Below are 57671 nucleotides of genomic sequence, written 5' to 3' on the forward strand. Positions count from 1 at the left end.
CAGCGTGATCAGCCCGGCCTGGCCGGAGATCGCCGTGACCGTCCCTGCGGACCTACACCATGGCGTGGGACACGATCGGGTTCGGCGTCCAAGAATTTATCCAGGCCGATGACGATGGGAAGCCCTGGCTCTTTCTGGTCAGGACACAAATCGCCGATGACGAGGCGATGAAGGACCTCACGAGAACTTACCTTCACATCGAAGACAGCTTCGGCGTCCAATGCGATGGCTGGGGCTGCGTGGCGCAGGATGATTAGCGTGATGCCCAAAGCCACTGATCATTGGCGCCGTTGATGACATTCTGGGCCGCAATCACGCTCGTCCTCACTTTGGTCGGTGCTCCGCGGGCGGAAGCTGATCCGGCGACCGATCCTGAATGGATTGAAGTGGCCATCGCTGATGGCATCGAACTCCGCTTCCTTCCGCCTTGGGTAACAGATGCGGACTATCCTACTCATGCACGCCTTGAAGATGCCGAGGGAACAAGCGTCCTTCGACTGAATGTCGCTGCGTCCGGGCAGATTATTAGCTGCATACCCGTGCAGTCATCGGGTTCACTCGACTTGGATGAACGTGCTTGCCTCCTTTACCGGCAGCGGGCGAGGTTCGAACTGCGCGGGACGGCAAAACCGATCACCCTACACGCTCCCATGGTTTGGCGGCTGGAAGAGCCCCCTGTCCATGCCAAATAGACGAGCCGCCCATGGAGGTAGCATGAAAATCATCAAGTTCGCCGTTTGCGTGTCATTCTGCGGGACAACCGCACCTGCGATTGCTCAAAGCATTCCCGACGATCTCCACTGCTTGGCACTCAGCAACAGTTTTTGGAAAAGCGCGACCGAAGAACCTGCGCGGGAAGGGGCTGCCAAAGCCTCGCTCTTCTACCTTGGCCGGCTGGATGCTCGCGCGGATCGGCAAGCGATCACGAATGCAATGCGCGCTCTAAGCCCAGCGATCGACCCCAAGACTGCCTCAGCTGAAATGAGCGCCTGCACTAACCGAATTACGCAGGCCGCGCAGGCCTTCCAAGCTTTAGGCAACGCGGCCTCGCTCGGAAAATAGCGCTTCCGCCGCCATAATCGTCGCAGCAGCGGCGAACGAAAGGGTCTCAACACAGGGAGGGGCACGATCTCAGCTACTTCCACAACGCTCTACACGGGTTCACTTGATCGAGGTTACGACGAATTGTGCTAACTCATTAAATTCGCTGGCTGGGCGGCAAATCGTTCTTTTCTGCCTGCAAAGTTGCCTTTCAAAAAGGTCGTAGCCGGGCCGTGGGACCGCGCCGACAAACGATGAACGGATGGCGGGTTTCAGGTGAAACAAAGGGTGCGCTGAACGGCTTAAATGTCGGCGGCTCCTTCCTGGCGCCCGCCGAACGGGGGCAAGGCACCGTAGCCCGGGTTTCGACATTTTCTGCCCGCAAAGTGCCCCTTCGGCGTCGACCATAAGTTGACCATCGCGGGCAACGATAGCATTCCCCTACCCGTCCGCCATCGTGTTCGCGAACGGAAAGGCGCCCTGCCAGTAGTTCGCCAGCATCGCACCGTTGGGTGCCACTTCGTCGCCCCAAGCATAGTCAGCGCCCTCTAGCCCACCGCGCGCTGCGAACTCCCATTCGGCTTCGGTGGGGAGAGCTTTGCCGGCCCAGCGTGTATATGCCTCTGAATCCTCTTATGTGACGTGCACAACCGGATGATCACCTAGCGCCTCGACCGTTGCTGCCAGGCCCAAGCGGTGTTCGCCAAGTGGCTCCCAGGCGAAAATCCCACCAGGCGACTTGCGCGAGATGCACGGGCCTCGACGGTGGCCCGAACACAAGCGAGCCTGGTTGCTTGAGCTCCGGAAGCATGCCGGGATAGTCACGGGGATCAGGTGCGAGTTCGGCTAAGGTGACGTGGCCCGTTTCTTCCACGAACTTCGCGAACTGGTCGTTGGTCACTGGTGTTCTGTCGATCCAGAACGGATCTACACGCACCCGGCGGACAGGAGATTCCTCTGGGTAGAACGTATCCGAGCCCATCGAAAAAGCGCCGCCCGGGACCAGCACAATGCAGGCCGGCTCTCCTGCGACTGTCAGGACCTGTGCCGTCACTCCGAATATCCTACCGGTCGAACGTCACCGAAACCCGCCGTACATCGCCCTCGAACTCCCCGAAAGGCGTGCGATAATCCGTGACCGCCACGCCGATGTCGCGACCAATATCGAGCGTCTCGGTCAGGCCCGCAGGACTTAGAAATGTCTCGCCCACTTGGCCCGAGGCCAGTTCCACATCGCCCTGCAGGATTGCAACGCGTCCGCCCTTGCCCGGCCCTTCCGCATCGAACCGCAGCCGCAGCTTGGACGATCCCGCTTGCAACGGCTCCTTTGCCGCGATCCGATAGACGTGGTTCGGGTGCGTCGAGCGGGCGTAGACGAACACCGGTCGCCCTTGCTCGAGGAACAGGCTGAAGCCGGCGAAGTGGCTGCCGACTGCCATGACAACGCCGGACGCGTCCGGCTTGGCTGGAGCGATGTCCGCCTCGATCATGTAGGACCGGCCCGCCCAGATGGGAGTGCGAATCGCCGTTATGCTGACGTTCTTGCCCCAGAAATCGTAACGTTTGCGCATTTCAGGGCGGATCAAGGTTCGCGCCGCACCAAACCGCGTCTCGATCGGAAAGACATTGTTGCGTTCGGCTTCGCGCTGCCAGATCGCTGCAATCTCCTGTGTCAGCTTAGGGTTGGCGGCCGCCACATCCGTGGACTGCGAAAAGTCGCGGCGCAGGTCATAGAGTGCCCATTCGCCCATGTGGCGCGGCCCGGCCGGCGAGACCTTATCCCACGGCACGCGGCCGGTATCGCGCGAGGCAAACCAGCCATTGTGGTAAAGCCCGAGCATGCCCGTGAGTTCGAAATACTGGGTTCGTGGGCGTTCGGACTGGCACCGCGACAGACTTGGCACGAGGCTCTGACCGTCGATAGGCTTCTGCGCCGCGCCGTTCACCACACTGGGCGCCGGCACTCCGACCGCCTGATAGATAGTTGGCGCCACATCAACGACGTGACCGAACTCGCCGCAGATCGCTCCGGCATTTGCGACCTTGCCGCGCCAACTGACGATCATGCCGTTGCGAATGGCGCCCAACATGGAGGGATTCTGCTTCACCCAGCGGAGCGGCGTGTTCATCGCCCAGGCCCATCCGACAGGATAGTTTGCGTAAGTGCGGGGTCCACCCAGGCGATCAATGTTCGCGGCCAGCCAGCTTGGATCTTCCTTAAGACCGTTGATGTGCTGGAGTTCGTTAATCGTGCCGGGAGGACCGGCTTCGCCACTCGCGCCGTTGTCGCCCTGGATGACCATGACGACCGTGTTGTCGAGCTGTCCCATTCGCTCGAGCTCTGCCATCACGCTGCCGAACTGCTCGTCCTGATAGGCGAGCTGCGCCGCGGCGACCTCCATGGTACGACTCGCAAACGCCTTTTCCTGCGTGCTCAGCGCATCCCAGGCCGGGATTTCAGCGGGACGCGGCGTGAGCCTGGTGCCCTTGGGGACTACCCCGGCCCGGAGTTGACGCCGCAAGCTTTCCTCGCGAAGCCGGTCCCATCCTTGGTCGAACTTGCCGCGAAAGCGAGCGATGTACTCGGGCGGGGCCTGGTGAGGCGCGTGGGTGGAGCCGGGAGCGTAATAGACGAAGAACGGCTTGTCTGGCGCCGCCGCCTTTTGATTGTGAACCCAATCAATGATGTCGTCGGCGAGCCGCTTCTCGAGCATGCGGCCCTTGCCTTCGGCCGGATCGACGCGATTGGTCCCGCGGTACAGGTTCGGATTAAATTGATCGGAGTCGCCCGCGACGATGCCGTAGAAGTATTCGAAGCCAAGGCCGGTTGGCCAGTGATCGAACGATCCGGCCGCGCTATCGTCACCGTTCGGAAGGTTGTGGTGCTTGCCGAACATTGCGGTGCTGTAGCCGTTGAGACGCAGCACCTGCGCGATCGTTGCAGTCTCGGGCGCGATCCCCCCGGTATAGCCCGGAAATCCCGTCGGAGTGTCGCTGAGATGCCCCACGCCGGTGTTGTGATGATTGCGACCGGTCAGCAGGGCAGCGCGCGTGGGCGAACATATCCCCGTCGTATGAAAGCGATTGTAGCGCTGTCCGTGCGCCGCCAGCCGGTCGAAGTTGGGTGTCGGCACCGGCCCGCCGAACCCGCTGGACATGGCAAAACCGACGTCATCGGACATGAACAACAGGACGTTGGGCGCGCCCTGAGGTGGCTGAACGGGGCGCTGGCTCGGCAGCTTTGCGTCGAGCAGGTTCTCCGCGATAGTGCCGCCAGACGGTGCAGACCGCATGGGCAGCACCGTCCGGTTCTGGGCAAGAAGCGGCGTGCTTACCGCCAATGCGATGGAGGATGACAGCAAGAGACGGAATTCCATTGTAACGTCCTCAGTCGATTTTACTTGAGATCACGGGTGCTGCTAGCCCCGCGGTGGCCATGGCCAGAGCGGTGTCGAAAACAGATCGCGTTTCGCCCGTTGCGTCGTCCCGCTGGTCTGCGATTTGAAGGGCGGAGACGATCAGGGCCATGGCCAAGCGAAGTCGAATGCGAACTTCATTTGATGTGGCCGACGCTGAACCATTCTCAAGCGAAGCAGTGATCTGTTGTATCAGGGCGGCGGTTTCGGGGAAGTCGGCTTCCACCTGTCCGCGGGTGGATATCAGGCCTGAACGCTCGATCGCGGCGACGAAGCGGGCATACGAATGGCGCCCTTCTCGATCTGTCTGCTCGAACAATGGCTGTGCAAAGGCGCGTACCAGGACTGCCAGATCGTCGGCTTGCCCCATCGATATTGCTTCACCGAGCAATTCACCGCGCCGTCGATCTATTTCGGGCAGTCGATGACGGTACACCGCCTCAACCAGTGCCTCTTTCTTGCCGAAGTAGTAGGCGACCACGTTCGTGTTCGAAGATCCGATCGCAGCAGCCAGTTGGCGCGTTGACACGCCTTCCACGCCAAGCGAACCAAAAAGCGACTCTGCCGCCTCGATCAACGCGAGGCTAGTCGTTTCCCGCCGTGGGTCGTGTCGAGTGCGCACCGGTCCGCCATGCTGCCAAAGAAGTGTATCTAAGGCGATTGCCTCAGTTTCGTCAAGAAGGCAGAAGGCGAGCCTTTTGAGGCTGGAAAAATACAGAGGCTTAGAACGGCTCTTCTTGCGGAGATGCAGCTGTTTGCGGACCCGTCAACACGCGGCCAGATTCTGCCGTCATACCGTGCAGATCGGGTAAACGCGGAATGTCGGCTCTGTGATACAAGTTGCCGTTGGGCACGTCGCTGGGAACGACTTCTTTCTCCCAATCCCGGGCGATCACGTCAGCGTAGCCACGAGATGAACGAAGGGCGGCTATCGGGAGGTGAGTTTTGATCTGCGAACGGCCGCTTTGTCGGCGGATGCGGCCGATGACATGGCCGAAGCAGCGGACGCCAGTTACTGGTGGTGGGGCGATCTCACGCGGCCAACAGTGCCAAAAGAGGCTCTGTTCATGCCAGCAGTTGCGTCGGCACGCCGAGCGTTGGCCCAGCCTCAGCAAGCTTTCGGTCTAGGGCGGATCGACATTCAGCGTAGCCAGATCATGGCTGCGGCGAGGTGAACGAAGCCAGAGAAGTGGACGGTGCGCCGGTCGTAGCGTGTGGCGAAGCGTCGAAAGTGCTTGAAACGGTTGAAGCAGCGCTCGATGCGATTGCGCTGTTTGTAGGCGGCGTCATCGTGCGGGATGAGGATTTTACGCGTGCGGTTGGAAGGGATCACCGCCTCGGCGCCCATGCCAGCGATGATCGCGCGTAACGCATTGCTGTCATAGGCTTTATCGGCGAGTACGGCATCGCCGGCCTGGCCTTCGAGCAAGGCTGGCGCCTGGGTGACGTCGCCAACCTGACCGGCGGTGATGATAAGCCGCAAGGGCCGGCCGAGCGCGTCGGCGAGCATGTGGATCTTGGTGGTCAGTCCGCCTCGGGAACGCCCCAGCGCCTGATCCTTGGCCCCCCTTTTCCGCTCGCCGCCTGCTGGTGAGCGCGGACGATGGTGCTGTCGAGCATCAGATATTTATTGTCCCGATCAGCGGTCAGCGCTTCGAACACCCGCTCCCACACGCCCGCATGGCACCAGCGGCTGAAACGGCGATGCACTGTTCGCCACTTGCCATAGCGCTCCGGCAGGTCACGCCAATGCGCCCCCGATCGCAACACCCACAAACATCCATTCACGAACAATCGGTTATCCGAGCCCGTCCGCCCCGGGTCCGTCGCCTTGCCCGGCAACAATTGCGCGATCTTCGACCATTGCGCCTCGCTCAATTCGTATCGCTTGATCCCCATCACATGCTCCGTGCTCAACACGCAACCCTATGAATCAGCAGTTACGCGCTTTGGGAATCCTGAATGTCGATCCGCCCTAGCGTATGGACCGTGGCGCCATGCTCTGAGGCAGTCGCGAGATGGAGCGCGTCACCAGCACGAAGGCCGAGGGTATGGTGATCCGCAAATTTCGCGGCCGTCCTGAAATGCCCACCGGTGACCGGCAACACGGCGAAACTTTCAGCCACCAGCTTGTTGAACGTCGCGAGCGCTGCTGCACGTTGCTCCAGATTGATCTGCCCGGTCCGCAACTTGATCGCCATGGCGGATGACATCTCGGTGATGGTCCAGTCGCTGACCAGTAGTTGCTCGGGATCTTGCTCCGCCAGCCAGCGCTGGATACGCGACGTCGTCGCTTCGTTGGACAGCGCAGCGACGATCAACGACGTATCAAGATAGATCATCAGTAGCGATCGCCGTCCCGCATCGATCGTACCAGCGCGGCCGCATCCTGCGTCCGCGCCGGCATGGTCGCCGTTAGTGACTGCAACAGCGCGGCGTCGATACGCTTGCGCGGCCTGGCCACCGCAGTGAGCCTTGCCACCGGTTTGCCCCGCCGGGTGATGTCGATCGAATCCCCCGCCTCGACCCGATCCACCAGCTCGCTCAGATGGGCTTTGGCATCTGCCAGATTGATCATAACCATGTCGCGCTCCTGACCATGTAGATAGTCATATAGCCCGTTGAGCTCAACCATTCCAGAGAGCTTTTCAAATGTCATATCTGGAGCTGGCACCACATTCCGACGCGGCGGCGCGCAAGACCCGAAGAAGCGATCATTCGGTCCGTTTCTGCAAATCGAGCAGTCGACATTGAAGGCTCATAATTACGCTTGGTCCAGCCGCAGCAGTCCACGCTTTTTTGTGCGATCGTGAAGAAAGTCACGCCTCCTATCGCGAGCAATTCTGCCAATTTTTTTAGATAAAACCAAATTGGACGCAATATTATTGCCGATACGAGGCTCATGTTCTGGCAATTTTGTAAAAAAATGTGATCATTGAACCAGCGAATCAATGTGAGTCGAAGTCATGTGAATTGTGTCGATAAATGAATCATTAAAAATCTATTGTTGTAGTAAATCTGCAACAATGTAGATCCGTACGCAATTAGTTGTGTGTGGATATTTCATTTGTCATCGCCGCGCGTAATCGCAAACAGCTGGAGAAATATTCATGCGTGTTGCTGATAGAACAATATCTATAAGTGACTTCCGCAGGCTTGGAGCGCTCGAGATTTACGAACCCGCAGCGCTGGCGGCATTCGCGGTTTCGAAGGAGCCGAAAAAGGGCGAGCGCAAGGAGGTCATCTCCGACGATCTTAGTTTCCGGATCGAGGATCTTTTTGCGTCCAGGACGAAGTTTCTCCGCCTGTTATGGCTCGCCCGACGACCGGGCGTGCTGCCAATGGCGCTGATGCACCGCTTCGGCCTCGCAATCGCGCAGCGGACCGTTGGCAAGCTGCTTGAAGAAGGTGCGCTCAACGATATCCGCGTGACCGCGGCGCTTGCTGCGCAGGCAGCGTTCCTCGACGGCCAGCAGCACGCCGCCTCGGTCCACGCGCTGCGCGCAGCGGTGCACCAGGCGATCCAGGATCATAGTCTCTATGGCAGCAATCGCGCGGCCGACGGCTGCGCGATCGTCCATGCCGCGCTCGATCCGGACGGACATGAAGCCGGCGCCGAGGCGGCATATTTTTATTTGCAGCTCTTTCCCAAGGACGAGAACTGGCTGCGCGCTGAATTGCTCGCGCTCGTCCGCAACTGCTGAACACGCACCACCCGCAAGTCTGAATTCAACGGCCCGGCTGCGGCGTTATCCGCTGCCCGGAGTTTCCGCGCGCGCGGATCAAGGAGGTCGAAATGGCTCAAGTAGACATGAAGGGGGATGTGCCGGTTGGTGCGATCGTGCCCTTTTTCGGGGAAGTGCCCATGTCCGTCAAAGATGCAGGGTGGCTGATATGTGACGGCACGCCACTCCTTCAGGCGGACTGGCCGGATCTGTCAGCAGCGATAGGCCAGGCCTTCGGCTTCACCTCCAAGGACGTGGATTTCTGCCTCCCCGATCTGCGCGGTGTCTTTCTGCGCACCATTGACGCAGGGGCGGGGCGCGATCCCGGCGTGAAGGATCGCATGGCGTCCGGACCCGACCATAGCGGCGCCACCGGCGATCTGGTCGGCAGCATTCAGTTCGATGCCACGCGATTGCCGCGCAACACCGCGTTCTCGATCAAGGGCAAGCTCGCCATGGGCCATAACACGACGCATGGCGGATGCAGCGACAGCAATCGGATCAACTACAAGAGCGCTTCGACCGATCGCCCGTTCGAGGGCGGGGATGCGGAGAGCCGGCCAGCCAATCTCAGTGGCAATTATCTGATCAAGGCCAGGCCGAACATCAAAAGCAACGCCGCAATCGGGCAGATCCCGATCGGTGCCGCAATCGCGCTGCCGCTCAAGCCGGGCGAGGATACACCCGTCGATGATTTCTGGCGCTATTGCGACGGACAGACATTCATCGCCGCCAAGGGCAGTACCTTCTACCGCCTGTTCGAAATGATTGGCCAGGCCAATGGCGGCGTGAAGGGAGAACCCGGCGAAGCGCAGAGATTTGCGGCTCCTGATTTGCGGGGCCTGTTCGTGCGCGGACACACCGGTCTGCGCGACGGTCCCCGATTTGATCCCGATCGCAACGAGCGCGAAACACCGCGTCCCGATCTCGATATGGCAGGCAATGCCGGGAATCTTGTCGGCTCCTATGAAGGATGGGCGACGAGCGCAGCCAGGTCGCCGGGATTATCAATCCCGATCCATTCCTATCCCTTTGACGCGACGAGCGGCTATCAAAGCGGGCTTGCGACAGCGGCCTCGCACAAGGGCGATAGCAAGTCCTTCGATGTCGGCGGCGGCGATGCCGAGACGCGCCCCATTTCGATGTCGGTGGAGTGGTTCGTCCGCTTCATGTCGTCGGGCGATCAATCGAAGCCAGGCGAGGAGTTGCCGCTTTGCACCGTCGTTGCCGCAGCGACGATCGAGGAACTCGAAAAATGGCGCCCCTGTGACGGCCGAACGCTGCTGATCACCGAATTCGAGCCGCTTTTCAAGATCCTGGGGACCCGTTTCGGTGGTGACGGCACCACGAATTTCTGCCTTCCCGATATGCGCGGACGCTTCTTGCGTGGGGCGGGTGACCCCGCCATGACCTATCCGCGACCACGCGGACAGCCGGCGATCGAGGCCGGCACGGTTCAGGACGATACGACGGCTGCCCCGTCCAAACCATTCAAGGTGACGCTTGCCAACTGGCCCGGCGAAAGCACGTCCGATGTCATCGACTATGGCACGGGCTACGAACTCCTGAAGCTGGAGAGCGAGAAGACGGTCGATGCGACGGGCGGTGAGGCCGAGACGCGGCCGATCAACGTCTATGTCCAGCATCTGATCAAGGTTCGGCTCTGAGCCGCACGCGCCCGTCGCGGCGGCAGAACCAGGCCGGACGAGTGCAGCCATCCATCGAAAATGACAAGGGGACGGGATATGATCCGTTACATCAACCCCACTGCCACGCGACACCAGGGTCGCGGCGTCCTGATTGCTGAGAAGGTCGAAACCGACGATCACGCCAATGTTCAGCGCCGAAGCCTTGTCTACAATATTCTCGCACTCAACCCCGACACCACCGATGACGGGCTGGGTTGGCAAGGTTTCAATGCCCTGCCGGCCGAGGAGGGACGCCAAACCAGCCTTGCGGGATTCAGCGTGCTGCGCGTACTGGGTGCCGGCGAGGCGACAGGCGCGACGCAGGTCGTCTCGGACGAGAGGCATATCTATGTCTTTCGGCCTGATGGACACGCGCTGCTCGTCGAACGATTTCTGCTGGTGGAGCGGCCTGATCCCAATGCCCGCGACGGCCGCGGTTTCGGCCTGGTCACGGATTGGGAGGTTCGTTTCCGGCGCAGCGGCAGCCCGGACCTGCCGCAATCCTCCACCGATGTGTCGGCCTATAAGAACCCCGATGGCGTGCCGTTCCTCGACCCGAGACGCTATCTGTCATTGGCGCCGGGTGCCACCGAACTCGATCTGGAACGCGGGTTTGCCGTCCTGCTGATGCCAACGGGCGAGGCGGGAAGGCTGCAATGGCGCCTGTTTGCGCGCTCGCTCGATGGCAGCACGCTGTTCAGCTACGCCATATCGAGACTGCCCGATGGGTGGTTCGATCTCGAAGCGGCCGCAAGGGACAGTCAGGGCCGCGTCTTGCCGACGAGCAGCCTGAAGCCGGTGCTCGAAACCGAATCCGCCAATCAGCCCATGCTCCTCACCGGACATGTCGGGGCGGCGCTCTATCAGCGGCTCGAACCGATGGTGAGCGCCGAAGGCCAGGCGGTCCAGATGCGCACGGCGAACCGCATCTTCATGTCATGCCCCGCCGCGCCAGTGCCGCCGTCGCACAAGCGCGGAAAGCAGGCCCCGGATGCGCAGGCGACCGATGCGATCGATGCCCGACTTCTGACATTCGATCTTGAGGTCGACGCCAATGGCAACGCGGCATTCGACGGGCAGCTCGGGCAGGAGATACTTGCCGGCGATACCGGTCCCGATCCGCTCAGCGTTGCCTTCGGACTTCCCTCCTATGCGGCGCTCGCCACGCCAGTGGCCGGCAGCGCGACCTTTAGCCTCCAATTGTGGCTCAACCCGCAACAGGGACCCGTGGGCGCAAATGTCGCCGGCCAGCCCAGGTCGATCCTGTCTCAAAGCGGCGACATCGCGCCCGAGCTGCGCGGCATTGCACTGGAAATCATCGATCAGTTCCGGATTCGCGTCGCCTTCGGCAGTGGAACCGAAGTCATATCGGCCATCACGCGCGAAAATGTTCTCTCTTATGGTAGCTGGACCAATATCAGCGTGACATGCGACGGCTCGAAAATTCAGATCTATCTCAATGGCGCGGCAGTCGCCGTCGACGCATCGGGAACCCCGGGAGCTGCACCAGCGGGCAGCATCGATCGCATCGGCGCGCAGACGGGAGGGTTTCTCGGACAGTTGACCGAAACGCGCATCTGGTCGCGAGCGCTGAGCCAGATCGAAATCCGCGAGAATATCCTCGAGCCAATCCAGGACCCCAAATCGGCAGACGCACTGGTGGCTTACTGGCCGATGGACGGCGGCATCGGGACCGGGATCGCCGATCTCACTGGCAACGGCCATGATGCGGCGATGGTCGGCGCACTGTGGAACGATGGCACGGCACCCCTTGCACGCAAGGAGCGTCCGATCAACCAGATCGATCCCTCCAATCGCGGCCTGTCTGCAGGATGGCTCAAGCCCTCGAGCGACTATCCGGATTTCGGTCCGGTGCAATCCGACGCGCGTCCAGTGGTGCTGCCCACTGGCGACGGGCCCATCCACCTTTATTATCCGGGGCCGGCACGACGGTTCTGCGTCGCGCGCATGTCTGCTCAAGCACAGCGCGCCTTCTTCACCGGGGGCTGGACCGCGCGCGATGGCGCGGGCGGCAAGGTCGAAACCGGAGGGACGGTGTTCATCACGCGCCAGACCGGGGCCTATAACAGCTTTACCGCGATCGAGCTCGGTGCCGGTCATTCGACGAATGTCTGCAACGTCACGGTCGCCGGCCCGGATACGAGTTCGTCCTCGTCCACCTCGCCGCTACGTCGCTTCGTCCGCATGCAATCTGCGACGAAGGAACAATGGCTTGGCGTGCCGCGGCAGCTCGGATTCTTCGATGCGATTCTCAATGGTCGCGCCGTTGCCGATCCCAATGATTCACGGATCACCGAGGGCAAGGCCGTCTTCTACGACTATTCCGGTAGCCGCACCCAGGGACTTTTGACGCTCGGCAATGACGCGTTGCTGGCAGGGCTCCGCTTCGTGAGCACATTGCCGCAGAGCTACTCGCTCACCAGCGTCAAAGGCGTGTCCCAGGGCGATGATATCGTCCTCAGCGTCGCCTTCAGCGGCGCGAACGGTTCGACTATATTTGCCGAATTCGGCGCGGTGCCAAAGGTCACCGAAGCCGTCGTCGATATATTGCGGGGTTGCGCTGCGGACGCGACCTATCTGGCCAATGCCAGTTCGACGCCGGTCTGGGGCCTGCCATCGGGTAATACGCATATGTTCGTGCTTGCCCCGAGGACCGAAAACGGCGCGCCGGTGGTCAAAAAGGCAAGCTTCGCCCTCGGTGCTGGCAGCCGTCCGGAAATGGCCAAATTTTCCGCCGATCTCACGCTTGGCAATGCAAATCTGTCGGCGACATGGGACGATGTCCCGCTGGACGGCCCCGGCTTCATCAAGGCGCTCCTGGCGGGAACCAAGCCTGAGCAAAAGGCGGTCCTGGCAGAGCTCGATTTTCTCGACCAGACTGGAGGCGCCCGGCTCGATGCCGACAATGTCAAGGTCGAGACTGGCGCGGATCTGCGGTATGTAACCGCGCTCGTAGCTGCTTTTCGCGAAGGGTCGGGCGGCGATCTGCCCGCGGACTTCACGCTCGCCTGCGAGACCCTGCAGGGCGTGACGGGACCAGACGTCCTTCCCGACGGAACGGCTGCATCGGCCCTTGTGTCCGTGCAGGCCGTGACGATGCCGAGTTCGGGCTATCCGGCTTCCTTCGATCTCGGCGGTACTGCGACCGGGCAGATCGTGCTCGCCACGCCCGGACGCGACGGTGGCTGGCTTCGCGATTCGCCGCGCTACGCACAAATGTTCGACGGCAATGGCGCCCTGGTCGTCGATATGGATCAGCTTGTACCCGCGCCGGACCTCTACGAGATTGCCGGAGCGGTCACCATCGAGGGCTGGCTGATGCCGGCGGAATCGCAGTCGGTTGCAGAAATTGGCTCCGAAACCCTGGAAACGGTGCTGCATTTCTCGGCGGCGGAGGACGGCCTGTCCTATGGCCTCGCCTATGCGCCGGTCGAAGCGCCGCGCTTTTTCGAGCAGGTACAGTTCTCGGTGAGCGACGCGGCAGTTCCCGCTGCCCAGATAGAAGACAGGCTGGTTCGCGACCAGAAGTACACGGTCCAGCTATATTTGCGTCCGCTGTTGCTTTCGGCGGGAACGGGCTGGTTCTGGAAGCGACAGGCGCCCGATGAAAGCGGCGAACTCGAAAAGCTCTCCATCCGCATTTCCGCGCCCAGGCAATCTGGAAAACCCGATGGTCCGGGCGCCGCGCCATCGAGCTGGCGTCTCGTCTTCACCGCCGGGCAATCCGAAATGGAGGCGCCCAGGGATATTCCCGCCAATCAGTGGACGCTGGTCACGCTGGTGCGCGACGGCAGGTCCGCGGTTCTGTACATCGACGGCGAGGAGGCACTGCGTCGCGACGACATTGACCAGCCGCAGATGGCCGCCAGTCGCTTTACCGTCGCCAATCCAAAGGGGAATGAATTCTTCGAGTTCGATCCCAATGAGTTTGCGGCATGGAACGCGCCGCGTTCTGCACAGGAAACGCGTGATGGCTTCCTGCGTCCGCTCACCGGTGCCGAGCCGGGCCTGGTCGTCCTGTTTCCGCTCTCGCGCAAGGAGCCCGACTTCCAGCTCACAAATCGTGCGCGCTGGACCACGACGATCTACAATACGCGGTTCCTGGGCAACCCGTTCTTCACCAAGACCGGGTTGTTCTTCGACCTCGTCGCGTCATGTGGCGACCGCGCGAGCAGCTCGCTCACCCCGGCGCTTGCGCCGCGCCGCTGGCTTCACGCAGCAGCGGTGCTCAATCGACGTGGCGCGCTCGCGCTGGCCAATTCCGGATCAGCAAGCGCCGACGGCAAGAAGGAGACACAGCTCAGTCGCAGCTTCTCGCTCGACGCACGGATCAGCCTGAAGTCCTTCACCAATGCGCGACAGGTCATCATCAGCCGCTTCGGCACAGACGCCAACGCCCAGATCTATGAGATGGGGGTGCATCAGGATGGCCGCGCCTATGTGACTGTTCGCCTGAGGCCGGTCGGCGGCGGACGACTGTCGAGCCCCGACCAGGGGCTCGTCACGGTCATTGCCGATGCTGACCGGCGGATCACGACCGGGGCCGCGCACCATCTTGCCGCATCGGTGTCGCTGGTGACGGTCAACGACAGCGTCACGCAACGCGACGTGACCGTGCTGTCGGGCGAGGTCTTCGTCGATGGCCTGGGCAGCGAGCGGATCGATCCGCCCGCGAGCGGAAATCTGGCGGATTACCGGTTTGTGCGGATTATCGGAGGAACCGGCTCGGGATTTTACAAGCAAGGCGATACCGTCTCGATCGAGACGACCGATCCCGCGCATTTCATCCGCTGGTACGGGACGATGGCTGGTCTCGGATTCGATCCGGCCAGGGCCAAGACCAGCTTTGTCATGCCATCAGGGGCGGATTTCACGGATCGCGTGATCGCGGCCAATGCCTTTATCGATCCGGTCGAATTCGCGCAGGCCGAGACCCCCACGCGCGCTGGCGTATCCGGCCAGGGGGGCAGCGCCGGTGGCTATTTCACGGGCCAGGTCTCCGACTTGCGCCTCTGGACCGAGGCGCTGGGCGCCGAGCAGGTTGCGGAACTCGCAGCCCAGCCCGGAGCTTCGCCCTTTGATGACAAGCTCGTTTCCTGGTGGCAGTTTTCCGAGCAGTCGGGCCGCCTGGCCAAGGACAGCATCAGCGGTAATGACCTGACGCTCACTTCGAGCACTTTGTGGACCTGGTTCGACGGTGCGGCGGTCACCTTCTATGTCAACGGCCTGCCGCTGCCCGCGGTGGGTCTTGCCGCGCCATCCCATCTCGCCACGCCTCGCCAGATGCGGATCGGCGGTCTTGTAGCCGATGCCGGCGGCAAGTTCGCCGCCGGCCTTCGCGGTCAGATTGATGAACTCAGGCTTTGGCAAGGCCAACGTACGCGTGAGCAGATCCTCATCAACATGTCACGCTATCTGACTGGCGCCGAGCCGGGTCTCACGGGCTATTGGCGCTTCGACACGGGATCAGGCGAGATCGTGGCCGACCGGACGATCCATCGTGGCGACGCGCATTATCGTGACGCCGCCGGCAAGGTGGCGCAAATCACCTGGACAAGTTCCTCGGCCCCGGTCGGCTTCGACGCGCCGGTGGTGAACGACGCACTCGATACGCGTGGAAGCCCCGAGGCTGTCGAGCTGGCCAATACCCCGGCATCTGTCACGGTCTTCGAATATGGCGATACGCTGATCTTGCCTGATGGCTCCGCGCAGGGCGTCTTGAAACGCAGCTATGTCTTCGAGGGGATTAGCGGCCTGGGCGACGATACCGGCTATAAGGTCGGCGATCTCGAGCGCATCTATATCGGCCAGGTTCAAACCGACCCGAGCATCATCGGCTATATGGAAGGCGCCCCACCGCTTCCCAGCGAAAATCTGACGCGACCATTGACCGGACCGGCCGAAGTGGATGCCTATAATGGCATCGCGACGGTATCGCTCACCGACCGCAATTCGCAGACGGTGAAAATTGAATCGGACCGCAAGACGTCATCCAAGACGGCCTTCAAGATCAGCGTCGGGGGCGCGGGGTCACTCGACAAGACCGAGGTGATCGGCATTCCTCCGATCCAGAGCGCGATTCAGTCAGCCTATTTCCAGCTCAAGCTCGGTGCGCAGGTTACCGGCACATTTGAATCGACCGAGAGCTCCGAAGCCGGGATAAGCGCTGGCGCCGAGCGCAGCGTCGCCCAGCAACTCGCCAATGGCGGCCAATGGGAACGCAAGGACGCTGACGGCCGCTATTTCCTGGAAAGTGGCGAGCGACGTTTCATTCCGGGCAATGTCGGTTCCGCGCTCGTGAAGTCGCAGGTTGCGGATCTATACGCGCTGCGGGTGCGCTCGACGGGAGCACTCGTCTCCATCACCGCCCAGGCGAACCCGGACATCCCCCTCGACGTCAACATCATTCGGTTTCCGATCGATCCGCTCTACCAGCTTGCGGGTTCGCTCGATGGGCAGGTCGGCCTGCAGAAGGCGCCCGGCACGCAGACGAGCTATTACAAGCCGCGCCAAGCCTACACCATGAAGCGCGACGTGGAACGCCAACGTCAACAGCTTGAGGCATATTACGAGCAGACCAACCTCCAGGCGCAGCTTGGCCTCGGTGCCGACCTGACCGCGGTCGCAGCTGCCAATCCAGTGTTCAAACCGGACCTGTCGGCACCCGTGCGCGACATGGTGAACACCTATGTCTGGGCAGCGGGTGGTGGCACTTATGCCGAAAGCGAAGGGTTCAGCACCGAGCTCACCGAAAGCTACAGCCTCGGGCGATCGAGCGAGATAGGGTTCGGGTTCAATTTCAGCGTCTACTTCACGCTTTTCGGCGGCGGCGTGACAATCGATGGCGAGGTGACCCACGCAATGGGCACGAGCTTCAGCACGACCAAGTCGCTAACCGGCAACCGTTCGCTGCAGCTCGCGGTGGAGGCCGCACCCGATTCCTTCCCCTATCGCTATGACGCGAGCCAGCAACTCGTTGAAGAACCTGTCCCGGGCAAGGTGGATGGGTACCGGTTCATGACCTTTTTCCTGGCAAATCGCTCGGCCAATGCTGCGGTCCTGTTCGACGAGGTCATCGACCAGAACTGGCTACAAAATTCGCAGGATCCCAGCGCCGCGGCACTGCGGCAGGCGAATACGAGGCGTGACAGCACCGCGCCATGGCGCGTGCTCCACCGCGTAACCTATGTCAGCCGCATTCCTCCGCGTTTTCAGGTCACGCCACCGCTCACCGACCGGGTGGCGGCGCCCGAAGCGCCCAACCAGGATCAAAATGCGGTCTTTCTCGCGCTTGTGAGGGCGAAGCTCCCGCCACTCGACGCCTCTGCCGCGGAGATTTCCGCCGCGGTCCTGGCTGTATTGTCGGATGATGTCGACGCATTGCTTCCCTGGTGGTCAGCGTTCCGGATGGCCGCGCAAACGCCAAACTCGGTCGAGCAACAGGAGTTTCGCCAGATCACGAGCAATGCGATCGCCTACGCCGTGTCGGTCATAGGTGCCAGTATCTGAACTGCCGTTTCTTGGTGGCGGCCTACTCCGTAGCAGCCGATCAGCAGCCAAGGCTGATCGGCTGTTGCGCGGCCAGCCTGCTAGGCGCTTTGCCAAACCCGATATCTGACCAGGTGTCCGCCCACTCAGTGCCTAATCCGAGGCGCGTCGGAGCATCCCTGTCGTGCGTCACGGCGCAAATGCGCAAAACGATCTTGTCGATCTCCCCATCGTGCCGGATCAGTAGATTATTGCAGCAGAAGCCGCAAACGCATGGTCCGGTACATCACCTATTGATGAGTGTGAGGCGCTTGGCCGAACGACGAAGCTCCGCCGATGCCCGCGGTTCAAACTGGTCGAAGTGCTCGCCTGGTTGGCCTTGGGCGCCCTCTGGCAATTCGGCGAGAGCGCCATTTCGGAATCACGGGCGCCGGCGTGTTGACGTCATCCTCAACGGGCGCGCCAAGCATCGATGCCACACCGTTTTTGCGCGCAATTTCGGCTACCTCATTCTCCCATTTGAGAAACGCTTCGCGCTTTTCTTCCTCCATCTCATACCTGTCATAGGTCCGCTCAAGGCCTTTCTTCACATGATTGAGCATTGCCTCAGCCGTATCGTAGTCAATCTTCAGCCGCTTCGTATTCGACCGGACCGTTCGGCGCAGGTCGTGCGGGATCCAATGTTCGACAGGGCGCCCGGCAAATTCCGACATCCGGGCAAGAAGGCGGTCTCGCACCTTGCACCAGGTCTTCTGATGGAATTGCCCGTCCGATCGCGATGAAGGCAGCACCCACTCATTGTTCGATTGGAAAAGTGACCATCCCCATGGCCCAAGCGGGATGCGATGCGCCTGCGAATTCTTGACCCGCTGGGCGGGAATCGTCCAGATGTCGGACTGCAGCTCCGATGACTTTGCGTCGATGACTTCGCTGAGCCTTGCCGCCGTGAGCAGAAGCAGCAGCACGCCACGCTGATAAACACGCTCTTCGTGGATCAACGCTTTCAAAAGCCAGCCGATCTCTTCGATCGTGAGAATGCGTTCGCGAGGTGTTTCGGCAAATTTCAGGTCGCCGAGGCGGGCCGCGGGGTTTGACGGCAGACCAATCTCGCAACCACGCAGCGATGCCGCCCAGCCAAAGAAAACCTTGAGTTCGCCCGCGAGCCGATTTGCACGAACGCGCGAGGCCTTGCTCTTTGCCAGCACGAGCTTTGTCAGATCGGCTTCGACAATGTCCAGGATCAGGCGCTGTGCAAGCTTGGGCGCGATATCGCATTGATAGATCGCCAGCTTGGCCGCAATCGTTCGTGGCTTGTTGATACGCTTTGCTCGAGACGCTCGACCTTCGCGAACGGCTTCCATGTACAGTTCATGCGCGAAAGCCACCGTCATGCTCGTCCGCAGGGCTTCCTCATGCTCGGCTTCGTGTGGATCGATGCCGGCTTCGATCTGGTCGTTGAGGGCAGCTGCAAGTTCTCGCGCTGCAGCGATGTTGCAGGTCGGATAATGGCCCAAATTTCGCCAAAAGGTTTTTGAGCTACCCGCGACACGACGCCGATAGACCCATTTCTTGCGTCCGCTCGGCAGGGCTTCGATGGTCAGGCCAGGCGTCTGCGGATCAGCAATTCTGCCATTTTCCAGCGCATCAATTCCCGCGGGGGTGAACGCCAACTGCCTCTTCATGTCCCGACTCCAGGTCGGCGATCCATGACACAAATGCACAGGGCAGTTTTCGCGGCACGGCCGGAAATCCGCCAAAATCGATCCAAAAATCGTGACACAAATCGTGACACAACACGTCACAAATCGTGACACAATAGCCGTCTAGCCGAGGCTAACCCAGGCTAGCCCAGTCTCGGTTGAAATGATCGATAATCGCTGCGTATCAATGACTTGTGCGCCGAATCTCAGTGATTCGGGTGGTGCCGGATGAGGGATTCGAACCCCCGACCTTCGGTTTACAAAACCGCTGCACTACCACTGTGCTAATCCGGCCCGGCTTCGCCCAATGCGTCAAAGCACGCCAAAGGTCCAGCCCTCGCTTTCAGCAATTTCATCGGTGAGGGGCTGTGGTTTCCAATATGCACCTCGCAAGGCGGTCGCGCGCAGCCAGGCCGCGGTCACGATCGCATCGGTCGCGTGGTCGTCGTAGCGCGCAAGCGGCAGGTGAGGGGCCGAGCCCAAGGCGGCAAGCGCGGCGTCGAGCGCTTGCGGAGTGCGGATCTTGCTCAGTCCCTTGCGCAGTCCCGCCGCGCGCGCCGCAATCGCGGTGTAGATCTCGACGATCAGCGCGCCCGAGGCAGGAGGGGGATCGAAGGGCCAGACGGGAAGCGTGCGGTTGAGCCGCGCGAGCGCGCGCATCCCCGCAAAGCTCGCCTTGGCCACCTGCGCCGCGCCGATCGCGTCATAGACCGTCGAGGGCTTGCCGCCGCCGCCTGCATTATAGTGCGCCTCGCAGGCGCGCAGATGCATGAAATCGGCCTTCCGCCCGTCGGCCGCGCCGAAATAGAAATGGCGGCGGTGATGCGTCTCGAGAAAGCTCGCGGCCCCCAGATCGGCATCGTCGCACAGCGCATCGACATAGGCCCAGAAAGCCTTGGCGGTATCGGGCACCGCGTCGCCGGGCAGATAGCTGCCGCGCGCGATCCTTGGCGGCGCAAAGCTGAAATCGAAGCCGATGAGCAGCGGTTCGCCCGCGCGCGCCTCGATCCAGTCGGCGATGCCTTCGCGCGACCAGGTGCGACCAGGCGGATCGACCAGCATGGGCGCCGAATTGCCCGCTTCGCAAAAGGCCAGCGCGATCCCCTTGTGCGCGCTCCCCTTGGCCCCCGACCAGTCGACGACCGCGAAGCGCTCGAAGCGTGTCATTCGAGCGCGGCGAGGACATCCGCGGTGAACTTCGCGATGTCGAAGCGCGCACCCGCGGGATCCTCGCCGCGACGAACGATCACGACCTTGCGGCTGGGGACGATCACGACATACTGCCCGCGATTGCCGAAGGCGGCGTAGGTGTCGGCGGGGACGCCGGGCGAACGGCTCATCAGCCAGAAGGTCGCGCCATAGCCGAACTCGCCCTCGGGCTGCGGGCCGGAAGGGGTGGTGACGTACTTGACCCAGCCTTCGGGCAATATGCGCTCGCCGTTCCAGATGCCGTCGTTGAGATAAAGCAGCCCGAAGCGCGCAAGGTCGCGCGCGGTCGACCAGACCTGACTGGAGAGGATGAAATTGCCCTGCCAGTCGGTCTCCGCAACGGTGCGCGTCATGCCGATCCTGTCGAAGAGTTCCTTCTGCGGGAAGGCAGCGTAAACCTCGTCGCCTGCCTTGGCACGCAACGCGCGCATGGCGAGAACGATGTCATTATTGGCATAGCGAAAGCGCGTGCCCGGCATCGCATCGAGCGGCCATGCGGTCACTTCCTGCGTGACCGTCGTCCCGCCGAAATAGAGCGCATCGGTGCGGTTGCCCGCGGTCTCGCTGTGCAGCCCGCTCGCCATGCGGAGAAGCTGGTCGATCGTGATCTCTTGGCGGGGGTCGATGTCCGCTTTCCATTCGGGGATGTCGGCCTTCTGGTTGACGGCGAGCAGGCCCTTGTGCGCTCCAATCCCCATCAGTGTGCCGGTCAGGCTCTTGGCCACTGACCATGTGCGCTGCGAGATATGAGGGCCGAAGCCATCACGATATTTTTCGGCGATTATCTTGCCGTTCTGGACCACGATCGTCGCGGTCGTTCGTGCGCCCGTGCCGAACGCCTCTCCAAGAGCGCCGCTTACGGTGGTAGCCAAGGCCGTTGCATTGGCGGCCGGTTTTGTTTCTGCCTCGGCGTCGCCTGCCGGCCAGATCAGCCTGTCGGCATCAGTCCTAGGCCGATAAGGCGCCCTGGTGGTCAATAACTCCAGCCATTGATGTACGCTGCCGATAGGCATCACCGTGCAGCCGCGATCCCGAGACCAATAGGCCGTCCGCGCCGGAATCTTGTCATCGAAAGGCACGGTGACCTTTGCTGTAAAGCTGCCCTTGGTGTGCTCGACCGTGGCCTTCAGCGTCGGCAGGATCGCATCATATTGCGGGTAGATCCCCTTCAGCTCCAGCGCCTCGATCTGCGCCTGCGTCCGGCCCGCGTTGAAAATCCCGCTGCACAAGGTCAGCGCCTTGTACCCCGCGGCGATCGCGCGATCGTAGGTGGTCGGTTCCTTGTTTTGGGCGGCGGCCGGCGCAGCGATCAGAAGGGCAAGGGCAACACTAACGCCTGTTCGCACGCAATTCCTCCCAATAGGCCAGCCGTTCGGCGATCCGCTTTTCGAATCCACGCTCCACGGGGGTGTAATAGGTTTCGGGCCGCATTTCCTCGGGCCAGTAATTGTCGCCCGAAAAGCCCTGATCGGCGTCGTGGTCATAGGCATAGTCCTTGCCATAACCGATCTGCTTCATGAGCTTGGTGGGCGCGTTGAGGATGTTCCTTGGCGGCATCAGCGAGCCCGTGTCGCGCGCTGATTTCCATGCGGCCTTCTGTGCCTTGTAGACGGCGTTGGATTTGGGGGCAGTCGCGCAGTAGAGGCACGCCTGCACGATCGCGAGTTCACCTTCGGGCGAGCCCAGAAATTCGTAAGCGTCCTTGGCGGCGAGGCACTGGACGAGCGCCTGCGGATCGGCGAGGCCGATATCTTCCGAGGCGAAGCGCACCAGCCGGCGCAGCACGTAAAGCGGTTCCTCGCCCGCGGTCAGCATGCGCGCGAGATAGTAGAGCGCGGCTTGCGGGTCGGAACCGCGCAGCGATTTGTGGAGCGCCGAGATGAGGTTGTAATGCCCCTCGCGGTCCTTGTCATAGACCGCCACGCGGCGATGCAGAAAGGCCGCGAGCCCCGCGGGATCGAGCGGATCGTCGATCTTCACCGAAAACAGCGTCTCGACCTGATTGAGCGCGAAGCGGCCATCGCCGTCGGCGCTCGCGATCAGTGCGGCGCGCGCATCGGGGGTGAGCGGGATCGGGCGGTCCTCGAGCGTCTCGGCGCGCGCGAACAGCGTCTCGAGCGCCGCATTGTCGAGCCGGTTCAGGATCAGCACCTGCGCCCGGCTCAACAGCGCGGCGTTGAGCTCGAAGCTGGGATTCTCGGTGGTCGCGCCGACGAGCGTGACGGTGCCGTCCTCGACATAGGGGAGGAAGCCGTCCTGCTGCGCGCGGTTGAAGCGGTGGATCTCGTCCACGAACAGCAAGGTGCGGTGCCCCATGCGCCCATGTTCGCGCGCCTCGGCAAAGGCCTTTTTTAGGTCGGCGACGCCCGAGAACACCGCCGAGATCGCGACGAAGCGCAAGCCTACCGCATCCGCGAGCAGACGCGCGATCGTCGTCTTGCCCGTCCCCGGCGGCCCCCACAGGATGATCGACGAAAGGCGGCCCGCGGCGACCATGCGCCCGATCGCGCCCTCGGGGCCGGTGAGATGTTCCTGACCCACCACTTCCTCAAGCCGCTGCGGCCGCAAGCGGTCCGCAAGCGGGGCGTTGGCGTCGATAGCGGTCTCGGGTTCGTCGGGTGCGAAAAGGTCGGCCATGCCGGCCTATCTAGGCGCGTGGCGCCAAAATGCACCAGCCCCTTGTGAAATTGCTATCAAGATATATCTTAGACGCATCACGACTCACCATGAAGGAAATGGAACATGTTTATTTTGAACGCCGGGCGCGGCTGCGGGCCGCGGGGCTATCACGCGATGTGGGGGCACAGGGGCGGGGGCAAGCACGGCTGGGCCGAATGGTCGTTTGGCGGCGGTCGCGGCCGGCGGCGGATGTTCGAGGGCGGCGAACTGAAGCTCGTGCTGCTCAAGCTGATCGGCGATCAGCCGCGCCATGGCTATGACCTGATCCGCGAGATCGAGGAACTGACCAGCGGCGCCTATGCGCCGAGCCCGGGCGTCATCTATCCGACGCTGACTCTGCTCGAAGACATGGCGCTGATCGACGAGGCCAAGAGCGAGGGCGTGAAGCGCTTGTTTTCGATCACGCGTCCGGGGCGCGACTATCTGGATGAGCGCGCCGAGGAAGTGGAGGCATTGTTTGCGCGCCTGCGCGAGATCGGCGCGCAGCGCGCGCGCAGCGAGGCCGCACCCGTCCGTCGCGCGATGGGTAATCTGCGCTCGGTCCTGCAGAACCGGCTGGGGGAGGAGGATGCCGATGTCGATCTTCTCCACGGCATTGCCGCAATCATCGACGAGGCGGCGCAGAAGATCGAAAGGCTGAAATGATGACGGCAAGCATGGCGCGCGTACCCACCACCAGCGGGAGCCGCTATCTGCAGCAGCTCTGCAAGCACTGGGCGCACAAGATGCCCGTGGAGTTCACGGCTGAGGCGGGGACGGTGAACTTCCCGAACGGCGCGGTGGCGACGATGACCGCCGAGCCTGAACATTTGCTGGTGACGCTGAGCGTTCCCGAGGAGAGCGACGCCGAGCGGATGCAGAAGGTTGTTGCGGAGCATCTCGACCGCTTCGCCTTTCGCGAAGCGCCGCTGAGTTTCAATTGGGTGCAGGTTTAGATCGGATCGACATGCCCCAAGATCCCGTTGGGGATGAGCTTGTCGAAGCCCTGTCCTTCGTTTTTCTCTCCCAAAGGGAAAAAGAGGGCTTCGACAGGCTCAGCCCGAGCGGGCGGGGGGCACAGCCGAAAGCCTGATCAGGGCACCGGGCTGGGGCGGGGCGGGCTGCTGCCTGCCTCGCGCTGGCGGATGACGCGCAGATAACCGTCGACCAGCGACTGGTTGACCGCGTCCCAGCCGTAGCGGTCGCTTGCCTGTTTGCCCGATTTTCCGGTCGCCGCCCGCGCGTCTGCATCTTCACAATAATGTTGAAGTGCATCGGCGAAGTCGGCGATTGCGCCGGGGCGCACGAGCCGGCCGGTGACCCGGTCGGTGACAAGGCTTTCGCTTCCCGTCGCGCGCGCCGCGACTACCGGGAGCCCTGCAGCCATTGCCTCAAGGGTAACATTGCCAAAGGTTTCGGTAACCGACGGGTTGAACAGAAGGTCCATCGAGGCGACCGCGCGGCCCAGATCGGGGCCCGCCTGGAAACCCGCAAAAATGCCGTCGGGCAGCCGATCGGCGAACCATTGCCGAGCCGGGCCTTCGCCCACGATCAGCACGCGGTGCTTCACCCCGCGCCGCTTCAGCGCGTCGATCGCATCCGAAAAGACATCGAGCCCCTTTTCCATCACAAGGCGCCCGACAAAGCCGATGGCGACTTCGTCGTCTGCGATGCCCAACTCACGGCGCCACGCCAGATCGCGACGGTTCGGATTGAAGATTTCCTGATCGATTCCGCGCGACCAGATGCCCACATCATAGTTCATCCGCTGATCGCGCAGCAATTGCGCCATCGAATCGGACGGCGCGAAGATTGCGTCGCAACGGCGGTAGAAGCGCCGCAGCCATGCGAGCGCCAGTGGCTCGAGAAAGGCGAGGCCGTAATACCGGAAATACGTCTCGAAGCGCGTGTGCACCGATGCGACCGCCGGCCGGTTCCATTTGCGCGCGAGCGAGACGGCGCTGTTGCTCATCACCTCCGGGCTCGAAACGTGAAAGATATTGGGGTTGAAGCGCTTGATATCACTCTTGACCGAGGGCGGCAGCATCAGCGGCGCCCGATATTCGGCGCGGCCCGGGATCGCCATCGAGGGGATGCTGACCAGATCACCGGTGGGCTCGAAAGCCGGTGTGTCGGTGGTCGGCGAATAGATGCGTACCTGCGCGCCCTGCCGCAGCAGATAGCCGACCAGCCGGTTCAGCGCCTGGTTGGCGCCGTCCCGTACGTAATTGTAATTGCCGCTGAACAGCGCGATGCGGAGATCGGTGACGTCCATAAGCGGCAAGCCGATAGCGGCTTGCGACGAAAATTGCCACTGGGAAGGGAGATTACACCCCGCCGAAGGGAACCACCCGGTTTTCGGCATCATGGCCGATATCCGCTGTGCCCAGCAGTGGAATGCCCGAGACCGCACACCAATGGGCAACGATCTCCTCCACCTCGTAGCCGAAGGGACGGTCATTCTCGATGACGTCGCTGACTCGCCCGATCCGGATACCGGCAACGCGCCGGATTTCGGGGTTGCTCGTGATGTGAAAGAGCGTGCGGTCGATGCGATAGTGATGCTCGGACACTTCCTCGAGCATCATGACATGGTCGCTGAGGTCGGGCTGGAAGGGAGTGCCGATCAGGTTGCTCAGGATCGTCATGTTGAACGCGACCGCGCGTTCGCGGGCTGCATTGGGTTCAATCGCCCCGACCGAACGCTCGACCAGCCAGCTCAGCGCGCGATCGATCGCGGCATCGCCGCCCGCCCGGCGAATATCGGCGGGCATGGGGCCGTGCGCGACATGATCGAAGCCGGCGCCATAGAGCGCGCCGAGCAAGGTGCCAGCGTCCGAATAGCCAAGCCATTGCTTGGCGCGTGCCGTGTCGTTCAGGCGGGGCAGCGCTGCCTCGGCGATCCGGCACGATCCATAGCCCCCACGCGCGAACCAGATCGCATCGATTTCGGGATCGTTGGCCCAGGCGACAAAGGCGTCCGCGCGCGCCGCGTCATCCCCCGCGAAATGGCCATGGGTCAGAAAGCACTGCGGATGAAAGCGAATCTCGGGCGCAGATTCGCCGTACAGCGCCCGTGCGCGCGCGACGACGCGGTCGGCAACGTCCTCGTCGATGGGGCAGCTTGGCGCTACGACGCCGATCCGCGTGGTTTTCATGGCACTCATCCCGCCCGGCTTGCCGATTGCATCAAAACCGTCAATAGAGCGCTTCCCGAAAAAGTGGGTACCGGTTTTTCGGTTCGGAAAGCGCTCCATCGAATCTTTGCTGGATCATCTTCCGAGCCGCTGCGTGGTACCACGCAGCTCGAAGTTGATCTAAGCCCGCGCCCATGAACAAGACCAAAAGCTATTTCTTTTGCGGAATCGGGGGCAGCGGGATGCTGCCGCTCGCGAGCATCGTGCGCGCACAGGGGCATGAGGTGAAGGGCTCCGACCGCGCGCTCGATCAGGGGCGGACAGGCACCAAGTTCGACTATCTGCGTGCGCAGGGCATCGAACTTTTCCCGCAGGATGGCAGCGGCATGACGAGCGGCTTCCAGACGCTGGTCACCTCGGCCGCAGTCGAGGACACGATCCCCGACGTGATCAAGGCGCGCTCGCTGAGCGCCAAGGAATTGCGCCGCGCCGACCTGCTCGCCGAACAGTTCAACGCCGCGCCGACGAGCATCGGCGTCGCGGGCACCAGCGGCAAGTCGACCGTCACTGGCATGATCGGCTGGATCCTTCATGCGGTCGGGCGTCAGCCCACGGTGATGAACGGCGCGGTGATGAAGAATTTCGTGCGCGACGACGCCCCCTTCGCCAGCGCACTCGTCGGCGGCGACCAGTATTTCGTCAGCGAGATCGACGAGAGCGACGGATCGATCGCGCTGTTCGATCCGCGCATCGCGGTGCTCAACAATATCTCGCTCGACCACAAGTCGATGGAGGAGTTGCGCAGCCTGTTCGGCAACTTCATCGGCAAGGCCGAATGCACGGTGCTCAACCTCGACAACGACGAAGTCGCCAAGCTTGCCGCGATCCTGCCCGAGGAACGCGTGCTGAGCTTCGGCATCGACCGGCGCAACGCCTATCTGCGCGCCGAGGAACTTGTGGAGGCGCCCGACGGCATCAGCTTCACCGCGATCGAGAAGGCCGACGGGACGCGCGTGCAGGTCTCGCTTGCGGTGCCCGGACGGCACAATGTTTCCAATGCGCTTGCAGCGCTCGGCGCGGTGCGCGCCTGTGGCGTGAGTCTTGCCCAGGCCGCCGACGCGCTTGCGGATTTTGCCGGACTGTCGCGGCGAATGGACGTCGTGGGCAGCGCGAGGGGCGTGACCGTGATCGACGATTTCGGGCATAATCCCGACAAGATCGCAGCGACCCTCACCACGCTGCACGCCTTTCCGGGGCGGCTGCTCGTGCTGTTCCAGCCGCATGGCTATGGCCCGCTCAAGGTGATGAAGGACGAGCTGATCGCGACCTTTGCCGAACATCTGGCCGCCGACGACGTGCTGATCATGCCCGACCCCGTCTATTATGGCGGGACGACCGACCGCAGCGTCGGCACCGCCGACATTATCGCGGGGGTCAGGGCGCAGGCGCGTCATGCGGAACATGTCGCCGAACGCTTTGCGGCGGGCGCGCGGCTGGTGACGCTCGCCGAACGGGGCGACCGCATCATCATCATGGGCGCGCGCGACGATACGCTCAGCCAGTTCGCTGCCGAGGTGCTCGCCGCACTCTAGACCTTGATCGTTTCGGGCTGAATCGGCCTGAAACGTGAATCAAGGTCTCAACCGATCACGCTCTGGCCACGACCTGTCGTTCGTCGCTTGTTGTTGCCCCTTTGTCGAAATCGGGTGCAGCTTTGCTGCATCGGCACCGCTACGCGTGCGACAATAACGGAATTTCCGGAGATATGATTTGCGCATCCACACCTTGCTTGCCGCCGGCGCATCGCTGATCGCGGTATCGGCTCCCATGACATCCGCCCTCGCCAAAGACGCCGAGCAGCGCATCCAGGCCGCAAAGACCGCGGACAATCCGATGCTCAGGAAATGGACCGGCCCCTATGAGGGCGTGCCCCCCTGGAACGAGATGAAGTCCGAGCTTTTCCCCGGCGCGTTCACGTCGGCGATGGACGAACTGCGCAAGGAAGTGCAGGCGGTGCGCGACAACCCGGCGCCCGCGACCTTCCAGAACGTCAACGAGGCAATGCAGCTCACCGGCGGCACGATCGACCGGCTCTTCTCGCTCTGGGGCGTCCAGACCAACAACCAGGCCAATGCCGACGTCCAGGCGATCGACCGCGAATGGAGCCCGAAGATCGCGGCGTTCTACGACGAGCTGTTTCTCGACCCCAAGCTCTTCCAGCGGCACAAGACCGTCTATGACAAGCGCCATGCGCTTGGCCTGACCCCCGCGCAGATCCGCATCGTCGAACGCGACTATCAGAGCTTCGTCCGTCAGGGCGCGCTGCTGGATGCCGCGCAAAAGGCGAAGGTGTCCGATCTCAACCAGCAGCTGGCCACCGCCTATTCCGATTTCAGCGCCAGGGTGCTGGCGGACGAGGAAAAGTGGATCGTCATCGAGGACAAGGCCGAACTCGCCGGGCTGCCCGACAGCTTCGTCGCGTCGCTGAAGGCGGCGGCTGATGAGCGCAAGCTGCCCGGCAAATGGGTAGTGGTGAACACGCGCTCCTCGGTCCAGCCGGTGCTGTCCAACGCCACCAGTCGCGCGCTGCGTGAGAAAGTCTGGCGCGCCTTCGTCAATCGCGGCGACAATGGCGATGCGAGCGACACCAATGCGACGATCGCGAACATCCTGAAGCTGCGCGTCGAGCGTGCGAAGCTGCTGGGGTTCAAGAACCACGCCTGGTACCGCATGGACGACACGATGGCGAAGGATCCCGCGCGCGCGATGGACCTGATGATGCGCGTCTGGCCCGCCGCGGTCGCGCGCGTCCAACAGGAAGTCGCCGACATGCAGGCGGTGGCCAATGCCGAAAAGGCGGGGCTCTCCATCGAGCCGTGGGACTATCGCTTCTATGCCGAGAAGGTGCGCAAGGCGAAGTACGATCTCGATGAGGCCGAGATCAAACCCTATCTCGAACTCAACAACATGGTGAGCGCCGCATTCTACGCCGCGGGCCGGCTCTATGATCTCGATTTCAAGGAGAACACCGGCGAAGTACCCGTGTTCAACCCCGATGTCCGCACTTTTGTCGTTACCGACCGGCGCAACGGGTCCAATGTCGGGCTGTTCTACCTCGACAATTTCGCGCGCAACGGCAAGCGTTCGGGCGCATGGATGACGACCTATCGCAGCCAGCAGGGGCTGGGCGGCGAGCGCAACGTGCTGGCGTCGAACAACAACAATTTCGTGAAGGGCGCGCCCGGCGAACCCGTGCTGATCAGCATCGATGATGCGTCCACGCTGTTCCACGAATTCGGGCACGCGATCCATAGCTTCCTGCAGGACGTCTATTATCCGGCGCTGAACGGTACGCCGCGCGATTTCGTCGAATATCCCAGCCAGGTGAACGAGAACTGGCTCCTCACCCGCGACGTGCTCGATCGCTATGCGAAGCACTACAAGACGGGTGAGCCGATGCCGCAGGCGCTGGTCGACAAGATCGAGAAGTCCTCGACCTTCAATCAGGGCTTCGCGACCGTCGAATATCTCTCCTCGGCGATCCTCGACATGAAGCTGCACGATCGCGACACGCCCGTCACCGATCCCAGGGCGTTCGAAAAGGCGACGCTCGCCGAAATCGGCATGCCCAAGGAAATGGTGATGCGGCACCGCCTGCCGCAGTTCAACCACCTGTTCTCGTCCGACGCCTATTCGGCGGGCTATTACAGCTATCTCTGGTCCGAGACGATGGACGCCGACACCTGGGCCGCGTTCGAGGAAACGGGCAATGTCTGGGACAAGGCGACCGCCGACAGGTTCCGCAAGGTGCTGCTGTCGACGGGCAACGAAACCGACCGCGCCGAGGCCTATCGCGCCTTCCGCGGCCGCGATCCCGACGTGAAGGCGCTACTGAAGAAGCGTGGATTTCCAACCGGGTAACGCTTTGAAATAGGACGAGAGGCGGTGCGTAAGAATACGTACCGCCTTCGCGCCATATCATCGGCATAATCGTTTCGAATTCGAAACAATCGTTGCTGTCCGCGCGTTCTGCTGTTCAAAACGACCGATAGGGCTTTGTTTAACAAAGCTTTGCTTGATATTCGTCAAGCACGCTGCCCTATCTTGTCCTTCGTCTTGAGTTAATCTCCCGTTCATCTGGCGAGTCGGTTCGGCGGATCCAAACCTGCCGGACGGTCCTTGCCGCGATCTGGGAGGCTATCATGACATCTTCAGCGAATGTCCGTTCTCTGCGTCGCATTCTGATGGGCGCGGCCGCGCTCGGCACTCTGGCCGCCGCCGGCCCCGTCCTGGCGCAAAGCGCCGATGTCTCGGACGTGCGTCCCGAGAGCGCCGAGCGATCCCCCGGAATCATCATTCGCAACGACCTGTCTCCCAATCTCCCGCCTCCCGACGGCATTCTCGACAGTGGAATCACCGGTGTCGGGCAGATGGTGATCGATGCCGGCGGCGGCTTTGTCGGGCTTTGCACGGGCACGCTGATCAATCCGCGCACCGTGATTTTCGCAGCGCATTGCGTGAACGACCAGGCCGCCGACAGCTATGGTTCGGCAAACGGCGGCACTGCGCTCAGCTTTGGCTTTTCGGCGAACAACCTTCCGGCGGTGCGTCGCTGGCTCGGCCTTGACGGCGGGACGCTGCATGCCACCGATGTGTCGCGCGCGATCTTCAATGCCGAACAGGTCTGGTATGATACGCGCTCGCTCACCACAGGTTTTCTCGAAGCCGATGTCGCGCTCGCAACGCTCGACACACCCGCTTTCGATATCCCGACCTGGACCATGCTCTTTTCGCCGCTGACCGAAGAGACGCACGCCCAGGTGATCGGCTACGGCACGCGTGGCACCGCGGCCAATCCCGCACAGGGCATAGATTTCCGGCGCCGCGCGGCGGAGAACATGATCTCCTTCCTCGGCTCGCTCGACGACATGGATGAATGGCTGTTCGGCGCGCCCAGCGGATTGCCGCAGACGCTCTACCAGCTCGATTTTGACAGCCCGGCGGGGCAGGCGGCCTACAACCCGGCCGCAGGCCTGTTCGATTTCGATCTGTTCGATGGCGGTGCATTGCCGCGTGAGGGCATCACCGCGGGCGGCGACTCTGGCGGGCCGCTTGTCGTCGACCAGCGCTATGACCGGCCGGTCGTCGCTGCGGTGCTCTCGGGCGGCACGCGCTTCTTCGGACCGCAGCCCTTTTCCAGCTATGGCACCGGCAGCTTCTATCAGCCGCTGTTCCTGTTCTGGGATCAGATCGTCGCCAATAACAGCTATGTCTATGCGACCAATCGCAAGGCGGTCGGCAACTGGAGCGATCCCAATCACTGGATCCAGGCGATGGATCCCAATTATGCGATCGATGTGAACGGCCAATTGGTCAACGCACTGCCCGGAACCCCCGCACTGGGGGTCAGCGGCGACACGATCAAGTTTGGCAAGGTCTGCTTCCTCGACGACTGTGACGATGTGTCCGACGAGAGCGTGGACCCGGGCGATGGCGATCCCAACAGCATCTTCATCCCCGGCGGCCCCGGCTCCAAGGACTTCGTGCCCAACAATGTCGTCGCCAATCCCACGCTGGGCATCAAGGCGCGCTACTATGACGTGACGCTCAAGGGGCTGAGTTCGACGACACTGAACAGCACCGTGACGATCGACCGCATGGCGCTCGACAGCGGCGCGATGCTCAGTGTCAGGCCCAGCGGCTCGCTCAGCGTATGGGGCGACTATACCCAATATAGCGGATGGAGCGAGATCCAGGGGTCGCTCAAGACGGGCGAAGCGCTGTTCGTGAGCGGCATCCTCAGCGGGGGAGGGCGGATCGACCCGACCTGGCTGACCGTTGTTCAGGCGGCGGTCCTGCCCGGCAATGCCGGTGGTGCCGGTACGCTGACGATCGCGGGCGACGTAATCCTCTCGTCGGGTGCGCTGACGGTATTCGATGTCTCCCGGCCCAGAACCGACAAGATCGTCGTCACGGGCGACGCGGACAATACCGGCATCATCTCGCTGGGCGGCACCGCCGCCTTTGTCCGCGCATTGCTCGGCGCCGCGCCGCGGCAAGGGGACAGCTTCCAGATCATCACCGCAGAAGGCGGGGTGGATGGCACCTTCAACTCGGTCGTCGGCGGCATCGGCATCCTCAAGCCGGTGCTGACCTATGGCGCCAACGATGTGACGCTCAAGTTGCAGGCGGGCAAGTTCGCGGACTTCCTGGCGGGCTTTGGCGGGACCGAGCTGGCCTTCGCCAATGCACTCGATTCGCTGCGTGGTGCATCCTACAACAGCCTTTACGGGCTGTTCGGCGCGGTCGACCTGATGGAGCCGCAGGCGCTCGCGGCAACCTTCCGCGGGCTTTCACCGCGCATTGCCGATGAGGCGAGCCTGCTCGACGAACAGCAGTCCTCGATCGTGCTCGATGTGATCGGCGATCGTCTGTCGATGCTCGGCACCAAGGCGGCGGGAGGCGGCCGCTTCACCGTGATCGGGTCGCCCGCGGTCATGATGGCGATACCCGGGCGTACCATGTCCAGCTCCACTGCTGCACAGCTGAGCTTTGCCAACACCATCGCGCCCCAGACCCGGCAGATGGGGACGCTGCCTCAAAACATGAGCGGCTTCCTCGCGGGCGGATACACGCGCGGCGCTTCGGCCTTTTCCGCGGCCGGGATCGACAGTGGCGGGCGCGACAGCTGGCACATGGCGATGGGGCTTGAAATGGCGCTCGATGACCGCGTCACGCTCGGCACCGCATTCGGCCATGTCGACGGGATCAGCCGCTTCAGCGGGTCGGAGACCGAGGCCGTGACCGATCAGGCCGCGTTCTACGGTAGCTACCGGCTGGGCGGCGGCGTCTATGCCGGCGGCCTGGCCGCAGTATCGCACACGCGAATCGGGCTCGAGCGCAATACGTCCGCCGGGTTCATGACGGGCAACCTGCTGGGTGACACCAGCGCCACGACCTATGACGTGCAGGCCGAGCTTGGCGTCAATGTCGATACGGGCACCGGGATCACACTCACCCCGCGCGGACAAATTGCCTATCGGTCGTACAACATGGGTGGCTATCGCGAACGCGGCGGCGAACTGGCGCTGATGATCGACGATATCAACGTCGACCGGATCGAGAGCCGGCTGGGCGTGCGCATGACGGGGTCGGTCGGCAGCAGCCGTGCCTGGACCGTGACACCCGAAGTCGGGCTCGACTGGGTGAATGCGCTTTCGGGCGGTGCCGACACGTTCAACGTGCGCTTTGCCGCAGTGCCCGAACTCTCCTTCGCACTGCCCTTTGTCGGCCGCGACAAGGCGTGGGGCGAGATCAAGGGCGGGCTGAGGCTTAACAATGGACCGGTCAGCATCGGTGCCGGGGTCGAGAGCAGCTTTGCGCGCGAGGATCTGCGCGACGATCGCGCCGTGCTGGATTTTGCCTTGCGCTTCTGAACGGTTGAAACTGTGCTACATATCGGGGCCGCGGGACATGTGCCTGCGGCCCCTTGTTTTTGGGGTTTTTGCGGCCGGTCCGGGACTATCGCGATTCAGCGCTGGAGTCAGGGATTGAAATTTTATATCGCACCTCGATAATAAATATGTGGCAGTGATTCTCGCCTATTTTCCGGGCGGAGAATCGGGAAACGAACGGAGAGATCATGGCCGGCGATCACAAGCGCGCCAATCTTCCGCCTTTGTCGCTGCACGTGCCGGAACCGAAGTTCCGTCCGGGCGACAAGGCTGATTACAGCGACTTCATCATCCCGGCGGCGGGCGAAGCGCCGCGCCCCGACGTGACCGCAAGGCCCGACAGCTTTCACCCCCTGGCATATTCGCTCGTCCGCGTGCTCGACGACGAGGGCAGGGCGGTCGGCCCCTGGGATCCCAAGCTCTCGCCCGAGCGGCTCCGCGCGATGCTGCGCGCGATGGCGCTGACACGCGCCTTCGACGAGCGCATGTTCCGCGCGCAGCGTCAGGGCAAGACGAGCTTCTACATGAAGTGCACGGGCGAGGAGGCGATCGCGGTCGCCGCGGCCTTCGCGCTCGACCGCGATGACATGTGCTTCCCCAGCTACCGCCAGCAGGGCCTGCTGATCGCGCGCGACTGGGATCTGGTCGACATGATGAACCAGATCTATTCGAACAAGGGCGACCGGCTTCAGGGGCGCCAGCTCCCGATCATGTATTCGACGAAGGAGGGCAGCTTCTTCTCGATCTCGGGCAACCTCACCACGCAATATCCGCAGGCGGTGGGCTGGGCGATGGCCTCGGCCGCCAAGGGCGATACGCGCATCGCGGCGACCTGGTGCGGCGAGGGCAGCACCGCGGAAGGCGATTTCCACTCGGCATGTACCTTCGCCAGCGTCTACCGCGCGCCGGTGATCATGAACGTGGTCAACAACCAGTGGGCGATCTCGTCCTTCTCGGGTTTCGCCGGCGCTGAATCGACGACCTTCGCGGCGCGCGCGATCGGCTATGGCATCGCGGGCTTGCGCGTCGACGGCAATGATCCGCTCGCGGTCTATGCCGCGACCGAATGGGCTGCCGAGCGCGCGCGCACCAATCAGGGACCGACCCTGATCGAGCACTTCACCTACCGGGCCGAGGGGCATTCGACGTCGGACGATCCCAGCCAGTATCGCTCGGCCAACGAGAGCAGCGACTGGCCGCTGGGCGATCCGATCGCGCGGTTGAAGCAGCATCTGATCGGCCTGGGCGAATGGGACGAGGATCGCCACGCCGCGATGGATCTCGAACTCGCCGAAATGGTGAAGGCCGCTGCCAAGGAAGCCGAGAAGAACGGCATCCTCGGTCACGGCATGCACCAGCCCTTCGAGACGATGTTCGAGGGCGTGTTCGAGGAAATGCCCTGGCACCTGAAGGAGCAGCTCGAACAGGCGGTCAACGAGAAGAAGGTGGCCGGGCTATGAGCGAGCAGGCAATGATCGACACGCCGGCGGTGACCGACGGCCCCGGTGAGAACACGCGGATGAACATGATCCAGGCGATCAACTCCGCCATGGACGTGATGATGGCGCGCGATGCGGGTGTCATCGTGATGGGTGAGGATGTCGGCTATTTCGGCGGCGTGTTTCGCGCAACCGCCGGGTTGCAGGCGAAATACGGCAAGACGCGCGTGTTCGACACACCGATCACCGAATGCGGCATCATCGGCGTCGCGGTCGGCATGGGGGCCTATGGCCTCCGCCCCGTGCCCGAGATCCAGTTCGCCGACTATATCTACCCCGCGCTCGACCAGCTCGTCTCCGAGGCAGCACGCCTGCGCTACCGTTCGGCGGGCGAGTTCATCGCGCCGATCACGGTCCGCTCGCCCTTCGGTGGCGGCATCTTCGGCGGGCAGACGCACAGCCAGAGTCCCGAGGGAATCTTCACGCACGTCTCGGGCCTGAAGACCGTGATCCCCTCGACCCCCTATGACGCCAAGGGCCTGCTGATCGCGGCGATCGAGGACAATGATCCGACGATCTTCTTCGAACCCAAGCGCATCTATAACGGCCCGTTCGACGGTCATTATGACCGCCCGACCAAGAACTGGAACAACCATCCCGGCGGCGAGGTGCCCGAGGGCTATTACAAGATCCCGCTGGGCAAGGCGAACATCGTCCGCGAGGGCGAGGGCGTCACGATCCTCTGCTACGGCACGATGGTCCATGTCGTCGCCAACACCGTCGCCGAAATGGGCGTCGATGCCGAGATCGTCGATCTGCGCACGCTCGTCCCGCTCGACATCGAAACGATCGAGGCGTCGGTCAGGAAGACCGGGCGCTGCCTGATCGTCCATGAGGCGACGCGCACCTCGGGCTTCGGCGCCGAGCTTTCCGCGCTCGTCCAGGAACGCTGTTTCTATCACCTCGAAGCCCCGATCGAACGCGTTACCGGCTTCGACACGCCCTATCCGCACAGCCTCGAATGGGCCTATTTCCCGGGCCCGGTCCGCATCGGCGAGGCGCTCAAGAAGATCATGAAGGACTGACCGGCCATGGCGCGTTTCACGTTCAAGCTCCCCGATATCGGCGAAGGCATCTCGGAGGCCGAGATTGTCGCATGGCACGTCAAGGTCGGCGATGCGGTCGAGGAAGACCAGCAGATCGCGGACATGATGACCGACAAGGCGACCGTCGAGATGGAATCGCCCGTCTCGGGCAAGGTTGTCGAGATCGCGGGCGAGGTCGGCGACGTCGTCTCGATCGGTGCGATGTTGGTGGTGATCGAAACCGAGGGCGAGGTGGCCGAACCGGCTCCGGCGCCCAAGGCCGATGTGGTGGAGACGCCGAAGGTTGAGGAAGTGGCGCCGACCCCCCAACCCGTTCGGGCTGAGCCTGTCGAAGCCCAATCCCTGCCTTCGGGTACGGCGGTCGCGGAAAAAGAAGAAGGCAAGGGGTTCGACAAGCTCAGCCCGAACGGAGCGGGAGCACACCCCGTTCTCGCGTCACCCGCGGTGCGCGAGCGCGCGAAATCGCTGGGCATCGACCTTTCGCAGGTCCGTCCCGCGCAGGGCGATCGTATCCGCCACGCCGATCTCGACGCCTATCTGACCTACAGCACGGGTCAGGGTTTCCGCGCACCCGGCGCATCGGCGAAGCGCGCCGACGAGGCGATCAAGGTTATCGGGATGCGCCGCCGCATCGCCGAGAACATGCAGGCAGCCAAACGCAACATCCCGCACTTCACCTATGTCGAGGAAATCGACGTCACCGAGCTCGAGGCGATGCGCGAGGCGCTCAATGCCAATCGCGGCGACAGGCCCAAGCTCACCATGCTGCCGCTGCTGATCGTCGCGATCTGCAAGGCGCTGCCGGCGTTCCCGATGATCAACGCGCGCTATGACGACGAAGCGGGCGTGGTGACGCGTCATGGGTCGGTGCATCTGGGTATGGCGACGCAGACCGATGCGGGGCTGATGGTGCCCGTGATCCGCGACGCGCAGGATCGCAATGTCTGGCAGCTCGCAACCGAGATCAAGCGCCTCGCCGACGCTGCGCGCAGCGGCAAGGCGAAGTCGGAGGAACTGTCGGGGTCGACGCTCACCGTCACCTCGCTCGGCCCGCTCGGCGGCATCGCCACGACGCCCGTGATCAACCGGCCCGAGGTCGCGATCATCGGTCCCAACCGCGTGATCGAGCGCCCCGTGATCAAGGATGGCGAGATTGTCGCCGCCAAGCTGATGAACCTCTCGATCAGCTGCGACCACCGCGTCGTCGATGGCTGGGACGCGGCGAGCTACGTCCAGGCGGTCAGGAAGCTGCTCGAGACCCCGGTTCTTCTGTTCGCGGATTGACGATCATGGCGGGCGCGTCGAGCGGCGCGCCCGTCTTCGCATCGACCAGCACGGGCTCGACCAGCGCCCCGGTTTCGGTGTCGGCCAGCACCTTGTCATAGCCGGGCGCGGCGAAATGCTTGCGACCCCAGGCGAACAGCGTCAGCAGCACGGGCTGAAAGTCATAGCCGCGCTGCGTCAGAACATATTCGTGGCGCGGCGGACGCTCCTGATAGAGCCGCCGTTCGAGCAGCCCCGCATCGACCAGCGCGGCCAGCCGCCGCGTCAGCATTGTGGGCGCGATACCCAGGCTCTTCTGGAATTCGTCGAAGCGCGTCAGCCCGCCAAAGGCATCGCGCAGGATCAGGATGCTCCACCATTCGCCCACATGCTCGAGGCTGCGGGCGATCGGGCATTCCATGTCTTCAAAGCTCTTGCGCTGCATCGTATTTCACCAGGAGGGGCGGCGCACCGCGGGTGGCCGCCCCCTTTATATTGCAATTTCAGGCCACGGGCAGGACGCTGTGCGCGATCCCGGTCGAAAGCTGGTCGGCAACCTTGCGAACCTGATCGTGCGGAGTGCCCGGCGCGATGTCGCTGACCGCGGTCAGCCGCGCGATCTGCGCGGGGCTGAGCGTCACGTCAAGCGCGCCGAGATAGTCGTCAAGCTGCGCCAGCGTCCGCGGGCCGATGATCGGGATATGCGCGGTGGTCGAACCAAGACCGCGCTGCCGCACCCACGCGACCGCCACCTGCGAGGGCGTGACGCCCAGTTCCTTCGCGATGTCGATCACCGCGTCGAGGATTGCGGTCTTCTGGTCGCCCGCCTCTTCGTGGACGAGCGTCTTCAGCCCCTCGCGGCGCCCGCCGCCCGCATTGTCGCGGTACTTGCCCGTGAGGAAGCCGCCGCCGAGCGGCGACCACAGCGCGGCCGCGAGCCCGAGGCTCTCGACCATCGGCAGCAGGTCGCGATCGGCGGTACGTTCGACCAGGCTGTGCTCGATCTGCACGCCCGCGATCGGCGCCCAGCCATGCACCTCGGCGAGCGTCGCGCCGCGCGCGATCCGCCATGCAGGGAAGTTGGAAAGGCCCGCATAATGGATCTTGCCCGCGCGGACGAGGTCGTCAAAGCCACGCAGCAGCTCTTCCATCGGGGTCACGCCGTCATCGAAATGCGCCCAGAGCAGGTCGATATGATCGCTCTTTAGCCGCTTGAGGCTTTCTTCGACCTGACGGATCATCGTCCTGCGGCTGTTGCCCAGGCTCGGTATGCCGTCGGTCGGGGCGGCGGCGAGCGAGAATTTGGTGGCGACGACGAAATGGTCGCGATCCGCGGCGATGAAATCGCCCAGCAGCTCTTCGGACTCGCCGAACTGATAATTGTTGGCGGTGTCGATGAAATTGCCGCCCGCCTCAGCGAAGCGGTCGAAGATGCGGCGCGCATCGGCGGGCTCGCTGCCATAGCCCCAACGGGTGCCGAAATTGCCCGTGCCGAGCGCGAATTCCGAAACGCGAAGGCCGGTGCGCCGGCCGAAGGTCTTGTACTGCATGTGGGTCTCCGTCTGGTCCGTTACTATCATGATGATAGTCAGTGCATGCAGAGTCGTCCAGCGGCGGCGCAACAGCTTTTCTTTGCTGCACCCCAATCCGGCTTTCGAAGAGGCAGGTTTAGCCGCTGCGCGCCTTTTGCAGCGACCCCGCGATGCGGCGTGCGAGCCCGCGCGGGGTGAAGCGGATCGAACCCGCCATCACCGCGTTGAGCACGCCTGAAACCTTGACCGCCCGGTTCGCCCTGAGCGCAGCCAGCCCGTCGCGCGCGACCGCGTTGGCGTCGCTCGCGAAGCGCTTGAACAGTTCGGAATCGCTCATGTCGGCGACATCGGCGAATTCGGTCCGCGTGGGACCGGGGCACAGCGCGGAGACGCGCACGCCCTTGTCCTTCACTTCCTCGTGCAGCGCCTCCGAGAAGCTGAGCACAAAGGCCTTGGTCGCGTAATAGACCGCCATCCACGGGCCGGGCTGGAAGGCCGCGGTGGAGGCGACGTTGAGGATCTCGCCCTGTCCGCGCGCGATCATGCCGGGCAGGACAAGGTGGCACAGCGCCATCAACGCGCGGCAGTTGAGGTCGATCATCTCGGCCTGCCTGGCCAGGTCGAGCTCGTCAAACGCCCCGCGCGCGCCGAAACCCGCATTGTTGATGAGCATCGTGATCGAGAGGCCGCGCACATGCGCCTGATCGATCAGCGCGCGCGGCGCATCGGGTGCGGACAGGTCGATCGCGATGACGTCGACGGTGATGCCGTGTTCGGCGCGCAGCCTGGCGGCCAGCGCATCGAGCCGGTCGGCGCGTCGCGCAACCAGAAGCAGGTCACGCCGCGCCGCCGCGAGGTTTTCGGCGAAGTGGACGCCAAGCCCGGCAGACGCGCCGGTGATGAGTGCGACTGCCCTGGTCATCTGCCCTGTCCTCTCGCTCAGTCCCCTCGCTCAGCTTTCGCGCTTGCCCTTGTTCTTTTCCTTGGTCGATTTGACGTAGAGCAGCGCTGCGACGATCGCGGCCGATCCGATCGCCGCGCCCAGCCCGGCAGCACCCCAGCGGCCACGCCTGCCGGTATCGGGCTCGCCACGCTCGGTGTTGGTGTCATCGGCGGTGCCGTTGCCGTCGGTCAATGATCGTCTCCCAAAATGTACAAACCCGGTACGCCGTTGCGGGCGCACCAGTCATCATACATACGAATCTTCGCGGCGGCCGCAATCAGGGCGAATGCGGAACCCGGGTCGGCTCGCTTATTCGGCGATCAGCGTCGCGTCTTCGCCGTGCAGGTTCATCAGCGAATCCATCAGGTCGTTTTCCGCGCTCGAGCAGACGCCGAGCACGATCGCCTCGTCGCAGCCATCGCCCGCGACATAGGCGTGACCCATACTCGAATCGAGATAGATCGATTCACCCTCTTCGAGCGGCAGCGGGTCGTAGAATTCGGTGTGGACCACGATCCGGCCACGGATGACATAGACGAACTCCTCGCCCGGATGGCGCACGGGCTCGCCGAATTCCCTGGCGGATTTGGCGCGAATGCGCGTGATCAGCGGGATCATCCGCTTCCGGCGCAATTCGGTGCACAGATAATAATAATCGTAGTTGTCGGTGTTTACGCGGATCGCGCGGTCGAGGTTGCCGACGCTGCGACGGCCCGTGACGGGCAGTTCGCTGGCCGTGTCACCCTCGGCAAACAGCTCGGACATGCGCAGGTTGAGCCGCTGGCTCAGCTGCTGGAGCTTGTCATAGGTGAGCGTCAGCCGGTCGTGCTCGACCTTGGACAGCGTCGACACCGGAATGCCGCAGCGGTCGCTCATCTCCTTGAGCGTCCAGTTGTTGCGCGTGCGCAGGCCGCGCAGCAGCGCGCCTAATGTGGGCTGATCGGATTTCATGATTCGCGCCGCTTTCCGTCGAAAATGACAGGGATAAGTATGTGATTTGACATTTTTCCAATTGGGCTCATTGTATCTCGATCAGGATAATGTTGCGTAATCCATCAATAGAATATTCCGTCGCAGCGCAGCGCGCAAATGTCGAGCGTTTTGGCGCGACGAAAAAAGGAAAGAGAGGGTATCGATGCGTTCGTTGAAGATCGCGGTCGCGGGACTGGTCGGACTGGCCGGCCTGGCGGCCGTGCCGGCGCTGACACAACAGCCGGCAGTCAAGCCAGCCGTCATTGCTGCGCCCGCAGCACCCGCGCCGGCGGCTGCCGGGGGGCAGCAGCTCACGCGCGCCGATGTGGACGCCTGGCTCGATGGCTATATGCCCTATGCGCTCAAGCGCGGCGACGTTGCGGGCGCCGTGGTCGTGGTGGTCAAGGACGGTCAGGTGCTGACCCAGCGCGGCTATGGCTATTCCGACGTCGCCAAGGGCACGCCGGTCGATCCGGAATCCACGCTGTTTCGTCCGGGTTCGGTTTCCAAGCTCGTGACCTGGACCGCGGTCATGCAGCTTGTCGAGCAGGGGAAGCTCGATCTCGACAAGGACGTGAACGCCTATCTCGACTTCCAAATTCCAGCGCGCGAGGGCAAGCCCATCACGCTCAGGAATATCATGACGCACACCGCAGGCTTCGAGGAATCGATCCGCGGGCTCATTACCTCCGATCCCAAGGCCGCCGTGGCGCTGGACGTCCAGATGAAGACCTGGACGCCTGAACGCATCTTCGCGCCGGGAACGACGCCCGCCTATTCGAACTACGCGACCTCGCTTGCGGGCTATATCGTGCAGCGCGTGTCGGGAATGTCGTTCGACGATTATGTCGATCGCAATATCTTCGCGCCGATCGGCATGACGAAGTCGAGCTTCCGCCAGCCGCTTCCCGCCAGGCTCCAGCCATTGATGTCGAAGGGCTATGCGCTCGCCTCGGGCGATCCAAAGCCGTATGAATTCGTGAACCAGGCACCTGCCGGCAGCCTGGCGGCAACGGGCGTCGACATGGCGAAGTTCATGATCGCGCATCTCAGCAACGGTGGAGCGCTGCTCAGGCCCGAAACCGCGAAGATGATGCACACCACCACGCTCGACATGGTGCCGCCGCTCAACCGCATGGCGCTGGGCTTCTACGAACAGCAGATCAACGGCCAGACCGCGATTGGCCATGGCGGCGACACGCAGTGGTTCCACAGCTATCTCTGGCTGTTCCCCGCGCACAACACGGGCGTCTTCATCTCGATGAACAGCGCTGGCGCTCAGGGCGCATCGGGGGGGATCCGTTCGGCGCTGTTCGAGCAGTTCGCCGATCGCTACTTCCCCGCGAAGATCGCTGAGGGTCGCGTCGACGCGAAAACCTCGGCGGAACATGCGCAGATGCTCGTCGGCAACTACATCAACACGCGCCGCGCGGATTCGAGCTTCCTGCGTGCCCTCGGTCTCGCCGGGCAGGTGAACATCGGCTTCGATCCGCAAAAGGGCCTGCTCATCGGCTTCAACCCAGGGCTGGGTGGCGCGCCGGCCAAATGGGTGGAAACCGATCCCTTTGTATGGCGTGAAGTGGGCGGACATGGCCGCATGGCTGCCAAGGTGGTCGACGGCAAGGTGATGCGCCTCAGCTTCGACGACATCTCGCCCTTCATGATGTTCGAGCCCACGCCCTGGTATCTGTCCACCGCGTGGATCACGCCCGCGCTGCTGCTCAGCCTGGGGGCGCTCGCGATCACCGCGCTGTCGTGGCCGATCGCCGCGATCGCACGCCGTCGCTTCGGCGCAAAGCTCGCTTTCACGGGCAACGATCTGAAAGCCTATCGTCTGGTGCGCGGCTTCGCCCTGCTCGTGGTGGCGCTGTTTGCTGGCTGGGCGGCTACGATCGTCACGATGATGTCGGACTTCGACCTCCTCAGCGGCGCAATGGACTGGGCGGTCTACTCGCTCCAGATCCTGAGCGTGATCGGCTTCTTCGGCCTGCTGGGCGTCGCCCTGTGGAACGCCTTGCTTGCCTGGAAGGGCAAGCGCGGCTGGTTCTCCCGGCTGTGGAGCGTGGTCATCGTGCTGGCAGCGTTCTTCGCGCTCTGGGTCGCGCTTGGCTTCAAGCTGATCGGCTTTGGGGTCAGCTACTGATCGCCAAGCCATAGAGCCTGATCGTTTGAGGTGGAAGCGCTGCGCGCTTCCACCGAAAGCGTGAATCAGGCTCTATTCAAAGAGTTGAGACCTTGATTCACGTTTCGGGCTTTCAGCCTGAAACGACCAGGGTCTGGTCCCCATGGCCGTCGATAAGCTCTCAGACGGCGGCCATGCGGGACTGCGGCGGGGCGTCGCGCGCACGCAAGCCGTGCCGTGGCGCTCCGCCGAGCTGCCAATCGGTCTTACGGATAAAATAAGGGGTTTGTGATGAAGAAGATGATGCTGCTCGCCGCCACGATGCTCGGCGCCAGCCTGCAACCCGCGCTGGCGCAGGACGGCGCAGCGCCACGCACCTTCATCCAGGCAGGCCGGCTGCTCGCCGATCCCGGAACGGGTCGCGTCGAAAGCACCAAGACCATCGTCGTCAGCGGCGGTCGCGTCACCGAGATCCGCGACGGGTTCGTGGCGGACGAGGGCGGCAAGATCGTCGACCTGCGCGACTCCTTCGTGATGCCGGGCTTCATCGACAGCCACGTCCATATCACCTTTGAATCGAGCCCCTCGAGCCGGCTCGATGCGGTCACCAAATCCACTACCGATGCCGCCTTTGACGGCGTGGTCTATGCGCAGCGCACCTTGCGCGCGGGGTTCACCACCGTCGTCGACCTGGGCGCCGAAACCGAGGCAATCAATGCGTTGCGCGATGCGATCGCGGCGGGCAAAGTCACCGGCCCCCGCATCATCGCCGCGGGCGGTGTCGCCGCGCATGGCGGGCATGGCGATGCGCATGGCTATCGCCACGAGATACTCGAGCTGTTCCGCTCGCCGACCCTGTGCTCGGGCGCGGACGATTGCGCGCGCGCGGTGCGTCTCGCGATCCAGCAGGGCGCGGATATCATCAAGACCGCGTCGACGGGCGGCGTGATGTCCAACACCGCGGCGGGTCTCGGCCAGCAGATGAGCGACGAGGAACTGACCTCGATCGTGCAGACCGCGCACCGTCTGGGCCGCAAGGTGGCGGCGCATGCGCATGGCACCGACGGGGTCAACGCCGCGCTGCGCGCGGGCGTCGATTCGGTCGAGCATGGCACCTATCTCGACGCCGAATCGATCCGGCTCTTCAAGGCGAAGGGCAGCTATCTCGTTCCCACGCTGATGGCGGGTGACACCGTTGCGCGGCAGGCCGAAACCGCGGCCTGGATGCCCGAATCCGTGCGCACCAAGGCACGCCAGGTCGGGCCGCTGATGATCGACGCGCTGCGACGTGCGCATCAGGGCGGCGTGAAAATCGCCTTTGGCACCGATTCCGCGGTGTCTCCGCATGGCCAGAATGCGCGCGAGTTCTCGCTGATGGTGAAGGCCGGCCTGTCCCCGCTCGACGCGATACGCTCGGCGACCGTCTGGGGCGCAGCGCATGTCGGGCTGGAGCAGGAAGTGGGGACGCTCGCCGCGGGCAAGGCCGCGGATATCGTCGCGGTAAAGGGCGATCCGCTCGCCGATGTCGCGGTGCTGAAATCGGTATCCTTCGTCATGAAGGGCGGGACGGTAGTGCCCGCCGCGAAAGAATGACCGAAGCGGAATTAATCACGTTGACAATTTTCTAATTGGGACTTTACTGTCTCAATTAGGATAATGAAGAAAATGGGGCGGGGGATAAACAGTCGATGACAGACACACGTGCCGCGCCCACCCTGCCACAGCCTTATCTGCTGTTCCTGGGTGATGTCGTCGAACCGGGCTATGCCAAGACCGCTTTCGGGCTCCGCGACTGGGCGGGCGACAAGTGCGTGGGCGAGTTCGCCTGTGACGGCGCCGCGGTGAGCGCGGGTCTTGAGCGGATGACGCCGGCCGAGGCGCGCGCGCGCGGCGCGCGTTCGCTCGTCATCGGCGTCGCCAACAGCGGCGGGGTGATCGGCGACAGCTGGGTCGCGCCGCTGGTCGAAGCGCTCGAGGCCGGGCTCGACATCGTCAGCGGGATGCATGTGCGGCTTGCCGCCGTGCCCGCGATTGCAGAGGCTGCGGCGAAGCATGGCCGGCGTCTGATCGACGTCCGCACGCCGCCGGCAGGCATCCCCGTCGGCACCGGCGTCAAGCGTTCGGGCAAGCGGCTGCTCGCCGTGGGCACCGACTGCGCGGTGGGCAAGAAATACACCGCGCTCGCGCTGGCGAACGCCTTTGCCGCGCGCGGGGTCGATGTCGATTTCCGCGCGACCGGGCAGACCGGGATCATGATCGCGGGCGGCGGCATGCCGATGGACGCGGTGGTCTCCGATTTCGAGGCGGGCGCCGCCGAAATCCTCAGCCCCGATGCCGATCCCGGTCACTGGGACGTGATCGAGGGGCAGGGCTCGCTCTTCCATCCCGGCTTTGCCGCGGTGTCGCTCGGGCTGCTTCACGGCAGCCAGCCCGATGTGATCGTGGTCTGTCATGAACCCGACCGCCAGAAGATGCTCGGCACGACATATCCAACGCCGAGCGTGGAGGATACGATCGCGCTCAACCTCGAACTGGGACGGCGCACCAATCCCGCAATCCGTTGCGGCGGTGTGTCGCTGAACACCGCGAAGCTTTCCGCGACCGAGGCGGAACGGCTGATCACGGCTGAAGGCGAGCGGCTCGGCCTGCCCGTCGCCGATCCGATCCGCGGCGGCGTGGCGTTCGACCGCCTGGTCGAATATTGCCTGGGCTGAACGACATGGGGAACGTAACGCAAATGCCGACATCATCCTGGTTCCAGCGCTTCCTCCTGCCAGGCTTTGCCTTCAAGGCGGTCGTGATTGGCGGCGGTTACGCCACGGGTCGTGAAATCGCCGAATTCTTCCTGCCGAGCGGTCCCTGGGGCGGGCTGGCGGCGATGCTGCTCGCCATGGTGCTGTGGAGCGTGATCGCCGCGGTCACCTTCGCCTTTGCGCGCGCGATGGGCGCCTATAACTATCGCAGCTTCTTCATGCGGTTGCTCGGTCCCGGCTGGATCGTTTTCGAGATATCCTATGTACTGTTCGTGATCCTGATCCTGTCGGTCTTCGGAGCCGCGGCGGGCGAGATCGGCGCCGCGATGTTCGGCTGGCCGCCGCTTGTGGGAACGCTGTGCCTTGCCGGATCGATCGCGGCCTTTGCGGCGTTCGGCAATGCCTCGGTCGAGGCGCTGTTCAAATATGTCTCCTTCCTGCTCTACGGCGTCTACGCGCTCTTCATGGTGCTGGCGCTCGGCACCTTCGGCGACCAGATCGCCGCCAATTTCGCGATCCCCGCACCCACCGACGGCTGGGCGTTTGGCGGCATCACCTATGCCAGTTACAACGTTGTCGGCGCGGTCGTGATCCTGCCGGTGCTGCGCCACATGACGAGCCAGCGCGATGCCATTGTCTCGGGGCTGATCGCGGGCCCGCTCGCCATGGCGCCCGCGGTGCTGTTCTTCGTCTGCATGATCGCCTTCTATCCCGGCATCGAGGCGGAGACGCTGCCGTCGGACTTCATGCTCCAGCAGCTCCACATCCCGCTCTTCCACCTGCTGTTCCAGTTCATGATCTTTTCCGCGCTGCTCGAAAGCGGCACCGGTTCGGTGCACGCGATCAACGAGCGGATCGGCGCGGTCTGGCGCGCCCGGCGCGGAAGCGATCTCGGCACCCGCGCCCGCGCGGTGATCGCCGCCACGCTGCTGATCGGCTGTATCTTCGTCGCCGAGCGCTTCGGCCTCGTGGCGCTGATCGCACGCGGCTACAGCGCGCTCGCGGTGATCTTCCTCGCGGTCTATGTGCTGCCGCTGCTGACCATCGGCGTCTTCCGGCTGGTCCAGCGTGCCCAGCCGGCGCCCGAGCCGGTGAGCAACGGCGCGGGCTGAGCCTGTTTCCCGATCACGATTCATCGCAATTTTTCCGGAGCACTCCATGAAGCAATGCCTGACGCTCGCACTCCTGCTCGGCCTTTCCGCGCCCGCTGCGGCCCAATCGCAGGATAGCGCGGCGCCTGACGCCAAAGCACTGCATGCGCGCCTGCTGACGCTCGACACGCACCTCGATACGCCGATGCACTTTTCGCGGCCGGGCTGGGATTTCGGAAAGAAGCACAGCCTTGATGAGGATCTGGCGCAGGTCGATCTCGGGCGGATGGACGAGGGCAGCCTCGATGGTGGCTTCCTCGTGATCTATACCGAGCAGGGGCCGCTGACGGCGGAAGGCTATGCCGCAGCGCGCAGCTTCGCGCTCAAGCGCTCGGACGAGATCCTGTCGACCGTCGCGAAATATCCGGGGCGGCTGACGCTCGCCACGCGCGCTGCCGATGCGGCACGCATCGATGCCGCGGGCCAGCGCTTCGCCTATGTCAGCATGGAAAACAGCTATCCGCTGGGCGAGGATCTTTCGCTGCTTTCCGAATTCTACCGCCGTGGCGTGCGTCTTGCGGGACCTGTGCACTCGAAAAACAGCCAGTTCGCGGATTCGGCAACCGACACGCCGAAGTGGAACGGGCTCAGCCCGCTCGGCCGGCAATGGGTCGCGGAGATGAACCGGCTGGGTATCGTGATCGACGGAAGCCATTCCTCGGATGCCACGTTCGACCAGATGCTCGCGCTGTCAAAGACGCCGCTGATCCTGTCGCATTCGGGCTCGAAGACGATCTGGGACAACCCGCGCAATCTCGACGATGCGCGGATCCGCAAGCTCGCGGAGGCCGGCGGCGTGATCTGCGTGACGAGCGTCTTCCTCGCGACGATGAACTTCACGCCTGAACGCAACGCGCTGTTCGCGAAGCTCGAGCATATCGGCTCGCTCTCGCCCGCCGAGCAGGCGGCACTGACGAAGGAAACCCGCGCGCTCGATGCAAAGCAGCCGATCCAGGACACCGATTTCGAAGCGTTCATGAAGAGCGTGCTTCACATCATCAAGGTGGCGGGCGTCGATCATGTCGGCTTTGGCGCGGACTGGGACGGCGGTGGCGGCCTGCGTGGGCTCGAGGATATCGGCGCGCTTCCCAAGGTCACCGAAAGGCTGCGCGCTGCGGGCTATTCCGAGGAAGACCTCGCCAAGATGTGGAGCGGGAACGTCCTCAGGGTGATGAAGCAGGCCGAAGACTACAGCGCGCGCCAGCGATCAAACTGATCCTGCCGGGGTCTGCGCTTCGCTATTGCGTATCGTCAGGTCGCGCCGCGGGAAGGGGATTTCGATCCCCGCCTCGCGGAAGCGTCGCACGATCTCGAGGAACAACTCGGATCTGACCGCGACCCCCACATTGACGTCTGCGACGAAGCACACGAGCCTGAAATTGAGCGCGCTGTCGCCCAGCCCGTCCATGAGCACCGCGGGCACAGGTGTATCCAGTACCTTCCCGTGTTCCGTAGCGACATCGATCAGTATCGTACGCGCCCTGTTGGTGTCGCTGTCATAGGCTACGCCGACGGGCAGATTGATCCGGCCGAGATTGCCGCCATAGGTCAGGTTGGTGACGCTTCCCGTGATCAGTTCGGAATTGGGGACGATGACCTCATGCTTGTCGACCGTTTCGATGTGCGTCGATCGGACCGAGATCTTCTTCACATGCCCTGAATGGCCCGCGACCTCGATCCAGTCGCCTTCACGGATCGGCCGTTCGATCAGGAGGATGATGCCGCTGATGAAATTGGCGACGACCGATTGCAGGCCAAAGCCGATGCCGACCGAAAGTGCGCCCGCGACAAAGGCCAGGCTCGACAGGTCGAGCCCAACCGCGCTGATCGCGATCATGGCGGAAAGCACGAGGCCGAGATAGCCGATGCCCGTGACGATCGCGGTCTCCGCGCCGATATCGACTTCGAGGCGCGGCAATATGGTCACATGCACGATGCGCTGAACCCAGCGCGTGATCGCATAGCCCAGCAGGAAGACGAAACCGAAGGTGAGCGCGTCGCCGAACGAGATCCGGACATCGCCAAAGGACACGCCCTTGCGAAGCGTCAGGATCGCATCGCCAATATCGTCGGAACTGACGCCCCAGACCATCGCGACCAGCACCATAACGGCCAGCGTCAGGAAGAAGCCGAGCAGGATCGGCACGAACTGCAGCGCGCGATGCTGCCCGGCGATCGCCTGCCCGAACAGCACCGTGGAAGCCAGTCCCGCTGCGCGGAAGATGAAAAGCGCGGTGGAGGTGATCGCGATCGACGACAGCGTGGAGATCAGTATCTCCCGTGACAGCTGGATATAACCGGCAAGCGCGACAAGGGGCGCAAGCAGTGCCGCGATCTGCATCAGACGCGTGATCGGCGTCAGGAAATCGAGCTGCGAGGTTTTGGAAGTCGCCTCATCTTCGCGTCGCGCCCTGGCGCTTTTCTGAAGCTCGCCGGCCAGTTTCCAGAGCAGGTAGCTGCCCGAAGCGATCAGGCCGACCGAAAGGATCGAGATCACCGCGCTGTCCGCCGCGAGCTTCGCTTCGAAATATTCGACGAGCAGTTCGGCGGCCAGGACCAGCCCGATCATGTAGGTAAACGCCAGTGCACGTCTGCCCCATCGTTACACGTCCGCCGATGATGGACTCCGACGACGCGATCGGACAAGCAAAAAACCGAATACCCCTGATCAGTGGCGATCGCCATCCTGTCGGCGGGCACGCTGTCCTACACGCAAGGTTCCTGTCATGTTCCCCGCGCGGCGCGTCGACGTGCCGCAGGCGGGAGGCGAACCGGCATGCGCGTTTGTGAGAAGTTTGCGAAGCTAAGTGAAGCTAAGGCTGTGAATATGGCCTCAGAACGCGTTCTTGTGGACGACGACGCCAAAGGTCCGGAACAGGATTGCGATGTCGAGCCAGAGCGACCAGTCGCGGACATATTCAAGATCGGCGGCCAGGCGAATTTCGAGGTCGCGTGCATGGTGCGTCGCGCCCCTGAAGCCCCGGACCTGCGCAAGGCCCGTCAATCCGGGCATGCAGGCGTGACGCAACCAGTAGTTGCGGTCGATGTCCCAGAAGAGCTTGCTGCTCGCGGTCGAACCCAGCGCGTGCGGACGCGGCCCGACGAGGCTCATATTGCCGATGAGCACGTTGAAAAGCTGGGGCAGCTCGTCGATGCTCGTCGCGCGAATGAAACGACCGACGCGCGTGACGCGATCATCGTCGCGGCTGGCCGAGGTCGCGCCGATTGCGTCGGTCCGCTCGGCGCTCATGGAGCGGAATTTGTACATCCGGAACAGCCTGTTGCCATGGCCGAGCCGCTGCTGAACGAACAGCACCGCGCCGGGGCTTTCGAGCTTGATCGCGATCGCGACCAGAATGAGCAGCGGCATGAGGAACGCGAGTGCCGGGATCACGATCGCGAGATCGAGCAGCCTTTTCAGCGTCAGGTCGAACATGCTCAGCGGGCGGATAGTGCTCGGGTCGACCGTTGTGCACGGGTCGCCGCGGAGCATCGCGTCGATGTCGGTGCGGACCTCGCAATCCACCGCGGCGCCTTTCAGTATCAATGTCCAGTCGCGCTCGCGCTCGGGCGGGCAGGCGACCGTCACCTTGTCCACCGTGCGCAACAGGTTGCCGAGACGGTCGAGCATGATCGGATCGGACATGTCGGGCCGGATGCCGGCATCCTCGGCGCTCAGCGTGGCGCGGCCCGGCGTTGGAATGTGCGGCACGCCATCGACGATCATCAGTTCGTTCACAGGATTGTCGTCGAGCACGCGCCGCGCGATGTTGTCGGAGACTGCGCGCGCGACCGAGATCAGCAAGGCGCCGCTGCCGATTGCGGTCGCGATGAAGGCCGGATGGTGTTCTCGCAACAGCCCAAGGCTCTGGAGGATGAACAGCACGAGCACGCACGCGGCCATCAGCGACATGATCGCGCGCATCGTTCCGCGCACGGGGTCGGTCAGCGCGTCAAGCACATAGGCGCGGTTGTTGAGTGCGATGCCCGCAAATACGGGAACCACCAGTCCGGCGAGCTTCAGCCCCGGCGATGCGAACGGATTGTCGAGGAACAGGATGTTGGCGGCGAGAAAGGCGAGCAGGACTGCACCGGCATCCAGGATCAGCATCGAGGCGTACATGCCAAGCCGGCGCGATCGTTTCGTCAGTGTAAACGGAGGCGTAGCGTGCACTGCCGCCGTGGCAAATGGCTTGCCTTGAACCGAACCGACTGGGGCGTTCATTACAGCTCCTAACGCTTTACTCACCCGTAAAGGCAGTTGTGGCCGGTCCTCTCCCAGACCCGACCAAGACATGCCTATTTATGCTGCAATGCAATAACGATGCGACGCACGGCATCTTTTTTGAGAGGAGTTGAACCAACTCATTTTCAACCCGCCCCTTTTTAGTCTTGCCCGCCCATTCCCGCCATTTGTGCAGCCCGTGCAGAACCCGACCTGTCTGCAAGGGTTCCGGATACAAGAGACGGGATGTGCATGGAGCGCGATCAGACACTTCGCAGCGGCCAGGAGAGGCGCAAATGGTGACGGAACCGTTCGCTTGTGCGTGCATTTCCTGTCGCGCTGCAGCATCATGCCGCAACCAGGGAGATACGCTTGACGAGTCATACTGCCGACACAGCGCGGCCACGCCGTTTCAGACAGGTCCGCGCGCTGATCGCGTCCGATCTCTATCGCTATGCCGGCGCAATCGGGACCAGGCCTTTTCTGCGTCATTTCCTGTTCACGCCGGGCTTCAAATATTCGACGGTGATGCGGATGTGCGGCTATCTGAAGCAGCGCAAGGCGCTGAAATGGACGCTCTACCCGCCCTTCAAATTCCTGCTGCTGCACTATCGCTACAAATACGGGATCGCGATCCCCGAATATACGCGGATCGGTCCGGGCTTTTTCATCAACCGCTTCGGCAACATCATGGTCAATGGCGATGCGGTCATCGGCGCCAATTGCAACATCACGCATGGTGCGATGCTCGGCCAGATGAACCGCGGACCAAAGGCGGGTTCGCCGATCCTGGGCGATGACGTCTTCCTAGCTGCGGGATGCAAGGTGATCGGTCGCATCCATCTGGGCGACCGCGCGGCGGTGGGCGCCAATGCAGTCGTCACCAAAGACGTGCCCGAAGACGGCGTCGTTGGCGGGATTCCCGCGAAGCTGCTGTCGACCAACGGTTCGGAGGGCTACATCAACCGGCGGGTGAACCCCGATATCAGCAAGGGATTTCGTCCCGCCTAGAAGTAGCGCTCGGCGATGCGGATCGTGTCGCCGGGCATCAGGAACACCTGCCCCTTCAGCGCCAGTTCGCGTTCAACATTCTCGCCCGCGCGTTTCAGGAAGACCTTCTTCTGCTGTGCGCGATAGCTGAAGCCTTCCGCCTTGGCGACTGCGGCAAGCGCGGTCATGCCGGGGACATAGGCATATTCGCCGGGCTTGTTGACCTCGCCCATCACATAGACGGGCCTGTAGCTCTTCACCTCCACGGTCACGCGCGGGTTGAGCAGGAAGCCGTCCGCAAGCCGGTTCTGGATCGCGCTCTGGAGCTGTTGCGCGGTCTTGCCCATGGCGGGGATCGCACCAATCAGCGGAAAGGGCAGATTGCCGTCCGCGTCGATCGTGAAATCGCCGGTGAGCGTGGGTTCGCCAAAGGTGGTGATCTTCAGCGCCTCGCCCGCGCCCAGCGCATAGGCGGGCGCTGCGGCGGTCGGGGGAGGGGCGGGTTGCTGTGCCGAACAGGCGGCGAAGGGAATGGCGATTGCGGCCCAATGGCCCAGGACGACACGACGCAACGACATCAAACGCTCCTCATACGCGGGTGGAGCGCGCGGTACAGATGCGGCGCCTCCGGGGACGGATAATGCAGCGATGGCAATCGGGTTCCGTCTCCAAAGCTCGCGACGACGCCACCACGATCGCATTGGCCCTTGCGCCCGACCGCCCACATGCGGCATCGCCTCGCGCGACTTGCCACCCGCCACCTTCAGGAAGGCCATATCCGATGTTCGACCAGTTGAAGCCGCAGCCGGCGGATGCCCTGTTGTCGCTGATCAAACTCTACAACGCCGATCCGCGCGACACCAAGATCGACCTCGGCGTGGGCGTCTATCGTGACGAGACGGGGGGTACGCCGGTGTTCGCCGCAGTGAAGGCGGCGGAGCGCAGGCTGATCGCGGAACAGGACAGCAAGGCCTATCTGGGACCGGAGGGCGACATCGGCTTCGTTGCCGCCGTCCGCGAGCTGGCGCTGGATGGCGCGGTCGCGCCCGATCGCGTGGTCGGCCTCCAGACGCCGGGCGGCACCGGCGCGCTGCGCCTCGCGATCGAACTCGTCGTGCGCAATCTGCCCGACACGACCTTCTGGGTCGGGACGCCAACCTGGCCCGTCCATATGTCGATCCTGACCGGCCTTGGCGCGAAGGTCAGGACCTATGAGCATTTCGACATCAGGCGGCAGGCGCTCAATGCCGATGCGCTGCTTGCCGCCGCGCGCGAGGCGGGCAGGGGCGATATCTTCCTGCTCCATGGCTGCTGCCACAATCCGACGGGCGCCGATCTCGCGATCGAGCACTGGCGCGAGGTCGCGCAGATCCTCTCCGGCAACGGCGCGGTCCCGCTGATCGATCTTGCCTATCACGGGCTGGGCGAGGGACTTGATGCGGACGCAGCCGGTGCGCGCCACCTGCTCGCCGCGTTTCCCGAAGCGCTGCTTGCCTATAGCTGCGACAAGAATTTCGGCGTCTACCGCGAGCGTACGGGGGCGGTCTTCGCGATCGCCGCCGACGCGGCTGCGGCCGAGGTGGCGGGGTCGAACCTCGCGACGATCGGGCGCAACAACTGGTCGATGCCGCCCGATCACGGCGCGGCGGTGGCGCGAATCATCCTGACTGATGCCGGCCTGCGTTCACAATGGCATGGCGAGCTTCAGGGTATGCAGGCACGCCTGTCGCAGATCCGCCAGCAGCTCGCTGCGTGCGGCACGACCGGTGACGTCGACCTGTCGCACATCGCCGGGCAGCGCGGCATGTTCGCGACGTTGCCGCTGTCGGGCGCCGCGATCGTGGCGCTGCGCGAACGCCACGGCGTCTACATGGCGGGTTCGGGCCGGATCAACATCGCCGGGCTCGCAGAGCGCGATTGCGACCGTTTTGTCGCCGCGCTCGCCGATGTGGCCGGGCTCTGACGCTTACTACACGCCCCGACCGATCGCTGCCTTGAGCAGTCCCATCTGCTTACGGTAGAGATTGGTCATCGCGGCGAAATCGGCCTGGACCTGGCCCATTTTGAGCAACTGGTCCTCGATGGTGACATTGTTGCCATCGGGCTTGGTCTCGCTGGTGTCGGTGTCGGATATGATGCCCGTTCCGGTCTGGATCGGTGTCGCGCCGAGGGCGGCCATTCCGCCGGTGATCTGGATGCGGGGACGGCCGACGCGCGGCTTGCCGTTCAGCGCCCCCTGAGCGGCGAGCAGAGCCGAAAAATCGGGTGCCTCGACCTCCTTGGCCTTGAACTTCGGCGTTTCGCTGTTGGCGATATTCTCTGCGATCACGCGCTGACGCTGCGCGAGATGCTTCATCTGCTGGTGGATGCCCGTCATCAGCGGAGAGGTGCTGGTCATCTTGCGTTTCCTTATGCCGCGCTGCCGCCGAGGCGATCGAGGGCGGCCTGATAATTTGCGAGTTGCGCCTGTTGATAGGGCGAACCCGCGCCCGTCACGGTGCCGTTGACGAGGGCCGCCTTGGTGTCATCCCAATAGAGCGAGCGGTAGGCGGTCTGCGTCATCGAGAGCGCGGCCTTGATCGTGTTGAGCGCAGCCGCCGCATCGGTCGCGCTGTTCAGGTTGAGCGCGCTCGACAATCCGAGCCCGTAGTTTCCGCCGGGCTTCACCTTGGGATCATCGGGCTGCGGCGTCGGCGAGGCGAACAGCTTGGCGGGAGTAAGGCCCAGCTTGCCAAGCGCGTCCTTGCCCTCTGCGCCTGCCATGAGCTCGATCGGATAGCCCTGCTTGGCCGTGATCTGCAACGTCACCTGGCCGTTCAGCTTGGGCGTTGTGACCGTGGCGTTCTTGCCCGCAATCTTGCGGATCTTCTCAGCCAGTGAGGCGAGCGTTTCGTCCGCCGCGATCGTGATCTTCTTTTCCTTGCCCTCGCCCAGCCTGATGCTGAATTCGTCGCCTGCGCGCAGCGTCGTCTGCGCGGTCAGGCTGATCGAATTGCCCGCGTTGATCTGGCCACGGTGCAGGCCGAGCGCGCCGAGCGCGGTGCTGCCGCCACTGGCGGCGGCGATCCGCACGGGCTCGGCGCGGTGCGAGGCGCGCCCGAACTGGTTGATGTCCTCGACCGCGCCCGTTGCCGTATCGATCCTGCCGATAAAGGCGTCCACGGCTCCGGTCCGCGCACCGTCGAGCGCGCCGGTCGTCCTGCCGCCAACATAGAGGTCGCCGTTCATGAAGGCGACGCTGTCGATCTGGTCGTCGTCGGCCGAGCCGACATATGTCGTGCTCATGCCCGAAAGCGCACTGTCGATACGCGTCACGAAGCCGTCGCGGCCGCCGCTGATGCCATTGACCTGTGTGCCACCAAGCGCGGCAGTGGTCGACCCGACCACCGCGATTTCGCCCGTGGCCGATACCGCGATCGCGCGTGCATCGGCAGCGCCGAGGTTCAGCTGGCCGAGATCGGTGGCGAGTGCGCTGCTGTCGAGCCGGTGCAGCGTGGCGTTGCCATTTTCCTTGGTGAGCGCGAGCAGCTCACCCGAGCTGTCGATGGCGAGCGCCGTTACGGTGTCACTGCCGCCGCTGTCGATCGTGCGGCGTTCCTGCAACTTGCCCGTGGCGTCGAGCCGCGCGACAAAGGCGTCGCCGCCGCCCGCGGCGGACTTTCCGCCGACATAGATCGCGCCGTCATTGCCAACTGTGACCGCGCTTGCGGTATCGTTGCCGAGGCTGCGCACGGTGGTCGCAAACATCTCGTCGCCATCGGCGTCGAAGCGGGCGACGAGCATGTCGCTGTCGCTGCCCAGACTGCCGTTGAATGGCCCCTTGACCGTGCCCGCGACGACCACCTCGCCATTGGGGGTGATGCTGACCGCGGCGCCCTCGGCTTCACCTGCCACGCCCAGCGTACGCTGCCAGACGACCTTGCCTTCGCTGTCCACCTTGGTGAGGAACAGATCATTGCCGCCATCGGAGAGGTTGGCGCCCAGATCGCCCGCGGTGGTGCCGACGATATAGCAGAACCCCTGCGCATCGGTGGCGATGGCGCGCGCGTTGGTCGCAGCGAATACGGTGGGGTCGACGGGCTTGGCATCCTTGGCCACGGGCCTGGTGCTGGCGCTCTGCGTAGCCTGCTGGGTCGCCGTCCGGTCGATTGCGTTGATCGTGCCGAGCGTGACGCGTGTGCCGCCGCCGGCGGGATCGTCGATGCGGAACATCTGTGCGGATGCCGGTGCATCCATCCCGGTCAGACCGCTCACGACCATCAGCGCGTCCTTCGCGCCAACCTGATCCATCGAAAGGGTTTCGGTGCCCGGCGTATTGACGACGAAGCCCCAGCTGTCGCCGTTCTTCTCGACGGTCACGCGCGACTGCCACCGAGGAACGGGATTCCCGCCAGCGTCTGTCACTGGAACGCCATTGGCGTCGCGCATCGGCACCGAGGTAATCGCGGCATTGATCGCAGCGGCGACGGAATCGAGCGTTGGCGGCTGCGTCGTTGTCGAGAGGTCGACGGTCACGCTGTCGGCGACACCGCCAGCGCGTGCGAGGCTGATCTTGAAGACCTCATTGCCGACGAGACCCGGTATCGGAGCGGCGCGCGTTTCGACCACGCCCTCGCCAAGAGTCTTGCCCGTGGAGGGCGGGGTGATGCCGACGGTCTTCACGCTCCTCGAAGGTTGCGTGAAGGCGAGGTTGAGCTTGTCGGTGTCGGCCTGGCCCAGAAACGCCTGAAGGTCGGCCATCCCCTTTGCGAAGGTCTGCTGAAGCGACTTGCGCTCAGCCGCCGAGGTTCCGGTCTTGGCGGCGCTTTCGGCGAGCAGCCGGAGCCGGTCGAGCGCCTTGTAGGCAGTGAAGGCGGTTTGCACGTCGGGCAGGGAATCGAGCGAACGGCTCCATCCGGCGTCGACAATCGAGCGCATCTTCTTGATCGCCGCGATCTGCGAGGAGACGGGCAGGCTTGATCCGGCCTCCTTCCAGGGAGGCGTCGTCTCAGGCGTCGTGAAAGCCTTTTTTGCAAGGATCACCGCTGCGCTGTCGATATTGGCGCCCGAGAAAAGGCCGAGATAGCTGCTGCTGCCCGACAGCATGGTGAGCCCGATCAGCCCGCTCGATAAATTTGTCACCAAACTCGCCTCCACACGCCGGTCCACCCGGTCTTCTCCTATAAGATAGAGGAAGCGCGGCCCCGACGGGCCCGAATGCGCGAATATTTTGGGGAATAGTGCATGAGCGTAATGACGCCGGTCGGCGAACCGCCGGAGTTGAAAAAATACTCGGGCGTCCAGCGTGCCGCAGCGCTGATGCTGGCGCTGGGTCGCGATCATGGCGGCCCGATCTGGGAGCAGCTGTCGACCGACGAGATCAAGGAGCTGTCCTCCTGCATCGCCGGGCTGGGCCGCATCCCCTCGGCCGTCGTCGAGCATCTGCTCGTCCAGTTCTCGGGCGAGGTCTCCAGCATGTCTTCGCTCCACGGATCGTTCGAGACGACCGAGCGGCTCCTCGAAGGCATCCTTCCAGCCGATCGCGTCAAGGAAATCATGGAGGACATTCGTGGTCCATCCGGTCGCACGATGTGGGACAAGCTTTCCAATGTCAGCGAAACCGTGCTCGCCGGCTATCTGAAGAACGAGTATCCGCAGA

43 protein-coding genes, 1 tRNA gene and 1 pseudogene (1 of these 45 running past the window's edge) are annotated in these 57671 nt (G+C 63.4%); 22 read left to right on the forward strand and 23 right to left on the reverse strand.

The features are described 5' to 3' along the window. Window positions 1–59: 59 nt before the first annotated feature. From MKI88_RS09610 to MKI88_RS09620, 3 genes are read left to right on the forward strand one after another with little or no spacing between them, the layout of a single operon-like run. Window positions 60–257 carry a ribonuclease E inhibitor RraB gene (locus MKI88_RS09610; protein WP_241631132.1) on the forward strand — a complete coding sequence of 66 codons (198 nt, stop codon included), beginning with the start codon at window positions 60–62 and terminating at the stop codon, window positions 255–257. Between the two features lie 36 nt (window positions 258–293). After that, window positions 294–692: a TonB family protein gene (locus tag MKI88_RS09615; RefSeq protein ID WP_241631133.1), complete on the forward strand. Its 399-nt coding sequence runs from the start codon at window positions 294–296 to the stop codon at window positions 690–692. Window positions 693–714: 22 nt separating this feature from the next. Further along, window positions 715–1062: a hypothetical protein gene (locus MKI88_RS09620; RefSeq protein WP_241631134.1), complete on the forward strand. Its 348-nt coding sequence runs from the start codon at window positions 715–717 to the stop codon at window positions 1060–1062. 423 nt (window positions 1063–1485) lie between these two features. Here MKI88_RS09620 and MKI88_RS09625 read toward each other — a convergent pair. The 6 genes and pseudogenes from MKI88_RS09625 to MKI88_RS09650 all read right to left on the reverse strand — a co-directional run. Then, window positions 1486–2023 (reverse strand): annotated as a pseudogene (locus MKI88_RS09625) (SUMF1/EgtB/PvdO family nonheme iron enzyme); the annotation flags it as partial. An 82-nt stretch (window positions 2024–2105) separates the two neighbouring features. Next, on the reverse strand, window positions 2106–4418 hold the full coding sequence (locus tag MKI88_RS09630) for an arylsulfatase (RefSeq protein WP_241631135.1): 2313 nt from the start codon (window positions 4416–4418) through the stop codon (window positions 2106–2108). Between the two features lie 10 nt (window positions 4419–4428). Beyond that, complete coding sequence (locus tag MKI88_RS09635; protein WP_241631136.1) at window positions 4429–5034, reverse strand: TetR/AcrR family transcriptional regulator; 606 nt, start codon at window positions 5032–5034, stop codon at window positions 4429–4431. A 564-nt stretch (window positions 5035–5598) separates the two neighbouring features. After that, window positions 5599–6350, reverse strand: a protein-coding gene (locus tag MKI88_RS09640) for an IS5 family transposase (protein ID WP_407073332.1) whose coding sequence is annotated in 2 segments (ribosomal slippage) — window positions 5599–6032 and window positions 6032–6350 — 753 coding nt in all. Because the reading frame shifts where the segments join, the coding sequence is not laid out codon by codon here. A gap of 47 nt (window positions 6351–6397) precedes the next feature. Next, on the reverse strand, window positions 6398–6799 hold the full coding sequence (locus tag MKI88_RS09645; RefSeq protein ID WP_241631138.1) for a type II toxin-antitoxin system VapC family toxin: 402 nt from the start codon (window positions 6797–6799) through the stop codon (window positions 6398–6400). Further along, window positions 6799–7092: a type II toxin-antitoxin system Phd/YefM family antitoxin gene (locus MKI88_RS09650; RefSeq protein ID WP_241631139.1), complete on the reverse strand. Its 294-nt coding sequence runs from the start codon at window positions 7090–7092 to the stop codon at window positions 6799–6801. The genes MKI88_RS09645 and MKI88_RS09650 overlap by 1 nt, the downstream gene beginning before the upstream one ends. Window positions 7093–7567: 475 nt before the next feature. Between MKI88_RS09650 and MKI88_RS09655 the strand changes: the two genes are divergently transcribed. From MKI88_RS09655 to MKI88_RS09665, 3 genes are all read left to right on the forward strand, one after another. Beyond that, window positions 7568–8161, forward strand: a complete 594-nt coding sequence (locus MKI88_RS09655) for a hypothetical protein (RefSeq protein WP_241631140.1) — start codon at window positions 7568–7570, stop codon at window positions 8159–8161. A 92-nt stretch (window positions 8162–8253) separates the two neighbouring features. Beyond that, complete coding sequence (locus tag MKI88_RS09660; RefSeq protein WP_241631141.1) at window positions 8254–9849, forward strand: tail fiber protein; 1596 nt, start codon at window positions 8254–8256, stop codon at window positions 9847–9849. A gap of 78 nt (window positions 9850–9927) precedes the next feature. Next, a complete protein-coding gene (locus tag MKI88_RS09665; protein ID WP_241631142.1) occupies window positions 9928–17400 on the forward strand; it encodes a LamG domain-containing protein in 7473 nt (2490 codons plus the stop codon). 326 nt (window positions 17401–17726) lie between these two features. Here MKI88_RS09665 and MKI88_RS09670 read toward each other — a convergent pair whose 3' ends face one another. From MKI88_RS09670 to MKI88_RS09690, 5 genes are all read right to left on the reverse strand, one after another. Then, entirely contained in the window at window positions 17727–19061 is a 1335-nt protein-coding gene (locus tag MKI88_RS09670; protein WP_241631143.1) for an integrase arm-type DNA-binding domain-containing protein, read from the reverse strand. Between the two features lie 237 nt (window positions 19062–19298). After that, a tRNA-Thr gene (locus tag MKI88_RS09675) sits at window positions 19299–19373 on the reverse strand. Between the two features lie 18 nt (window positions 19374–19391). Next, window positions 19392–20246, reverse strand: coding sequence for a hypothetical protein (locus MKI88_RS09680; protein ID WP_241631144.1), 855 nt, complete (start codon window positions 20244–20246; stop codon window positions 19392–19394). Then, window positions 20243–21634 (reverse strand): serine hydrolase, encoded by a 1392-nt coding sequence (locus tag MKI88_RS09685; protein WP_241631145.1) that lies wholly within the window; start codon window positions 21632–21634, stop codon window positions 20243–20245. Before MKI88_RS09685 ends, MKI88_RS09680 begins: the two co-directional genes overlap by 4 nt. Next, the gene (locus MKI88_RS09690; protein WP_241631146.1) at window positions 21618–22925 is read right to left on the reverse strand and encodes a replication-associated recombination protein A; all 1308 of its coding nucleotides are present in this window, start codon (window positions 22923–22925) and stop codon (window positions 21618–21620) included. The genes MKI88_RS09685 and MKI88_RS09690 overlap by 17 nt, the downstream gene beginning before the upstream one ends. Window positions 22926–23030: 105 nt before the next feature. On the opposite strand from MKI88_RS09690, the gene MKI88_RS09695 reads away from it, so the two are divergent. Then, window positions 23031–23612, forward strand: a complete 582-nt coding sequence (locus tag MKI88_RS09695; RefSeq protein WP_407073329.1) for a PadR family transcriptional regulator — start codon at window positions 23031–23033, stop codon at window positions 23610–23612. Between the two features lie 11 nt (window positions 23613–23623). Then, a complete protein-coding gene (locus tag MKI88_RS09700; protein ID WP_407073330.1) occupies window positions 23624–23902 on the forward strand; it encodes a DUF2218 domain-containing protein in 279 nt (92 codons plus the stop codon). 137 nt (window positions 23903–24039) lie between these two features. Here MKI88_RS09700 and MKI88_RS09705 read toward each other — a convergent pair whose 3' ends face one another. Next, window positions 24040–25221 (reverse strand): glycosyltransferase family 1 protein, encoded by a 1182-nt coding sequence (locus tag MKI88_RS09705; protein WP_241631147.1) that lies wholly within the window; start codon window positions 25219–25221, stop codon window positions 24040–24042. A 52-nt stretch (window positions 25222–25273) separates the two neighbouring features. Then, window positions 25274–26104: an LD-carboxypeptidase gene (locus MKI88_RS09710; RefSeq protein ID WP_241631148.1), complete on the reverse strand. Its 831-nt coding sequence runs from the start codon at window positions 26102–26104 to the stop codon at window positions 25274–25276. Between the two features lie 173 nt (window positions 26105–26277). Here MKI88_RS09710 and MKI88_RS09715 point away from each other — a divergent pair, with 173 nt between their 5' ends. The 6 genes from MKI88_RS09715 (at window position 26278) to MKI88_RS09740 (ending at window position 37366) form a co-directional block, all read left to right on the forward strand. Next, window positions 26278–27675, forward strand: coding sequence for a Mur ligase family protein (locus tag MKI88_RS09715; protein WP_241631149.1), 1398 nt, complete (start codon window positions 26278–26280; stop codon window positions 27673–27675). Between the two features lie 178 nt (window positions 27676–27853). Next, entirely contained in the window at window positions 27854–30004 is a 2151-nt protein-coding gene (locus MKI88_RS09720) for a M3 family metallopeptidase (protein ID WP_241631150.1), read from the forward strand. A gap of 281 nt (window positions 30005–30285) precedes the next feature. After that, complete coding sequence (locus tag MKI88_RS09725; RefSeq protein WP_241631151.1) at window positions 30286–33519, forward strand: autotransporter outer membrane beta-barrel domain-containing protein; 3234 nt, start codon at window positions 30286–30288, stop codon at window positions 33517–33519. A 206-nt stretch (window positions 33520–33725) separates the two neighbouring features. After that, window positions 33726–34997 (forward strand): 3-methyl-2-oxobutanoate dehydrogenase (2-methylpropanoyl-transferring) subunit alpha, encoded by a 1272-nt coding sequence (locus tag MKI88_RS09730; protein WP_241631152.1) that lies wholly within the window; start codon window positions 33726–33728, stop codon window positions 34995–34997. A 59-nt stretch (window positions 34998–35056) separates the two neighbouring features. Beyond that, window positions 35057–36061, forward strand: a complete 1005-nt coding sequence (locus MKI88_RS09735; RefSeq protein ID WP_241631201.1) for an alpha-ketoacid dehydrogenase subunit beta — start codon at window positions 35057–35059, stop codon at window positions 36059–36061. A gap of 6 nt (window positions 36062–36067) precedes the next feature. Continuing rightward, the gene (locus MKI88_RS09740) at window positions 36068–37366 is read left to right on the forward strand and encodes a dihydrolipoamide acetyltransferase family protein (protein ID WP_241631153.1); all 1299 of its coding nucleotides are present in this window, start codon (window positions 36068–36070) and stop codon (window positions 37364–37366) included. Here the strand turns inward: MKI88_RS09740 and MKI88_RS09745 are convergent. The 5 genes from MKI88_RS09745 to MKI88_RS09765 all read right to left on the reverse strand — a co-directional run bounded on the left by MKI88_RS09745 (window position 37323) and on the right by MKI88_RS09765 (window position 40771). Continuing rightward, the gene (locus MKI88_RS09745) at window positions 37323–37790 is read right to left on the reverse strand and encodes a helix-turn-helix domain-containing protein (protein WP_241631154.1); all 468 of its coding nucleotides are present in this window, start codon (window positions 37788–37790) and stop codon (window positions 37323–37325) included. The genes MKI88_RS09740 and MKI88_RS09745 overlap by 44 nt on opposite strands. Window positions 37791–37848: 58 nt before the next feature. Beyond that, complete coding sequence (locus MKI88_RS09750) at window positions 37849–38895, reverse strand: aldo/keto reductase (RefSeq protein WP_241631155.1); 1047 nt, start codon at window positions 38893–38895, stop codon at window positions 37849–37851. 118 nt (window positions 38896–39013) lie between these two features. Further along, window positions 39014–39799 carry an SDR family oxidoreductase gene (locus MKI88_RS09755; RefSeq protein ID WP_241631156.1) on the reverse strand — a complete coding sequence of 262 codons (786 nt, stop codon included), beginning with the start codon at window positions 39797–39799 and terminating at the stop codon, window positions 39014–39016. Between the two features lie 30 nt (window positions 39800–39829). Next, window positions 39830–40012 carry a hypothetical protein gene (locus tag MKI88_RS09760; RefSeq protein ID WP_241631157.1) on the reverse strand — a complete coding sequence of 61 codons (183 nt, stop codon included), beginning with the start codon at window positions 40010–40012 and terminating at the stop codon, window positions 39830–39832. Window positions 40013–40129: 117 nt separating this feature from the next. Then, window positions 40130–40771, reverse strand: coding sequence for a helix-turn-helix domain-containing protein (locus tag MKI88_RS09765; RefSeq protein WP_241631158.1), 642 nt, complete (start codon window positions 40769–40771; stop codon window positions 40130–40132). Window positions 40772–40955: 184 nt separating this feature from the next. Here MKI88_RS09765 and MKI88_RS09770 point away from each other — a divergent pair, with 184 nt between their 5' ends. The 5 genes from MKI88_RS09770 (at window position 40956) to MKI88_RS09790 (ending at window position 48034) form a co-directional block, all read left to right on the forward strand. Continuing rightward, on the forward strand, window positions 40956–42935 hold the full coding sequence (locus MKI88_RS09770; RefSeq protein ID WP_241631159.1) for a serine hydrolase: 1980 nt from the start codon (window positions 40956–40958) through the stop codon (window positions 42933–42935). A gap of 270 nt (window positions 42936–43205) precedes the next feature. Further along, a complete protein-coding gene (locus tag MKI88_RS09775; protein ID WP_241631160.1) occupies window positions 43206–44507 on the forward strand; it encodes an amidohydrolase family protein in 1302 nt (433 codons plus the stop codon). A 95-nt stretch (window positions 44508–44602) separates the two neighbouring features. After that, a complete protein-coding gene (locus MKI88_RS09780) occupies window positions 44603–45628 on the forward strand; it encodes a DUF1611 domain-containing protein (RefSeq protein WP_241631161.1) in 1026 nt (341 codons plus the stop codon). 23 nt (window positions 45629–45651) lie between these two features. Beyond that, complete coding sequence (locus MKI88_RS09785; RefSeq protein WP_241631162.1) at window positions 45652–46779, forward strand: hypothetical protein; 1128 nt, start codon at window positions 45652–45654, stop codon at window positions 46777–46779. 46 nt (window positions 46780–46825) lie between these two features. Then, window positions 46826–48034 carry a dipeptidase gene (locus MKI88_RS09790; protein ID WP_241631163.1) on the forward strand — a complete coding sequence of 403 codons (1209 nt, stop codon included), beginning with the start codon at window positions 46826–46828 and terminating at the stop codon, window positions 48032–48034. Here the strand turns inward: MKI88_RS09790 and MKI88_RS09795 are convergent. Both MKI88_RS09795 and MKI88_RS21415 read right to left on the reverse strand, forming a co-directional pair. Next, window positions 48026–49387, reverse strand: a complete 1362-nt coding sequence (locus MKI88_RS09795; protein ID WP_241631164.1) for a mechanosensitive ion channel family protein — start codon at window positions 49385–49387, stop codon at window positions 48026–48028. The genes MKI88_RS09790 and MKI88_RS09795 overlap by 9 nt on opposite strands. A gap of 264 nt (window positions 49388–49651) precedes the next feature. Next, window positions 49652–51043: a sugar transferase gene (locus MKI88_RS21415; protein WP_281063731.1), complete on the reverse strand. Its 1392-nt coding sequence runs from the start codon at window positions 51041–51043 to the stop codon at window positions 49652–49654. 372 nt (window positions 51044–51415) lie between these two features. On the opposite strand from MKI88_RS21415, the gene MKI88_RS09805 reads away from it, so the two are divergent. Beyond that, window positions 51416–52054 (forward strand): serine acetyltransferase, encoded by a 639-nt coding sequence (locus MKI88_RS09805; RefSeq protein ID WP_241631165.1) that lies wholly within the window; start codon window positions 51416–51418, stop codon window positions 52052–52054. On the opposite strand, the gene MKI88_RS09810 is transcribed toward MKI88_RS09805, so the two are convergent. Then, a complete protein-coding gene (locus tag MKI88_RS09810) occupies window positions 52051–52611 on the reverse strand; it encodes a polysaccharide biosynthesis/export family protein (RefSeq protein WP_241631166.1) in 561 nt (186 codons plus the stop codon). The genes MKI88_RS09805 and MKI88_RS09810 overlap by 4 nt on opposite strands. 203 nt (window positions 52612–52814) lie before the next feature. On the opposite strand from MKI88_RS09810, the gene MKI88_RS09815 reads away from it, so the two are divergent. Beyond that, complete coding sequence (locus tag MKI88_RS09815; RefSeq protein ID WP_241631167.1) at window positions 52815–53996, forward strand: aromatic amino acid transaminase; 1182 nt, start codon at window positions 52815–52817, stop codon at window positions 53994–53996. A gap of 6 nt (window positions 53997–54002) precedes the next feature. Here MKI88_RS09815 and MKI88_RS09820 read toward each other — a convergent pair whose 3' ends face one another. Together MKI88_RS09820 and MKI88_RS09825 are read right to left on the reverse strand one after the other, a co-directional pair. Beyond that, the gene (locus MKI88_RS09820) at window positions 54003–54431 is read right to left on the reverse strand and encodes a flagellar biosynthesis protein FlgB (RefSeq protein ID WP_241631168.1); all 429 of its coding nucleotides are present in this window, start codon (window positions 54429–54431) and stop codon (window positions 54003–54005) included. Between the two features lie 11 nt (window positions 54432–54442). Next, complete coding sequence (locus MKI88_RS09825; protein ID WP_348636252.1) at window positions 54443–57154, reverse strand: hypothetical protein; 2712 nt, start codon at window positions 57152–57154, stop codon at window positions 54443–54445. Between the two features lie 102 nt (window positions 57155–57256). Between MKI88_RS09825 and fliG the strand changes: the two genes are divergently transcribed. After that, a protein-coding gene (gene fliG / locus MKI88_RS09830) for a flagellar motor switch protein FliG (protein WP_241631170.1) crosses the window boundary here: on the forward strand, window positions 57257–57671 show its start. Its footprint extends 620 nt past the window's final position; the window shows 415 of its 1035 coding nt (coding positions 1–415); the start codon lies at window positions 57257–57259; the stop codon falls past the right edge of the window.

The sequence above is a fragment of the Sphingomonas sp. LaA6.9 genome, assembly GCF_022601895.1.
In the GTDB taxonomy this organism is placed as follows: Bacteria; Pseudomonadota; Alphaproteobacteria; order Sphingomonadales; family Sphingomonadaceae; genus Sphingobium_A.

Excerpts from the sequence above, each read along its gene's own strand:
- MKI88_RS09645 (WP_241631138.1), bottom strand. The coding sequence starts at position 6,799 with ATGATCTATCTTGATACGTCGTTGATCGTCGCTGCGCTGTCCAACGAA.
- MKI88_RS09660 (WP_241631141.1), top strand. The coding sequence starts at position 8,254 with ATGGCTCAAGTAGACATGAAGGGGGATGTGCCGGTTGGTGCGATCGTG.
- MKI88_RS09815 (WP_241631167.1), top strand. The coding sequence starts at position 52,815 with ATGTTCGACCAGTTGAAGCCGCAGCCGGCGGATGCCCTGTTGTCGCTG.
- MKI88_RS09755 (WP_241631156.1), bottom strand. The coding sequence starts at position 39,799 with ATGACCAGGGCAGTCGCACTCATCACCGGCGCGTCTGCCGGGCTTGGC.
- MKI88_RS21415 (WP_281063731.1), bottom strand. The coding sequence starts at position 51,043 with ATGAACGCCCCAGTCGGTTCGGTTCAAGGCAAGCCATTTGCCACGGCG.
- MKI88_RS09740 (WP_241631153.1), top strand. The coding sequence starts at position 36,068 with ATGGCGCGTTTCACGTTCAAGCTCCCCGATATCGGCGAAGGCATCTCG.
- MKI88_RS09655 (WP_241631140.1), top strand. The coding sequence starts at position 7,568 with ATGCGTGTTGCTGATAGAACAATATCTATAAGTGACTTCCGCAGGCTT.
- MKI88_RS09735 (WP_241631201.1), top strand. The coding sequence starts at position 35,057 with ATGAACATGATCCAGGCGATCAACTCCGCCATGGACGTGATGATGGCG.
- MKI88_RS09715 (WP_241631149.1), top strand. The coding sequence starts at position 26,278 with ATGAACAAGACCAAAAGCTATTTCTTTTGCGGAATCGGGGGCAGCGGG.
- MKI88_RS09615 (WP_241631133.1), top strand. The coding sequence starts at position 294 with ATGACATTCTGGGCCGCAATCACGCTCGTCCTCACTTTGGTCGGTGCT.
- MKI88_RS09670 (WP_241631143.1), bottom strand. The coding sequence starts at position 19,061 with ATGAAGAGGCAGTTGGCGTTCACCCCCGCGGGAATTGATGCGCTGGAA.
- MKI88_RS09610 (WP_241631132.1), top strand. The coding sequence starts at position 60 with ATGGCGTGGGACACGATCGGGTTCGGCGTCCAAGAATTTATCCAGGCC.
- MKI88_RS09820 (WP_241631168.1), bottom strand. The coding sequence starts at position 54,431 with ATGACCAGCACCTCTCCGCTGATGACGGGCATCCACCAGCAGATGAAG.
- MKI88_RS09690 (WP_241631146.1), bottom strand. The coding sequence starts at position 22,925 with ATGGCCGACCTTTTCGCACCCGACGAACCCGAGACCGCTATCGACGCC.
- MKI88_RS09730 (WP_241631152.1), top strand. The coding sequence starts at position 33,726 with ATGGCCGGCGATCACAAGCGCGCCAATCTTCCGCCTTTGTCGCTGCAC.
- MKI88_RS09770 (WP_241631159.1), top strand. The coding sequence starts at position 40,956 with ATGCGTTCGTTGAAGATCGCGGTCGCGGGACTGGTCGGACTGGCCGGC.
- MKI88_RS09695 (WP_407073329.1), top strand. The coding sequence starts at position 23,031 with ATGTTTATTTTGAACGCCGGGCGCGGCTGCGGGCCGCGGGGCTATCAC.
- MKI88_RS09810 (WP_241631166.1), bottom strand. The coding sequence starts at position 52,611 with ATGTCGTTGCGTCGTGTCGTCCTGGGCCATTGGGCCGCAATCGCCATT.
- MKI88_RS09750 (WP_241631155.1), bottom strand. The coding sequence starts at position 38,895 with ATGCAGTACAAGACCTTCGGCCGGCGCACCGGCCTTCGCGTTTCGGAA.
- MKI88_RS09745 (WP_241631154.1), bottom strand. The coding sequence starts at position 37,790 with ATGCAGCGCAAGAGCTTTGAAGACATGGAATGCCCGATCGCCCGCAGC.
- MKI88_RS09630 (WP_241631135.1), bottom strand. The coding sequence starts at position 4,418 with ATGGAATTCCGTCTCTTGCTGTCATCCTCCATCGCATTGGCGGTAAGC.
- MKI88_RS09775 (WP_241631160.1), top strand. The coding sequence starts at position 43,206 with ATGAAGAAGATGATGCTGCTCGCCGCCACGATGCTCGGCGCCAGCCTG.
- MKI88_RS09780 (WP_241631161.1), top strand. The coding sequence starts at position 44,603 with ATGACAGACACACGTGCCGCGCCCACCCTGCCACAGCCTTATCTGCTG.
- MKI88_RS09790 (WP_241631163.1), top strand. The coding sequence starts at position 46,826 with ATGAAGCAATGCCTGACGCTCGCACTCCTGCTCGGCCTTTCCGCGCCC.
- MKI88_RS09680 (WP_241631144.1), bottom strand. The coding sequence starts at position 20,246 with ATGACACGCTTCGAGCGCTTCGCGGTCGTCGACTGGTCGGGGGCCAAG.
- MKI88_RS09650 (WP_241631139.1), bottom strand. The coding sequence starts at position 7,092 with ATGGTTGAGCTCAACGGGCTATATGACTATCTACATGGTCAGGAGCGC.
- MKI88_RS09620 (WP_241631134.1), top strand. The coding sequence starts at position 715 with ATGAAAATCATCAAGTTCGCCGTTTGCGTGTCATTCTGCGGGACAACC.
- MKI88_RS09785 (WP_241631162.1), top strand. The coding sequence starts at position 45,652 with ATGCCGACATCATCCTGGTTCCAGCGCTTCCTCCTGCCAGGCTTTGCC.
- MKI88_RS09710 (WP_241631148.1), bottom strand. The coding sequence starts at position 26,104 with ATGAAAACCACGCGGATCGGCGTCGTAGCGCCAAGCTGCCCCATCGAC.
- MKI88_RS09665 (WP_241631142.1), top strand. The coding sequence starts at position 9,928 with ATGATCCGTTACATCAACCCCACTGCCACGCGACACCAGGGTCGCGGC.
- MKI88_RS09765 (WP_241631158.1), bottom strand. The coding sequence starts at position 40,771 with ATGAAATCCGATCAGCCCACATTAGGCGCGCTGCTGCGCGGCCTGCGC.
- MKI88_RS09725 (WP_241631151.1), top strand. The coding sequence starts at position 30,286 with ATGACATCTTCAGCGAATGTCCGTTCTCTGCGTCGCATTCTGATGGGC.
- MKI88_RS09705 (WP_241631147.1), bottom strand. The coding sequence starts at position 25,221 with ATGGACGTCACCGATCTCCGCATCGCGCTGTTCAGCGGCAATTACAAT.
- MKI88_RS09700 (WP_407073330.1), top strand. The coding sequence starts at position 23,624 with ATGGCGCGCGTACCCACCACCAGCGGGAGCCGCTATCTGCAGCAGCTC.
- MKI88_RS09795 (WP_241631164.1), bottom strand. The coding sequence starts at position 49,387 with ATGATCGGGCTGGTCCTGGCCGCCGAACTGCTCGTCGAATATTTCGAA.